This is a genomic window from Achromobacter sp. GW823-FHT04E03, from assembly GCF_058796095.1.
The window spans coordinates 280538-335678 of sequence record NZ_JBXAIJ010000001.1; the positions used below are offsets into that span (position 1 = coordinate 280538).

Below are 55141 nucleotides of genomic sequence, written 5' to 3' on the forward strand. Positions count from 1 at the left end.
AATGCCGTCCTTCGGGACGGCATTTTTTATTGCGGGGTACTGGGCGCCTGCACTGCGATATCAGGCCGCGGCCTTCCACAAGTTTTCGCGTGTCGCCTCCAGGTGCGTCAGATACAGCCGCAAGTCGAACTCATACTGGTGGTACTGCGGCTCCATGCGCAGGCACAGGTTGTAGAAGGCCTTGTTATGGTCCTTTTCCTTCAGGTGGGCCAGTTCATGCACCGTGATCATCTTCAGGAATTCCGCCGGCACGGTCTTGAACAATGTGGCCACCCGGATTTCGTGCTTGGCCTTCAGCTTGCCGCCCTGCACGCGCGAGATATACGTGTGTTGTCCCAGCGCGTGCTGGATCACATGGATCTTGCTGTCGAAGGCGACCTTGTTGATCTGGTCGCCGTTGCGCATGTAGCTGTTCTTCAGGTCCGTTACGTATTGGTAGAGCGCCCGGTCGGTGCGCACGTCGTGGGGACCGGCAGGGTAGCGCGCCAGCAGCGCCGCGCCCAGCTTGCCTTGGTCGAGCAGCTTTTGGGCCTGGGCGAGCAGGGATTCCGGGTATCCGGTCAGGTATTTCAGATTGGACATGATCAAGGCGGGGACGGCGCCGGAGCGAGACCAGGCTTCCCCGCGTTTGGGCGCCGCCCGCGATGCTGCGGGCGGCGTCAGGAAGGGCTGTTACTGCGACCCGCCGCGCCGGAACACGACCGGCAGCGCCATGAAGAAAATGATGACGAAGAGCGCCAGGCTCCACAGTGCATATTCGATGCCCAGCACCGGCACTTTGGCGTCCATGCAAGTGGCATAGATGCCGAACAGCCACGGCACGGCGCTTTCCAGGCCGATGCCGGTCATGAAGCGGTCGGCGAAGGTCTGGTCGCAGGACAGCATGTTGGCCGCTACGCTGTACTGATACCAGGCCGCGGCGATACCGCCCAGGGACAATAGCGCGGTGAGCGCGCCGCACAGGCGCGTCAGGGCGCGTCCACCGCCGAATCCGCCCACCAGCGCGATCACGCCGATCACCAGGTAGATCAGGCGCTGCATGACGCACCAGGCGCAGGGCGGCATGTCGAAGACGTGCTGGGAAACGAGGGCAAGGCCGACGGCGCCGAAGCAGAAGAGGGCGATCAGGCGGAGCAGGCGTTCTGAGCGAGAGGTCATTGTTGCTTTGCAAGGGTTGGAAAAGGGGCCGGACGCGGCCCCGAGCCAGGCTTAGGCCTTGGGAATCGGAATTGGTTGCATCACTTGCTGCAACACGCCCAGCAGCAGTTCGCGCGAGCCTTCCCAGAAGATCTGTACGCCGAGGCACAGCATGATGAAGGCCGAGAGGCGCATGAACACAGCGGTGCCATTGTCGCCCAGGCGGTGCAGCATTTGCGCGGCAAAGCGCAGGCAGATGTAGAGCGTGACCGATACGACGATGATGCCCGGAATGGATCCACCCAGCCGCACCAGGCTCAGCACGTGGTTCTGATCGCGCAGCGACACCCCCACGGTGATGGCCGCGGCGATGGATCCGGGACCGCAACTGATGGGGAAGGTCAGCGGATAGAACGCGCGGGCCTTGGCCATCTCCGGGGTGAAGGACTCGGCCATGCGCGCCACGCGCTCGGTATCGGCGTCGGGCGAATTCACCAGCCGCCAGGCGCTGGCGATCACGAGCATGCCGCCGCCGACCCGCACGATGGACAGCGAAATGCCGAAGAAACTAAGCAGCACGTTGCCCGCGACCATGGCGACGATCAACATGAGGCAGACATTGATGGCCACGCGCTTGGCCAGCACCATGCGGGTGGATGATGACGCGCCCTCGGTCAGCGACAGGAAGATCGGCGCGATCGCGGGCGGGTTCAGAAAGGGCAGCAGGGTGGCCAGCGCGAAAAAGAAGCTGGTGCCGAAAACGCGCAGATAATCGTTTAGCTCCATGGGGAGGGTATCGCCTGGCCGAAAACCGGGATTGTATGCGGTCCCGGCGGCGCTGGCGATGCCAGGCACCCGTGATCAGGCGGCGCGCTGCTGGGCTTCCTCGCCCGCCAGGGCGTCCAGGACGTCGCGTTCGAACTGCATCTGGCTGCGCGGGCGCGTCAGCGCCGAACCGTCGACGATGAAGACGTCCTCGACCCGGTCCCCCAGCGTCATGATCTTGGCCATCAGCAGGTTCACTTCGTGCCCGGCGAAGACGCGCGCCAGCGCGTGCAGCAGGCCGGGGCGGTCGGTCGCGGTTACCGACAGGCGCCAGGAGGTGCTGCGCTCGTCGGGCTGCAGTTCGGCCTGCGGCATGACCGGGAACACCCGTGACACGCGGGACTGCCGGCCGCGGCCGTAGTAGCCGCCGCGCGCGGGCTGTTGCAAGGCGGCGGCGTGCGGGTCCTTGAGGCGTTCGGCCAGCTCGTGTTCGACCAGGGTGGCCTGGGCGCGCAGGTCGCTGGCGCCTTCCGGCAACAGCACGATGAAGCTGTCCAGCGCCCAGCCGTGGCGCGTGGTGTGGATGCGCGCATCCTGAATGGAAAGCGATTTGGCGTCGAAATAGCCGCAGATCGCCACGAACAGGTCGGGCGCATCGCGGGTGTACACCATGATCTGCAGGCCTTCGCCATGTTCGGTGGGGCGGGCCTTGACCACCGCCTGCGCTGGCGCGACCTGATGATAAAGATGGCGCGTGTGCCAGGCGATGTCCGAGGCGTCGTGGCGCAGGAAATACGCCACGTCGAGCTGGTTCCAGAAGGCTTCCCGGGCATCGTCGCGCAGGCCCGCCAGTCGGGTCAGGCGGGCGGCTTCTTCCTTGCGCTCGGTCAGGACGGTGTGGGCGTCGGCGTGGGCGCCGCCCAGGGCGGCCAGCGTCAGCTTGTACAGGTCTTCCAGCAACTTGCCTTTCCAGGCATTCCAGACCTTGGGGCTGGTGCCGCGGATATCGGCCACCGTCAGCAGGTACAGGGCGGTCAGGTGGCGTTCGTCCTTCACGGTGGCGGCGAAGTCCTGCACCACGGCCGGATCGGACAGGTCGCGCTTCTGCGCCACGGCCGACATCAGCAGGTGCTGGCGGACCAGGAATTCGACCAGCTTGGCGTCTTCGGGCTCCATGCCGTGGTCTTGGGCGAACTTGCGCACTTCCCGCGCGCCCAGTTCGGAATGGTCGCCGCCGCGGCCCTTGGCAATGTCGTGGAACAGCGCGGCCACATACAGCAGCCAGTGCCGGTCCAGGCCGGCGATCAGCTGGCTGGCCAGCGGATACTCCTGGGCATGTTCCGGCATCGTGAAGCGGCGCAGGTTGCGCACCACCGCCAGCGTGTGCTGATCCACCGTATAGGCGTGGAACAGGTCATGCTGCATCTGGCCGACGATGCGGCGGAATACCGGCAGATAGCGCGGCAGGATGTTCAGCATGGTCATGCGCCGCAGCTCATGCACGATGCCGCGCGGCTGCTGCAGGATCTGCAGGAACAGCTTGCGGTTGACCGGGTTGCGGCGGAATTGCGCGTCGATGCGGTGGCGCGAATGCCAGATGGCGCGCAGCGTGCGCGCCGACATGCCGGTCAGTTCCGGATGCTGTTGCATCACCAGGAAGGCCCGCAGCAGCAGGGTGGGATTGCGCTCGAAACCGTCGTCGCGAATGATGTCCAGGCGGTCGCGCAGATTGCGGAAGTCGTCGTCGATGTCGCGCGCGTCGCTGTCCGGACGCGGGAACAGCCGTTCCTCGATGTTCTGCACCAGGATGCCGTTCAGCTGGGTCACCAGCCGCGCCGCCCAGTAGTAGCGCTGCATCAGCAGCTCGCTGCCGCGGCGGGTGGCGGTGGCATGGATGCCATAGACTTCGGCCAGGGCGGGCTGCAGGTCGAACAGCACGCGGTCTTCGCGCCGGTTCGCCAGCAGGTGCAATTCGATGCGCAGGCGCTTGAAGGCTTGTTCTGCTTTGCGCAGGTCGCGCGCCTCGGACGAGGTCAGCAGGCCGGCTTGCGCCACGGAGCGCCAACTGTTGCCAAAGCCGGCTGCCCGGGCCATCCACAGGATGACCTGCAGGTCGCGCAGTCCGCCCGGCGACTCCTTGCAGTTCGGCTCCAGCGCATAGGGCGTGTCCTGGTAGCGCGCGTGGCGCTGCTGCATTTCGACGCGCTTGGCGCGAAAGAACGCGCGCGGGTCCAGGCGCGACTTGGTCGCGGCTTCGAAGGCCTTCATCAGCGTGCGGCTGCCCGCCAGCCAGCGGGATTCCAGCAAAGCCGTTTCCACCGTGATATCGGCGTCCGCCTCGCGTTCGCAGTCCTCGATGGTGCGCACGCTATGGCCCGGCTCCAGGCCCAGGTCCCACAGCGAGGCCACCAGCTTTTCGATGGCCGACTCGTCCTCGGGCGTGGGAGCGTGCGGCAGCAGGATCAGCAGGTCCACGTCGGAGTGCGGGTAAAGCTCGCCCCGGCCATAGCCGCCCACGGCCGCCAGCGTGGCGCCGGCGGGCAGGGGGCAATGCTTGATCAGGTCGCGCAGCGCGGCGTCGACGATGCGGCGCAGCTCGGACAGCAGGGTGTCTGGTCGCAGGTGCGTGCGGAATTGCGCCACCGCGGTCCGCCGGGCTTCCTGGATGCGTTCGCGCAGGGCGCTGAGAATGGCGGCGGTCATGGTGGCTAAGGTTGTGTGTCAGACGGCTGGGATGACCAGGGGTTCGGTGACGAAGGCGGGCGGCTTGGGCATCCCCGGCGACAGGGTCAACACTTCGTAGCCGGTCTCGGTGACACAGACAGCATGCTCCCATTGGGCCGACAGGCTGTGGTCGCGGGTGACGACCGTCCAGCCGTCGGACAGCTGGCGGATCTCGCGGCGGCCCGCATTGATCATCGGTTCAATGGTGAACAGCATGCCCGTCGTCAGCTTCACGCCCGTACCCGGCTTGCCATAGTGCAGCACCTGCGGGTCTTCGTGGAAGCGCTGGCCGATGCCGTGGCCGCAGAACTCGCGCACCACTGAAAAGCCGTTGGCCTCGGCGTGCTTCTGGATCGCGTTGCCGATGTCGCCCAACGTGGCCCCGTTTTTCACCTGCTGGATGCCCTTCCACATGCACTCGAAGGTGATCTCGGTCAGGCGGCGCGACAATATGGATTGTTCGCCCACTGCGTACATGCGGCTGGTGTCGCCGAACCAGCCATCCTTGATGATGGTGACGTCGATATTCAGCGAATCGCCGTTTTTCAACACCTTGTCGCCCGGGATGCCATGGCAGACCTGGTGGTTGACCGAGGTACAGATGGCGCCGGGGAAGGGCGGGTAGCCCGGGGGCGCATAGCCCACCGTGGCCGATTTCACGCCCAGCTCATCGGTCAGGTACTCCAGGCAGAGGCGGTCCAGCTCTCCGGTGGTGACCCCAGGCTTGACGTGCGGCGTGATGAAATCGAGGACTTTGGCCGCATCCTGGCAGGCGGCGCGCATCTTGGCCAGGTCGGCTTGATTGGTGATAGTGCCCATGGAATAGCTTAGCGATGTCTCGCTTGAATGTCTGCTTGAAAGAATAGTAGAATTATAGGCTTCCCTAAAATTTTGGGGAGCAATCGGGTTACGGCAAAGGCCGAACCCGGCGGGTGCAGGCAGCGGAACCGATGTCACGCAAACCCGGCAGGTAGTCTGGCAGCAGGTCCTTTCATAGTGATCGGCGGCGCGCCCTGAAGTTTCACCGCAAGCGAAGGTTGTGGAGCGAAATCGGGCAGGTCGTTGGCTCCGTGGGTGGGCACGCAGGCAGGAAACCAGTCGGGCGGGCGGAGCGGCGGCAAATTCGATGCAGGCGCCAGGCTGGGGACGCGGCGTGCTTGTAAGCCCGGTCATGTTTTAGAGCGGCGATGCAGGCTCAGGGTTTGGACTCGGTATGGATGTCGGCTTAAGTTCTTGAAAATGTTCGCGTTTTCTTAAGAAATGCCCCGATGGTCTGATGCGCGGTCGAACTGAAGCCAGGGTGTGACAACCCCGCGCTTGAACGCGAAGAGCTGGATTTTCCAGAGCTGGATTTCGCCGCCAACAAAACAGGTCCGGGTGCGCTTTCGGGAAACCGCCGGAAACTTCCAGGAAATTCCTGGTGGGTCTGGAAAAGCGCCTGCAAGCATGCGGTGCAAGGCTCTTGGTCGTGGCGGCCGTCTGGGTTTATCGCGGCAGCGTAGTAGAAGGCGCCCCAGGGCGTCGCAGTTATTGCGGCAGTGATCGGTCGGCCCGGTTAAAATTTTGTCATCCCGCATTTGCGGGAAATCGCGCGCAACACCACCCAGGGTGTCAGCCAGAGGCTGATGCAGGTGCGGCGCAAGAAATCAACCCTTGGAGAAAGTTATGTCTTTGATGCGCGAAATGCTGGAAGCGGGTGTCCACTTTGGTCACCAGACCCGCTACTGGAACCCCAAGATGGCCCCCTTCATCTTCGGCCATCGCAACAAGATTCACATCATCAACCTGGAAAAGACGGTTGATAAGTACCAGGAAGCCACCAAGTTCGTGAAGCAGCTGGCTGCTCGCGGCGGCAACATCCTGTTCGTCGGCACCAAGCGCGCTGCTCGCGAGCTGGTCGCCGCTGAAGCCTCCCGTTGCGGCATGCCCTTCGTCGACGCCCGCTGGCTCGGCGGCATGCTGACCAACTTCAAGACGGTCAAGACCTCGGTCAAGCGCCTGAAGGACATGGAAGCCGTGGTCGCCGAAGGCGGCGCCGAGCGCATGATCAAGAAGGAAGGCCTGCTGTTCCAGCGCGAACTGGAAAAGCTGAACAAGTCGATCGGCGGCATCAAGGACATGAACGGTCTGCCTGACGCCATTTTCGTGATCGACGTCGGCTACCACAAGATCGCCATCGCCGAAGCCAAGACCCTGGGTATCCCCGTGGTCGCCGTGGTTGACACCAACCACTCGCCCGAAGGCATCGACTACGTCATCCCCGGCAACGACGACTCGGCCAAGGCCATCGCGCTGTACGCCAAGGGCATCGCCGACGCCGTGCTGGAAGGCCGCGAACAGAACCTGAACGGTCTGGTCGAAGAACTGGGCGAAGGCCAGGAAGAGTTCGTCGAAGTGCAGGACAACCAGGCCTAAGCCTGTTGTCATGTCCGGCGGTTAGCGTCTGGGAGCGGTGCCGAAATCGGTCCGCTCCCGCCTCGCCGGCAATGCGAAGGTGGGCTCCCATCTTCCTGATCCGCTAGTCGCGGATGTCCCATCGAATCAAACCACTGTCCCGGTTTCCCGGGGCATGTTCTAGCAAATTGGAGCAAACATGGCTGAAATTACCGCTGCCCTGGTCAAGGAACTGCGCGAAAAGACCGACGCGCCCATGATGGAGTGCAAGAAGGCCTTGACGGAAGCCGAGGGCGACCTGGCCCGCGCCGAGGAAATCCTGCGCGTCAAGCTGGGCAACAAGGCCAGCAAGGCTGCCGCCCGCGTCACCGCTGAAGGCCTGATCGGTCTGTTCATCTCCGCCGACGCCAAGAAGGGCGCCGTCATCGAAATCAACTGCGAAACCGACTTCGTCGCCAAGAACGACGACTTCGTCGGCTTCGTGAACAAGCTGGCCGAGCTGGTCGCCACGCAGAACCCTGCCACCGTGGAAGCCCTGTCGGCGCTGCCCTACGGCGACGGCACGGTCGAAAGCACCCGCACCGCCCTGATCGGCAAGATCGGCGAAAACATCTCGATCCGCCGCTTCGAGCGCATCGAGACCCCGAACTCGCTGGCCAGCTACGTGCACGGCGGCAAGATCGGCGTGCTGGTCGAATACACCGGCGCGGAAGAAGTGGGCAAGGACCTGGCGATGCACATCGCCGCCACCAAGCCCAAGGCCCTGAACGCCGACGGCGTGAACCCCGCCGACATCGCCGCCGAACGCTCGGTCGCCGAACAGAAGGCTGCCGAATCGGGCAAGCCGGCTGACATCGTCGCCAAGATGGTCGAAGGCTCGGTCGCCAAGTTCCTGAAGGAAGTCACCCTGCTGTCGCAGCCGTTCGTCAAGAGCGACAAGCACAGCGTTGAGCAGATGCTCAAGGAAAAGGGCGCTTCGATCAGCAAGTTCGTGCTGTTCGTTGTCGGCGAAGGTATCGAGAAGAAGACCAGCGATTTCGCCGCTGAGGTCGCCGCTGCCGCCGCCGGCCGCGCCTGACCCAGGGTAGTGCTTAAGGGCCGGCGCTAGATTAAATTCTAGTCCGGCCTATTTCTTGTCTTACACTTTCGTCGGATTGTTCTTCGGGATATCACCTATGAGCAGCAGAGCATACAAACGGGTTCTTCTCAAACTTTCCGGCGAGGCGCTGATGGGCGACGATGCATTTGGCATCAACCGCTCCACCATCGTCCGCATGACCGATGAGGTCGCTGAAGTCGCCGCCACGGGCGTCGAGCTGGCCATCGTCATCGGCGGGGGCAATATTTTCCGTGGCGTCGCCCCGGGCGCGCAGGGCATGGACCGCGCAACCGCCGACTACATGGGCATGATGGCCACCATCATGAACGCGCTTGCGCTGCAAGACGCGCTCAAGCACAAGGGTGTCGACACCCGCGTGCAATCGGCCTTGAACATCGATCAGGTCGTCGAGCCGTACATCCGCCCGAAGGCGCTGCGCTACCTCGAAGAGGGCAAGGTCGTCATCTTCGCGGCAGGTACCGGCAACCCCTTCTTCACCACGGACACGGCCGCTGCGTTGCGCGGCGCCGAGATCGGGGCGGAGATCGTGCTGAAGGCCACCAAGGTCGACGGCATCTACAGCGCGGATCCCAACAAGGATCCCACCGCCACGCGTTACTCGCGCATCAGCTTCGACGAAGCGATCGTCCGCCGGCTGGAAGTCATGGACGCCACCGCCTTTGCGCTGTGCCGTGACCAGAAGCTGCCGATCAAAGTGTTTTCGATCAATAAGTCCGGCGCCCTCAAGCGGGTCGTCAGCGGCGAAGACGAAGGCACCTTGGTACACGTCTAAAGAAAAGGAAATTCCATGAGCGTCGCAGAAATCCGCAAATCCGCCGAAGCCAGGATGGCCAAGTCGCTTGACACGCTCAAGACCAACCTGGCCAAGATCCGCACGGGCCGCGCCCATACCGGCATCCTGGACCACGTGCAGGTCGAGTACTACGGCTCGCCCGTGCCGATCAGCCAGGTTGGCAACGTGAACCTCGTGGACGCCCGCACCATCAGCGTGCAGCCCTACGAGAAGAGCATGGCCTCCGCGATCGAAAAGGCGATCCGCGAATCGGACCTGGGCCTGAACCCCATGTCGATGGGCGACACCATCCGCGTGCCGATGCCCGCGCTGACCGAAGAGCGCCGCCGCGACCTGACCAAGGTTGTCCGCAGCGAAGGCGAGGACGCCAAGGTGGCCGTGCGCAACCTGCGCCGCGAAGCCAACGAAGCGCTGAAGAAGCTGGTCAAGGACAAGGAAATCTCCGAGGACGACGAACGCCGTTCGCAGGACGACGTTCAGAAACTGACCGATCGCAGCGTGGCCGAAATCGACAAGATGGTTACGCAGAAAGAAGCGGAAATCATGACCGTATAATTCCTGGATGCCGTCAGGGTGATAGGCTAGTCCGTATCCCCCTGGCGACCAGGATATCCTGCCTGAGCGCCGTCCTGTCCATTGGTTCGCAGCATTGCTGCTTAGCGGTGGAACGACGGCGCAGGCTTTTCTTCACGTAGTTCCGTTTTCGCCGTTTCACCGCGCGCAACCCCAGACCAATGGCAACCAGTTCGACCCAGGCGGTTCCCGCTACCCGCGACATTCCCGAGCACGTCGCCATCATCATGGATGGCAATGGCCGGTGGGCGACGAGGCGGCTGCTTCCGCGCACTGCGGGCCATGCCAAGGGCGTGCAGGCGGTGCGGCGCGTGGTCGAGGCGTGCGGGCGCGCCGGCGTGCGCTATCTGACGCTGTTCGCCTTCAGTTCCGAGAACTGGCGCCGCCCCGCCGAGGAAGTGTCGCTGCTCATGCGCCTGTTCGTGCAGGCGCTGGAGCGCGAGATCGGCAAGCTGGAAGAGCAGGGCGTGCGTCTGCACGTCATCGGCGACCTGTCGGCCTTCGAGCCCCGTTTGCAAGAGCTGATCTTCGCGGCGCAGGAGCGCACGGCCCACAACGACCGCCTGCACCTGACGGTTGCCGCCAACTATGGCGGACGCTGGGACATCCTTCAGGCCACCCGCGCCATGCTGGCCGCCGAGCCCGCACTGGCCACGCAGCCCCAGTTGGTGGACGAGGAGCGCCTGGCGCGCCATCTGTCCATGGCCTGGGCGCCAGAACCCGACCTGTTCATCCGCACCGGCGGCGAACAACGCATTTCCAATTTCCTGATCTGGCAGATGGCTTACGCGGAGTTCTACTTCACGGACCGCTACTGGCCGGATTTCGGCGCCGCCGAGCTCGCGGCCGCCTTTGACTGGTACCGCACGCGCGAACGCCGTTTCGGCCGTACCAGCGCGCAACTCAGCGAAAACGGCGCGAAATAAAACGGACGGCGACTAGCGCGTCTTTCCAGGGCTGTACACGAGGAGACCGTCATATGTTGGGCCAGCGTATCGTTACCGCAGTCGTTCTGTTGGCCGTTCTGGCTGCCGCGATGATCAGCGCGAACCCGTGGTGGTTCGTTGCGCTTCTGGCTCTGGCGGCCGCCTGCGCCAATTGGGAGTGGCTCCGCCTGACCTTGCCGCAACCGCCTTCCCCTCTCATTGCCGTCGGCGTTGCCGTCCTGCTGTTCGCGGGCATGCTGACGTTGGCCTCCGCATGGCTCGCGGGACAGAATGCCGGAATCGCAGATCCCGTCTGGGTGCTGCGCTACGTAGTGCCGGCGGTGGCCGCGGTCTGGCTGTTCGGCGGCCTGACGGCGGTGGTGCGCGGGCGTTCCGATGCGCCTCCCGCCAGTGTGGGCTGGTCGATTTTCTCCGTGCCCGCGGCGTTTGCCGCCTGGGCCGTGCTGGCGCAGATGTTCGTGGTGCATGGAGCCGGTTTCGTAGTGTCGCTGCTGGCGCTGGTCTGGGTCGCCGATATCGCCGCTTATTTTGCCGGCAGAGCCTTCGGCAAGCGTAAACTGGCCCCGCGGGTCAGCCCGGGCAAAACGATCGCAGGCGCGGTCGCTGGCGTCCTGGGGGCGGTGGTCTGGATCGGTCTTTCCAGCCTGTGGGAAGGCACGTACGGCCACGCGCTGGTCGAGCGCTGGACCTTCTGGCTGGCGCTGCCCATTGCCGCCGTGCTTGGCGTGCTGTCGATCGTGGGCGACCTGTTCGAATCGCTGCTCAAGCGGCGCGCCGGACGCAAGGATTCCAGCACGCTGCTGCCTGGCCACGGCGGGGTCTATGACCGCATCGACGCGATTCTCCCGGTCGCGCCGTTTGCGCTACTTTTGTCTGGAGTGTTGTTTTGACGGCTTTTCAACGCGTCGTCGTGCTGGGATCGACCGGTTCGATCGGTGAAAGCACGCTGGATGTGATCGCCCGCCACCCCGAGCGCCTGGCGGTTTATGCGCTATCGGCGTACAGCCAGATGACGCGCCTGGCGGAGCAGGCACAGGCCTGCCGCGCCGCGGTCGTGGTGGTGCCCGACTCTGCGGCGCGCGAGAAATTCATTGCCGCATGGGCTGGCGGCCAGACCATGCCGGAAATCCGCGTCGGCGCCCAGGCGCTGGCCGATACCGCCGCCGATCCCCAATGCGACTCCGTCATGGCGGCCATCGTGGGGGCCGCGGGCCTGCCCGCCGCCCTGGCGGCTGCCCGCAGCGGCAAGCGCGTCTTGCTGGCCAACAAGGAAGCGCTGGTTGCGGCCGGCTCGCTTTTCATGCAGGCCATACGCGACAACGGCGCCGAACTGCTGCCTATCGACAGCGAACATAACGCCATTTTCCAATGTCTGCCTCACGGCGGACGAGCCGTCGCGCCGGATAGCCCCGCACCCGGCGTGCGCCGGCTGCTGTTGACCGCTTCCGGCGGTCCGTTCCGCGGGCGCGACCTGGAAGACCTGCACGACGTGACGCCGGCCCAGGCTTGCGCCCACCCGAACTGGAGCATGGGCCGCAAGATTTCGGTCGATTCCGCCACCATGCTCAACAAGGGGCTCGAGGTGATCGAGGCGCATTGGCTGTTCGCCATGCCTGCTGATCGCATCGAGGTGGTGGTGCACCCCCAGAGCGTGGTGCACTCCATGGTCGAGTACGACGACGGCTCCGTGCTGGCGCAGCTCGGTCAGCCCGACATGCGCACGCCCATTGCCTATGGCCTGGGCTTTCCCGAACGCCTGGACAGCGGCGTCGGCCCGCTGGATCTGACGCGGCTGGGGCGTCTGGACTTCGAGAAGCCCGATCTGGCGCGTTTTCCGTGCCTGGCCTTGTCGTTTGCGGCGCTGCGAGCCGGGCAGGGGGCCTGCGTGGCATTGAATGCCGCCAACGAGATCGCCGTGGAGGCCTTCCTGAGCGGCCGGCTGCCCTATACCTGGATTCCGCGGGTAATCGAGGCTTCCCTGGAGTGGCAGGCACGGCAAGCATCTGTTACGCTCAACAGTCTTGACGACGTGCTCGCGCTGGATTCTGACGCGCGCGTCTTCGCTGGCAACCTGGGCCTGGCCTGATGCGGGCTCGGTCGCCCGTCCGCCGGCCTCTGATTTCCTAGATTTCTTCGATTCCGATGCTTTTCACCCTGCTGGCCTTTGCGGTTGCGCTTGGCACCCTGATCATCTTCCATGAACTGGGGCACTATTGGGTGGCCCGCCTGTGTGGCGTGAAAGTGCTGCGCTTCTCGGTGGGGTTCGGCAAGGTCATCCTGCGGCGCACCGACCGCCACGGCACGGAATGGGCGGTCTCGGCGCTGCCGCTGGGCGGCTACGTCAAGATGCAGGACGATCCCCCCGCCGGCGCGAGCCCGGCGGAAGTGGCAGGGGCCTTCAATAGCAAGCCCGTCGGCCAGCGTATCGCCATCGTTGCCGCCGGCCCCATTTTCAACCTGATACTCGCGGTCTTCCTCTATGCCGGCCTGAACATGGCCGGCACCGAGGAGCCCGTGGCTGTCATCGCCCAGCCCGCGGCGGACACGCCTGCCGCGCGCGCCGGCCTGCTCTCTGGCGACCGCATCCTGGCCATCGACGGCGAAGAGGTCGCTTCCTGGTCCGACGCGCGCTGGCGCCTGATGGACGTCATGGCTACTGGCGGCAGCGCCAGGATCGAGGTCAAGACCCCTGCGGGCGCCGTCCAGCAGCGTGAACTGGTCCTGCCGTCCAACACCATGGATCCGGCCGGCGGCGACCCGCTGGCCGCGGCCGGCGTGCGCCTGGCTCAGCCCAAGCCCGCAGTGCGTGTCGTCAATGATGGCGGCGAAGGGCAGGCGGCCGGGCTGCGGACGGGCGACCTCATCCTGGCCGTGAACGGCGTTCCCACCCCGGATACCGGCGCGCTGGTGCGGCAGATTCAAGAAAGCGCCGGCAAGACCCTGGCACTGACGCTGGCGCGCGACGGCGCCAATATCTCCCTGAACGCCACGCCCCGCGCCGAGACCGTCAACGGCCAGGTGATCGGCCGCCTGGGCGTCCAGCTGGGTGGCGACGTTCCCATGGTGACCGTGCGCTATGGCGTGTTCGAAAGCCTGTGGAAGGGCGCCGTGCGCACCTGGGATACCGCCTGGTTCTCGCTGCGCATGATGGGGCGCATGATCACGGGCGACGTTTCCTGGCGCAATGTCAGCGGTCCCGTGACCATCGCGGACTACGCCGGCCAGACCGCCAGAATCGGAATTGTTGCGTATATCGCTTATATCGCCTTGATCAGCATCAGCCTGGGCGTACTAAATTTGCTGCCTATTCCCATGCTGGACGGTGGCCATCTGCTGTACTATCTCGTCGAAATTGTGCGGGGTAGCCCGCCGCCAGCAAGGTGGATCGATATCGGACAGCGCGCCGGCATAGGTTTATTGGCAAGCCTGATGGGGCTTGCGCTGTTCAATGATTTCACGCGTTTGTTCACTTGAACGCGATTTAGCATAAAATCCCCCGCCATTTGCACGACCGAGGATACTCAAGGATGTCTTTTCGCCGGATGTTTCATCACAAAAAGGGTGTACTGCCGGGTTTGATCGCCGCACTGCTGGTTCCGGCCATCGCCCACGCCTTCGACCCTTTTGTCGTGCGGGATATCCGCGTAGAGGGTATTCAAAGAACTGACGCCGGCACCGTCTTCGGCTATCTCCCCGTCAAAGTGGGCGAAAAATTCACCGAAGAAGAAGCCACTGAAGCCATCCGCCGCTTGTACGGCACCGGCTTCTTCACCGACGTACAGATCCAGACGGACAACAACGTCGTCGTGGTGGTCGTGCAGGAACGCCCCACGATCGCGTCGGTGAACTTCAACGGCATGCGCGAGTTCGACTCCAAGGCCATCACCACGTCGCTGGCCCAAGTGGGCTTCGCCGAAGGCCGCATCTTCGACCGCTCCATGCTCGAGCGCGCCGAATACGAACTGAAGCAGCAGTACCTGTCCAAGGGCAAGTACGGCATCGAAGTGACCTCCACCGTGACCCCGCTGCCGCGCAACCGCGTGGGCGTGAGCTTCGACGTGTTCGAAGGCTCGGTCGCGCGCATCCAGGAAATCCGCTTCGTGGGCAACAAGGCTTTCTCGGAGAGCGACCTGCTCGACGAATTCAAGCTGACCACGCCGGGCTGGTTGACCTGGTATACCGATACCGACAAGTACTCGCGCGAAAAGCTCGAGGGCGACCTGGAGCGCCTGCGCTCCTTCTACCTGGACCAGGGCTACCTCGAATTCTCGGTCGAGCCGCCCCAGGTCACGATTTCGCCCGACCGCAAGGACATCCGGATCACGATTACCGTGCACGAAGGCGAGCCCTACAAGGTGCGCAGCGTGAAGCTGGCCGGCAACCTGCTGGGCCTGGACAAGGAAATCAACGCGCTGGTGGAAATCAAGCCGGACGAAACGTTCTCGGCCGCCAAGGCCAACGGTTCGGCCAAGGCCATCACCGACTACCTGGGCGAACTGGGCTACGCGTTTGCCAACGTCAACCCGAACCCGCAACTGGACCGCGCCAAGCATGAGGCCGACCTGACGTTCTACGTCGATCCCAGCCGCCGCGTGTACGTGCGCCGCATCCAGATCGGCGGCAATACCCGCACGCGCGACGAAGTCGTGCGCCGCGAAATGCGCCAGCAGGAAGCCGCCTGGTACGACGCCAAGGACATCAAGGCCTCGCGCGACCGTGTCGACCGCCTGGGCTATTTCAGCGACGTCAACGTCAAGACCGATCCGGTTCCGGGTTCGCCCGACCAGGTCGACGTCAACGTCGACGTCAAGGAAAAGCCCACCGGCATGATCAACCTGGGCGTGGGTTACGGCTCGTCCGAAAAGGCCATTCTGTCTGCCGGTATCAGCGAAGACAACGTCTTTGGCAGCGGTACCAACCTGACCCTGCAACTGAACACCAGCAAGACCAACCGCGCCATCGTGCTGTCGCATACCGATCCGTACTGGACCAAGGACGGCATCAGCCGCACCACGTCCGCCTACTATCGCGTGACCGAGCCCTGGAACAACAACGACGGCGACTACCGCGTCAAGGCCATGGGCCTGGGCATGAACTTCGGCGTGCCGATCTCGGAATACGACCGGATCATGCTGGGCGCGAACGTCGAACGTAACCAGATCGACCTGTTCAACAACTCGCCGGCGGCCTACGAGAAGTTCGTCAAGGACTATGGCGACGCGACCAACTCGGTGATCTTCACCACCGGCTGGACCAAGGACACCCGCGACAGCGGCCTGGCGCCGACCAAGGGCGGGTACACCCGCCTGAAGGCCGACCTGTCGACCATCGATCTGCAGTACACGATGCTGACGGCCCAGCAGCAGTATTTCGTGCCGCTGGGCGGCTCCTACACCCTGGCCTTGAACGGCATGGTGGACTGGGGGCAGGGCTACGGCAGCAAGGATTACCCGATCATCAAGAACGTCTATGCCGGCGGTATCGGCACGGTACGCGGCTACGAGGGCTCGTCGCTGGGCCCGCGCGATACCAAGACGGGCGACTACCTGGGCGGCACGCGGCGCGTCATCGCGAACGCGCAGCTCTATCTGCCGTTCCCGGGCGCGTCGAAGGACCGCACCCTGCGCTGGTTCATTTTCTCGGACGCGGGCCAGGTTTCGGCCGGCAGCGGCCAGAGCTGCACCGGCGGCAAGCCTGGCAGCGAGGTCGAGGATCCGTGCGGCTGGCGCTTCTCGGCCGGTATCGGTCTGTCGTGGCAGTCGCCGATGGGGCCGCTGCAGCTGTCCTATGCCCGTCCGCTCAATTCGAAGTCGGGCGACGACAAGCAGAGCTTCCAGTTCCAGATCGGGACTGGTTTCTAAGCGCGCCGTTACGCTTGAAAACAAGGGAGAAGGGCACACGGCCGGCTCCCTTGCTGTTTAGTGGCACAATACACACTTTGGCTTTGCCTTACTGGAAGGTGAGATTTTCATGATGTCTGATTCCGCACTTAAAACCTCGAAATCGCTGCGCACCACGCGCCGCGGCAAACTGGGCGGCTCCATTGCCCTGGTAGGTGCGCTCATTCTCGGTTCGGCTGCTGCGATTCCCGCGCAGGCCCAAGGCACGAAGATCGGTTTCGTCAATACCGAGCGGATCCTGCGCGAGTCGGGTCCGGCCAAGGCAGCGCAAAGCAAGATCGAAGCTGAATTCAAGAAGCGCGACGACGAGCTTCAGCGCCTGAACAACAGCCTGCGTTCGCAAGCCGAGAAGTTCGACAAGGACGCGCCCGTCCTGTCGGAGTCCGATCGCGTCAAGCGCCAGCGTGAACTGTCCAACCTGGATACCGACCTGCAGCGCAAGCGCCGCGAGTTCCAGGAAGACTTCAACCGCCGCCGCAACGAAGAATTCTCGGGCATCGTGACGAAGGCCAACGACGCCATCAAGCGCATCGCCGAGCAGGAAAACTACGACCTGATCATCCAGGACGCAGTGACCGTCAACCCGCGCATCGACATCACCGACAAGGTGATCCAGAGCCTGGGCAAGTAAGCAGCACCCGTCACGTTATGCCGGTTCTACTGGATCTTGCCCGCGCGCCAACGCTGGAAACACTGTTGAGCGCCGCCAACACCCAGGGGATGGACTGGCGCATCAGCGCGGTTCCCGGCGCGGACCCCATGCGGGTCTGCGGCATCGGAACCCTGTCATCGGCGGGTCGGCAGGAAATCGCTTTCCTGGCCAACCCCCGCTACCAGAGCCAGCTAGGCGCCACGCAGGCTGGCGCCGTCATCGTCTCGCCGGACGTGGCGCAGGCTCTGGAGGCCGAGGGCAACGCCCGGCCGCCGTTCGCGCTGGTCGTCTGTCAGCATCCCTATCTGCTTTACGCCCGCGTGGCGCAATGGTTCGATGCCGCGAGACGGCCCGAGTTGCCCGCGTCCACGCATCCTTCCGCGGTGGTCGCCGCTGACGCCATCATCGAAGAAGGCGTGCGCATCGGCCCGAATTGCGTCGTCGAATCCGGCGCCCGCATCGGCCGCGATACCGTGCTCGGACCTGGCTGCGTCATTGGCGCAGGCTCGTCCGTCGGCCCTGGCAGCCGGCTGTACGCCCACGTCACGCTGTACGACGGCGTCAAGGTGGGCGCACGCGCCATCATTCATAGCGGCGCTGTGCTGGGCGCGGATGGTTTCGGTTTCGCGCCGGATCCCACGCTGGGCAAGGGCGCCTGGGGCAAGATTCCCCAGCTCGGCGGCGTGACGGTCGGTGACGACGTCGAAATCGGCGCCAACACCACCGTCGACCGGGGCGCGCTGGAAGACACCGTCCTGGCCGATGGCGTCAAGCTGGACAACCAGATCATGGTGGCCCACAACTGCCGGATCGGCGCGCATACCGCGATTGCGGCCTGCGTGGGCGTGGCTGGCTCGACCACCATCGGCGAGCGCTGCACCATAGGCGGAGCGGCCATGCTGTCCGGACACCTCACGCTGGGCGACGATGTGCATGTCTCCGGCGGCACCGCGGTGACGTCCAGCATCTCGAAGCCTGGCCGCTACACCGGGGTCTTCCCGTACGCGGAACATGGCGAATGGCAGCGCAACGCCGCCGTGATACAACAGTTGGCGCAATTGCGCCGGCGCGTGCGGACGCTGGAAAAAGACTAGGGCGGCGCATCGCCGCCCCTGGCGCGTCCGCGCCGCACAATTACTTTACTTCGCAGGAAAGCATAGAAAAATGGAACTCGACATCAAGGGGATCATGGAGAGGCTGCCGCATCGTTATCCGATGCTGCTGATTGACCGCGTCGTCGAAATGGTGCCTGGCAAGTCCATCGTGGCCATCAAGAACGTCTCGATCAATGAACCGTTTTTCAACGGCCATTTCCCGCACCACCCGGTGATGCCGGGCGTGCTCATCGTGGAAGCCATGGCTCAGGCCTCCGCCCTGTTCTCGTTCACCGACGAGAATGGCGGCCTGAAGTGCGAAGGTTCCAAGACCGCGTATTACCTGGTTGGCATCGACGGCGCGCGTTTCCGCCGCCCCGTGGTGCCGGGCGACCAGTTGCGCATCGAGGTCGAAGCCGAACGCCTGAGCCGCAGCATCTGTAAGTATCAAGCGCGCGCGACGGTGGATGGCCAGGAAGTCGCTTCGGCCAAGCTGATGTGCGCGATTCGCAGCCTGGAAGAGTAAATGGCAGGAAACATTCACCCCACCGCCGTCGTTGATCCGGCGGCAAAGCTCGACCCGACCGTCGTGGTCGGTCCGTTCGCGACCATCGGTCCCAACGTGACCATAGGCGCGGGCACCGAGATCGGCCCGTACTGCATGGTGGACGGGGTGACGACCATCGGGCGCGACAACCGTTTCTACCGGTACTGCTCGATTGGCGGCATGCCGCAGGACAAGAAGTACCAGGGCGAGCCTACCCGCCTGGAAATCGGCGACCGCAATACGTTCCGGGAATTCGTCACGCTCAACACGGGCACCGTGCAGGACGGCGGCGTTACGACGATTGCCGACGACAACTGGGTCATGGCGTACGTGCACGTTGCACACGATTGCCACATCGGCAGCAACACCATCCTGGCCAATTCGGTGCAGCTGGGCGGCCACGTCCACGTAGGCGATTGGGCCATCGTGGGCGGCCTGACCGGCGTGCACCAGTTTTCGCGCATCGGCGCGCACAGCATGACGGGCGGCAACAGCTCCCTGATGCAGGACACGCCGCCGTTCGTGCTGGCTGCGGGCAATCCGTGCCGTCCGGTGGGCGTCAACGTCGAAGGACTGAAGCGCCGCGGCTTTACGGCCGCCGACATTGCGGCGCTGCGCGACGCCTACAAGATCATCTACCGCCGGGGCCTGTCCCTGGACGCGGCGCGGGCCGAACTGCGCGCCCGCCAGCAGGCGGAGCCCGAGGTCGCCCCGCACCTGCAGACCATGCTCGACTTCCTGGACGTCGCGAGCCGCGGCATCATCCGTCCATGAACGCTCGGATCGGCATGGTGGCCGGCGAGCCTTCGGGCGACCTGCTGGCCGGTCGCATCATTGCCGGTCTGCAAGCGCGCGACGCCGGCGTGCGCTGCGAGGGTATCGGCGGGCCGCAAATGCAGGCCCGCGGCTTCGATACCTGGCACCCCATGCATGCCTTGACCGTGTTCGGCTATGTCGACGCGCTCAAGCGCCTGCCCAGCCTGCTTGGCACCTATCGCGACGTCAAGCGGCGCTGGTTGGCGCAGCCGCCCGCCGTGTTCGTCGGTATCGATGCGCCGGACTTCAATCTGCGGCTGGAACACCAGTTGCGCCAGGCGGGCACGCCCACCGTGCATTTCGTCGGACCGTCGATCTGGGCCTGGCGCTATGAGCGGATCCATAAGATCCGCGAGTCGGTGTCGCACATGCTGGTGCTGTTCCCGTTCGAGGAAGAGATCTACCGCAAGGAAGGCATTCCGGTCACCTATGTGGGCCATCCGCTGGCTGGCGCCGTGCCCATGCAGCCCGACCGCGCCGCGGCGCGCGAGCGCCTGGGTATCGACCAGAATGCGCGCGTGCTGGCGATCCTGCCGGGTAGCCGCTCGTCCGAGATCCGTCTGCTGGCGCCGCGCTTCCTGCAAGCCGCGCAGATCCTGCAGAAGAAGGATCCGGCCCTGCAATGCGTCGTCCCCATGGTCAACGACCAGCGGCGCGCGGAGTTCCAGGCCATCCTGGCCCAATACCCCGTGCCTGGACTGCGCTGCGTCACCGCGAACGATCTGCACGGCGAGGGCGGAGAGCGCCAGGCGCCCGTGGCCTGGTCCGTCATGGAAGCGGCCACGGCAGTGCTGGTGGCCAGCGGCACCGCCACCCTGGAAACGGCGCTGTACAAGCGGCCCATGGTGATTTCCTACGTGCTGTCGCCCTGGATGCGCCGCATCATGGCCTGGAAGTCCGGCCAGCAGCGTCCCTACCTGCCCTGGGTGGGGTTGCCGAACGTACTGCTGCGCGATTTTGCCGTGCCGGAGCTGCTGCAGGACGACGCCACGCCCGAGAAACTCGCGGAGGCGACCTGGACGTCCCTGACCGACGACGCGGGCAGGGCGCGCATCGAAGCCCGCTTTACCGCCCTGCATCAGGAGCTGCTGCGCGACACGCCCGCGCTGGCTGCGCAGGCGATCCTGGAGGTGGCCGGTGGAGCAGCCTGACCTGTTCGCGGCTCCTGAACAGCCCGTCATGATCACGGCAGGCGTGGACGAGGCGGGCCGCGGCCCGCTGGCGGGCGCCGTGTACGCGGCGGCGGTCATTCTGGATCCGGCCCGGCCCATCGCGGGCCTGGCGGATTCCAAGGTGCTCAAGGCCGCCACGCGCGAGGCGCTGGCGCTCGAGATCCAGGAATTTGCCGTGGCCTGGTGCATCGCCAGCGCCAGCGTGGCCGAGATCGACAGCATGAACATCCTGCGCGCCACGATGCTGGCGATGCAGCGCGCGGTGCAGGGCTTGTCCACCTTGCCGCAGCTGGCGCTGGTGGATGGCAACCAGGCTCCCAAGCTCGGCTGCACCGTGCAGACCGTCATCAAGGGCGACGCCCTGGTGCCCGCGATTTCCGCGGCTTCCATTCTTGCCAAGACCGCGCGCGATGCAGACCTGCTGCGCCTGCATGCCCTCTATCCCCAATATGCCTTCGATCAGCACAAGGGTTATGGCACCCCGCTGCATCTGGAGATGCTGCGCGAGCACGGCCCCTGCGCCGAACATCGGCGCAGCTTCGCCCCCATCAAGGCCTTCGGCCTGACTTCATGAAGCACATCAGTTCTCGCGACAATCCCGCAGTCAAGGCGCTGGCCAAGCTGGCCGGCACGGCGGGCAAGCGCGGCGCGCCGGTGCTGCTGGATGGCGTCCACCTGTGCCAGGCCTGGCTGCAGCATCACGGCGCGCCCGATCAGGCCATCTTCGATGTGGAGCGCTTGTCCCAGCCCGACATAGCGGCGCTTGCGGCCGCTGTGCCGGACCGCGACTGCCTGGCCCTGGACGCGCGCTTGATGCAGTCCCTGGCAGCCGTGGAAAGCGGGCAGGGCGTGGCCTTTCAGGTGACGCCGCCGGTTCTGGACTTGCCTGACGCTGTGGACGAGAACTGCGTGCTGTTCGACCGCATCCAGGATCCCGGCAATGTCGGCACGTTGCTGCGCACCTGCGCCGCAGCGGGCGTGAAGCGCGTCTTCCTGGCCACGGGCACGGCCGCGGCCTGGTCTCCCAAGGTGCTGCGCAGCGGCCAGGGCGCCCATTTCGCCTTGGCCATCCACGAACACGTGGATCTGGCTGCCTTGCTGCCGCGGCTGAAGGTGCCGCTGGTGGCGACCGCGCTGGACGGCGCGCGCGATCTGTACGAAGGCTTGTTGCCGGAACGTTGCGCCTGGGTGTTCGGCCACGAAGGCCAGGGCGTGGCAGCGGAGCTGATTGCCGCCGCCAGCCTCAAGGTGCGTATTCCGCACGACATGGTGGCGATGGAATCGCTCAATGTGGGCGCCGCAGCCGCGATCTGCCTTTTCGAGCAGCGGCGCCAGGCTTTGCGCGGCAAGCCGGACTGAACGCCGATCTGCCCTTCGTTTCGCCGCTTTTCCGCGGATTGCGGGCACCGTCCCCTGTTTATACTGCCCCGTTTGCCCGAGCCGGAGCGGTCCTGAGCCGCGTCTGGCGGCCGGGATCCGATCAAGGACGGGACATGAAAAGCTGGATCAAATCGAGTCTTGCCGCGCTGGGCGCGGCGGTGTTGCTTTCTGCGTGCGCCGGTCCCCGGTACGGCGATGTGGCGGACCGCATCCCGGCGCTGGAGGCTGCGGAAGGCCGGATTTACTTCTACCAGCCCGTGACGTCCAACGGCGGCAAGGTCGCGCAGCCCGCGATCCTGGTCGACGGCCGCAAGGTCGGTCGCTCCAAATCCGGTCGTTTCTTCTTCGTGGACCGCGCGCCCGGCGAGGTGGAAGTGATCACCGCCACTGACCGCAAGGAGCGCAAGGACGCGCTCAAGGTTCCGCTGGCCGCCGGGCAGACCCAATATGTGCGCGTCGATATTGCGGGCGGCAGGCAGGTCCTGAGGTTGGAGGGCTCCGCTGACGTAGCCGTGCAGGCGATGTCTGACCTGCGCTATTGGGGGGCGGGACGCCGCGAGCGCGAGCCGCTGCGCTATGAGTAAAATTACAATATGTAGTGTTTAAATTCATTCACATACTTTCGCGCCTGGACCAATCATGTTGGGTGGCCAGCGGGATCGGCAAATCGGAGAAGACGGAATGAAGCGCAGGTTCAAGATGGTGGCCGCCGCCGTGCTGGGCGCGGCCTTGTTGGCAGGTTGCGGCGGACCCCGGTACAAGGACGTCGCCAGCACCATCCCCATGATGGTGCCGGAAACGGGGCGGATCTACTTCTACCAGCCGCCGGCGCCGGTTGGCGTGGTGTCGGCCCAGCCATACCTGCGCGTGAACGGCGTCAAGGTCGGCCGTTCCAAGCCGGGCAGCTTCTTTTACGTGAACCGGCCTGCCGGCCAGTACGTGGTCGACACCTTGCGCGACGACGAACAACTGTCGTTCACGCTGGCCCCGGGCCAGACCCGTTACGTGCGCTTGAGCATCGAAGGCGTGAGCGGCAATTCGTCCAATATGGGTCGCCAGGACATGCGCCTGGAAGACTCGGAGGCGACCGCCCAACAGGAAATGGGACCGCTGAAGTACTGGGGCGCGGGCTCGCGCGAACGCGTCAAGCTGCGTCCCTGATCCGGAGCACGTTGCAGGAGAGGGCGCGCCATGGGCGCGCCCTTGTCGTTTTCAGCCCCGGTCCAGGCCGACTTCCTGCAGCACCGTCGTGGCGATCTCCTCGATCGATTTGGTGGTGCTGGACAGCCAGGAAATGCCCTCGCGGCGCATCATGCGTTCGGCCTCGGCCACTTCGTAGCGGCATTGCTCCAGCTGCGCGTAGCGGCTGTTGGGGCGGCGCTCGTTGCGGACTTCGGCCAGGCGCTCGGGCTGGATCGACAGGCCGAACAGCTTGCCGCGGTGCGGGGCGATGGTCGAGGGCAGGGTGCCGCGCTCGAAATCGTCCGGCGTCAGCGGGAAGTTGGCGGCCTTGATGGCGTATTGCATGGCCAGGTACAGGCTGGTGGGCGTCTTGCCGCAGCGCGATACGCCAACCAGGATCACGTCCGCCTGGTCCAGCTGGTTGACGAACTGGCCGTCGTCATGCGCCAGGCTGAAGTTGATGGCGTCGATGCGGTTGCGGTATTTTTCCGAATTGGCCTGCATGTGCGAGCGGCCGATGGAATGGCTGGACTTCAGGCCCAGCGCCTGCTCGATGTGGCTGACGAAAGTGCCAAACAGGTCCAGGAAAACGCCGTTCGCCTGGCGAACGCGTGCCAGGATATCCGGATTGACCAGGGTGCTGAACACGATCGGGGGAACACCGGCCTCCTGGGCGCTGCGATCGATGCGCATGGCCACTTCCGCGGCCTTTTCCAGCGTGTCGACAAAGGGCAGGCGGACAGGCTTGAAATTGACCTCTTCAAACTGCGAAAGCACTGACTGGCTGAAGGTTTCTGCGGTGATGCCGGTACTGTCGGAAACGATGTATACCGTGCGTACGATCGGGGTAGATGTCATGTGTAAAAAATTCCAACCAGGCAGATGGCCGGACGCACTCCACCGAGTACAATCAGGCCCCTATAAGTCACCCCAAGGGCGGTCCAAGGCCAGTTTGGTCAGCGCGTAAATCGGGGCTGTGATCCAGCTTTCCGACGCATTGACCAAACTCGCTTTCATTCCATTGTAAAAGGTGACTTCAATGTCGTACGTTGTTTTGTTCGAGCAGCTCCGCATGACGGACGTGGACTCGGTAGGAGGCAAGAACGCATCACTAGGTGAAATGATCAGCCAGCTGTCTGGCGCGGGTGTCCGCGTGCCGGGCGGCTTTGCCACGACCGCTGATGCTTTCCGCGACTTCCTCAAGGCCTCCGGCCTGGACAAGCGCATCGCCGAACGCCTGACCACGCTGAACCCCGAAGACGTGCGCGAACTGGCCAACGCCGGCTCGCAGATCCGTCAATGGATCATCGACGCGCCGTTCTCGCCCGAGTTCGAATCGCAGATCCGTACCGCCTTTGCCAAGCTCGACGCTGATGGCAAGGGCTCGTTCGCCGTGCGCTCCTCCGCCACCGCCGAAGACCTGCCCGACGCTTCGTTCGCCGGCCAGCAGGAAACCTTCCTGAACGTCGTCGGCATCGACGACGTGCTGGACAAGATCCGCCACGTGTTCGCGTCGCTGTACAACGACCGCGCCATTTCCTATCGCGTGCACAAGGGCTACGCCCACGCCGACGTTGCGCTGTCGGCCGGCATCCAGCGCATGGTGCGTTCCGACAAGGGCAGCGCCGGCGTCATGTTCACCATCGACACGGAATCGGGCTTCCAGGACGTGGTCTTCATCACCTCGTCCTACGGCCTGGGCGAAACGGTGGTGCAGGGCGCGGTCAACCCCGACGAGTTCTACGTCTTCAAGCCGACGCTGGCCCAGGGCCACTACCCGATCGTGGGTCGTCGCATCGGCTCCAAGCTGATCAAGATGGAGTTCGATCCCGAGCGTCCCGAAGGCCGCGCCGTGCGCACGGTCGACGTGCCGGTGTCCGAGCGCAACCGCTATTCGCTGACCGACGACGAGGTCAACGAGCTGGCTCGCTACGCCGTCATCATTGAAAAGCACTACGGCCGCCCGATGGACATCGAGTGGGGCCGCGACGGCATCGACGGCAAGATCTACATCCTGCAGGCGCGTCCGGAAACGGTGAAGTCGCAGCAGGGCGCCAACGACGTGCAGCAGCGCTACCGCCTGAAGGCCACCGGCCAGGTCCTGATCACCGGCCGCGCGATCGGCCAGAAGATCGGCGCGGGTCCGGTGCGCGTGGTCGGCGACATCTCCGACATGGACAAGGTCCAGCCCGGCGACGTTCTGGTCACCGACATGACGGATCCCAACTGGGAGCCCGTGATGAAGCGCGCCTCGGCCATCGTCACCAACCGCGGCGGCCGCACCTGCCACGCGGCGATCATCGCGCGCGAGCTGGGCATTCCGGCAGTCGTGGGCTGCGGCAACGCGACCGACCTGCTCAAGGAAGGCCAGGCCGTGACCGTGTCTTGCGCCGAGGGCGACGAAGGCCGCATCTATGACGGCCTGATCGAAACCGAAGTGGAAGAAGTGCGTCGCGGCGACATGCCCCCCATCGATCTGAAGATCATGATGAACGTGGGCAACCCGCAGCTGGCTTTCGACTTCGCGCAGATCCCCAACGGCGGCGTGGGCCTGGCCCGCCTGGAATTCATCATCAACAACAACATCGGCATCCACCCCAAGGCGGTGCTGGACTACCCGAACGTTGATGGCGAACTGAAGAAGGCCGTGGAATCGGCCGCCCGCGGCCATGCCAGCCCGCGCGCCTTCTTCGTCGAGAAGATGGCCGAAGGCGTGGCGACCATCGCCGCCGCCTTCTACCCCAAGCCCGTCATCGTGCGCATGTCGGACTTCAAGTCCAACGAGTACCGCAAGCTGGTCGGCGGTTCGCGCTACGAGCCCGAGGAAGAAAACCCCATGCTGGGCTTCCGCGGCGCGTCGCGCTACATCGCCGAGGACTTCGCCGAGTGCTTCCGCATGGAATGCGAAGCGCTCAAGAAGGTGCGCGATGAAATGGGCCTGACCAACGTCGAGATCATGGTGCCCTTCGTCCGCACCCTGGGCCAGGCGGCCAAGGTCGTGGACCTGCTGGCCAAGCACGGCCTGGCGCGCGGCGAAAACGGCCTGAAGCTCATCATGATGTGCGAAGTGCCGTCCAACGCCATCCTGGCCGACGAATTCCTGCAGTACTTCGACGGCTTCTCGATCGGTTCGAACGACATGACCCAGCTGACGCTGGGCCTGGATCGCGATTCGGGCATGGAGCTGCTGGCCGCCGACTTTGACGAACGCGACGAGGCCGTGAAGTTCATGCTGCGCCGCGCGATCAAGGCTTGCCTGGCCGCCAACAAGTACGTGGGCATCTGCGGCCAAGGCCCCAGCGATCACCCGGACTTCGCGCAATGGCTGAAGGAAGAGGGCATCCTGTCGATGTCGCTCAACCCGGACACCGTTGTCGATACCTGGCAGCGCCTGGCCAAGAGCTGATCGGTTTGCCGATGTGAAAACCCCGCGCCTGCAAGGGCGCGGGGTTTTTTTTATGCGTGCAGGCAGGAAAGGGCTACGCCGCCAGCGCTTCGCGCGCAATCAGCTCGCGCTTGCGGTCTATGCCCCAGCGGTAGCCAGCCAGCGAGCCATCCGTGCGCACCACCCGGTGGCAGGGAATGGCCAGCGCGATGTTGTTGGTGGCGCAGGCGCGGGCCACGGCGCGCACGGCGCGTGGGGAGCCGATGCGTTCGGCGATGTCGGTATAGGTGGCGGTTTCACCCACGGGGATCTCGCGCAGGGCTTGCCATACCTGGCGCTGGAAGGCCGTGCCGCGTACGTCCAGGGGCAGGTCCAGGCCGCGAGAGGGGTCTTCGACGAAGCCCACCACGGCCGCCACCCAGCCTTCGAATTGCGCGTCCGCGCCGATCAGGCGGGCGGCCTTGAAGCGGTCCTGCAGGTTGCGCACCAATTGTTCCGGGTCTTCGTGCAGCGCGATTTCGCAGATGCCGGTATCGCTTGCCGCCACCAGCAGCGCGCCCAGGGAGCATTGCGCCACCGCGAAGCGGATATCCACGCCCTCGCCACTCTTGCGAAAGGCGGTGGGCGTCATGCCCAGGATGGCGGGAGCGGCTTCGTAGAAGCGGCCGCTGGAATTGAAGCCGGCGTCGTACATGGCGTCCGTGACGCTCGCGCTCTGCTTCAGATGCTGGCGGGCGCGGCTGGCGCGCAGGGCGTCGGCGTAAGCCTTGGGGGTGATGCCGGTGGCCGCCTTGAAGACGCGGTGGAAATGGAAGCGGCTCATGCCGGCCTGTTCGGCCAGGGTGGACAGATCCGGCGGCTGCTCGGCTTCCAGGGCGCGGCAGGCGCGCTCGATGGCGGCGGCGTGCTGTTTGCTCAGGGCGGCGGCTTGGTTCATGAAAAAGCTCCTGTTGCGCGTGGATTCGCGCGCTTGGACCCATCGTCTCAAAAGCCTTCCGCCGCCGCACTCCGTATATTGCGCGGTGGCCGCGCAGGGCGCTACGCGGGTGCGTAGGCGTCCAGAAAGCGCCGCAGGAGGCCGCCCGCGACGGGCGTGGCGCGGACATTGGCGGACAGCCCCGGGACGTCGAGATTTTCAGCCGCATAGCGGCGGCCGAAGCGTTCCAGATGGGCGCGGATGAAGTCAGGGCCGAATTCGGGATGGAACTGGGTCGAGAACACGTTGCGGCCGATGCGGATCATCTGGTGTTCGTCCAGGTCCGAGCGCGCCAGCACGGCGGCGCCAGGCGGCGGCTGCAGCACGGTCTGCGCATGCAGCATCTGGGCGGGGAAGGTGGACGGCAGTCCGGCCAGCAGCTTGTCGCCGGCCGCGGGCGGCAGCAGTTCCACGGTCTGGGTGCCGACTTCGCGCCCGGCGGGGTTGTAGCCGACCTTGCCGCCCAGCGCGTAGGCCAGCAACTGATGGCCGTAGCAGACGCCGAACATGGGCAGGCCGGCTGCGGCGGCTTCGCGCAGCCAGGCGGCGGTGTCCTCGCTCCAGGGTTCCTTGTCGGTCACCATGGCGGGCGAACCCGTGATCAGCGCGGCGCGATAACGGGCGGGAGCCTGCGGCCGCTTGCCTTCATGGACGGGCACGATTTCCATGGCCTCGGCGGTCAGGCCGGCGGCCTGCGCGAGTTGTTCGGCATAGCCGCCGAACTGGCTTTTGAGCGTGTCGTCCGGATCGCCGGTGTGCAGGATCAGGACGGGGAGAGCGGTGGGTATTGCAGCGGTCATTGGGGGCTTGTGCGTAAAGGATGCGGGCGCCGGGTTCCAGGGGGAGATCCACCGCCAGCGCACATCATAATCCAGCCCTCCGATCCGTGATGAAAGGCGCTTTTCCGTTCCGTCCCGGAAATACGTACAATTCCGCTCAGAGACTCATCCTTTCGGGCGAACGAAGACTATGTGGATTTGGCTGGGATTGGCTGCGCTGGCCCTGATCGGGGAATTGGCGACCGGCACTTTCTATCTGCTGCTGGTGGCCCTGGGGCTGGCGGCGGGGGGTGTCGCCGCATGGTTCGGCGCAGGCCTGGAATGGCAACTGGTAGGCTGCGGCATCGTGCTGCTGCTGGGTTTGCTGGTGCTGCGCAAGACCCGCGTGCTGAAAAAGCGCGAGGTCGATTCCGCCCGCAATGCCGACGTCAACCTGGACATCGGCCAGACGGTGTCGGTAGAAGCCTGGTCCGACCAGGGCACCGCGCGCGTCTGGTACCGCGGCGCGCACTGGCAGGCAGAGCTGGCCCAGGGCCAGCCGCCCGTGGCCGGAGAACAAACCATCATCGAAATGCGCGGCTCGATCCTGGTGCTGGCCCCCAGGGGCGTGCCGGGTTCGGTCTGACGAAGGCCATCCCGCCGCGGGCGGGACCGGCTGCGGGCGTCCGCAAGGTCCGGACGTTTCCCGCATATGTATTTACCAGAAGGAGAGGCTCCGAATCATGATGATCGATACATCCACCATCGTCCTGCTCGTCATCGTCGCGCTGGCGATACTGATAGTCATCAAGGCGATCGCCATCGTGCCTCAGCAGCACGCCTGGGTGGTCGAGCGCCTGGGCAAGTTCGACCGGGTCCTGTCGCCCGGCGCGGGCTTCGTTATTCCGTTCATCGAGCGCGTGTCGTACAAGCACTCGCTCAAGGAAATCCCGCTGGACGTGCCCAGCCAGGTCTGCATCACGCGCGACAACACGCAGCTGCAGGTCGACGGCGTGCTGTACTTCCAGGTGACCGATCCGATGCGCGCGTCGTATGGCTCGTCGAACTACATCTCGGCCATCACCCAGCTGGCGCAGACGACCCTGCGTTCGGTCATCGGCAAGATGGAACTGGACCGCACCTTCGAAGAGCGCGACTCCATCAACAGCAACATCGTCTCTTCGCTGGACGAGGCGGCGCTGAACTGGGGCGTGAAGGTGCTGCGCTACGAGATCAAGGACTTGACGCCGCCCAACGAGATCCTGCGCGCGATGCAGGCGCAGATCACCGCCGAACGTGAAAAGCGCGCGCTGATCGCGGCCTCGGAAGGCCGCCGCCAGGAACAGATCAATATCGCCACCGGCGAGCGCGAAGCCGCCATCGCCCGTTCCGAAGGCGAGAAGCAGGCCCAGATCAACCAGGCCCAGGGCGAGGCCGCCGCGGTGCTGGCGATCGCCGAGGCCACCGCCAAGGCCATCACCCAGGTGGCGGACTCCGTGCGCCAGCCGGGCGGCATGGAAGCGGTGAACCTGAAGGTGGCCGAGCGCTACGTCGAGGCCTTCGGCAATGTCGCCAAGGAAGGCAACACCTTGATCCTGCCGGCGAACCTGGCGGACGTGGGCGGCATGATCGCTTCCGCCATGACCATCGTGAAGTCCACCCGCAACAGCTGATAACCGCGCCTGGCGGCGCCTGACGATGATCGCTCCCGTTAACTTGCTTTTGATAGCAGCATTGGCGGGAGTGCTTGCGCTGTGCGTGCTGGGGTCGCTGGCCCGCAGCGGCATGGCGGGCATCAAGGAGGCGATACGCGCCAACCTGCTGACGCTGGCGGCTTTCGGGCTTTACGCCTTCCAGGTCACCGAGGCGCCGCTGTGGGTGTCGGTGATGGCGGCGAACACCGCCGTTGCCCTGGCGCTTTGCGCCTATTACACGGGATTGCGCCGGCTGGTCGGCCTGACCGTGCCCAAGCGTCTCATGGCGCTGGCTTCCTGTACGGCGCTGCTGGCGCTGGCGTACTACACCTATATCGATCCCCAGGTCGGGCCGCGCATGGTGGTCATGTCCTGGCTGATGTTCGGGTTCATGGTGGCCATTGCCATGACGGTCAAGCGCGGCATGCCGATGAACCGGTCGCGCTACAGCTACCATTTCGTGCGCGTGGTGGCCCTGATCTCCGCGCTGGTGTGCGCAACGCGGGCCGTCGTCTACATGTTCGACATCGCCATCGCGCAGGCCCTGCTGCTGCCCACGGCATGGAACGTCGCGTTCATGACGCTGGGCGTGCTGACGATGCCATGCCTGACCCTGGGCACCATCATGATCATCCACGACCGCATGCTGGCCGACCGCGAACAGGAGGCCAGCACCGACTTCCTGACGGGCCTGATGTCGCGCAAGGCGTGGTGGCTGCAGGCCGAGCGCTATTGCGCCCAGGCGCTGCGCACGCGGCGGCCGCTGACGCTGCTGTTGCTGGATATCGACTATTTCAAGCGCATCAACGATACCCATGGCCACGCGGCCGGGGATGCGGTGCTGCGCCATTTTGGCCTGCTGGCGACCGCCACGCTGCGCACTGGCGACCACGTCGGGCGCGTCGGCGGCGAGGAGTTCGCGGTGCTGTTTCCGGACATGCGCAGCGATGCGGTGATGGATGTGGCGGAGCGGCTGCTGGATTCGGTGCGGCGCACGCCCTGTGCGCACGGCGGCAGCACCATTTCCTATACGTTCAGCGCCGGAGTCGCGGACTGGATGCCCGGAGAGAGCCTGCAGGCGTTTTTCGAGCGGGCCGACCGCAAGCTGTATGCGTCCAAGTCGGCCGGGCGCAACCGCATCACGGGACCGGGGCAGGAGGCCGAGCGCCAGACGCTGCCCGAGGCCGCCTGATCAGTCGTCCTTGCCCTTGCGCGGGGCGCGGGTGTCGTGCTTCATCATGCGCTCTTTCTCGCGCTGCCAGTCTTTCTCGCGCGCGGTATCGCGCTTGTCGAACAGCTTCTTGCCGCGGCCCAGCGCGAAGTCCAGCTTGATGCGCCCGTTCTTGTAGTGCAGGTTGAGCGGCACCAGCGTGTAGCCGCGTTGCTCGACCTTGCCGATGAGCTTGCTGATTTCCTCGGCCTTGAGCAGCAGCTTGCGCGTGCGCATGGCGTCGGGGTGGATATGGGTGGAGGCCGTGGGCAGGGGGCTGACGTGCATGCCCAGCAGGTAGAGCTCGCCGTCGCGCACGATGACGTAGCTTTCCTTGAGCTGCACGCGGCCATCGCGGATCGCCTTGACTTCCCAGCCTTGCAGCACCAGGCCGGCCTCGTAGCGGTCTTCGATGAAATAGTCGTGCGTGGCCTTGCGATTGTCGATAATGCTCATAAAGCCCTTGTGCCTGGGTGCCGCGGGCCCGCGCTAGGCGTATTTTGGCCCCAGGTCGTGTTGTGCCGGTAAAATCGTGCCATTCTAGCCATTTGCGATAGTCGATGCACAAAGTACAACGATCCGTCCTGGTGCCTTACAGCGCCGCCCAGATGTTCGATCTGGTCGCCGACGTGGAGAAGTACCCCGAGTTCATGCCCTGGTGCGGCGGCGCCGAGGTGCAGACCCGCGACGAGCACGGCATGCAGGCCTCCATCCTGATCAGCTTCGCGGGCATGAAGCAGCGCTTCACCACCCGCAACACCCATGCCTATCCCGACCGGATCGACCTGGAACTGGTCGACGGCCCGTTCTCCAGCCTGGTCGGGCACTGGGAGTTCCAGCCGCTGGCCGAGGACGCCTGCAAGGTCCTGTTCACCATGGAGTACGCGTTTTCCAACCGCGCGCTGGAAATGGTGGTGGGCCCGGTGTTCAACCGCATCGCCACCAGCTTCATCGATTCCTTCACCAAGCGCGCGCAGGCCAAGTATGGCGAATGAGCCGTCCGCGGCGCAGATCGGCGTCAGCGTCTGTTATGCCCTGCCGGGCCATGTCTGGCTGCGTGAATTGCGCCTGCCCGACGGCGCCACGGTGGCCGACGCGCTCGCGGCCAGCGGCTTTGCCCAGGCTTTTCCGGTGGTGCAGCCCTGGAGCCGGGGCGTGGGTATTTTCGGACGCGCCACCGAGCCGCAGGCCAGGCTGGCCGATGGCGACCGGGTGGAAATCTACCGCGGCCTGAGTTTCGATCCCAAGGAATCGCGGCGCCGCCGCGCCGAACACCGCCGCGCCAAGACGGCCAAGAACGGCAGGGTGCGCCCGGCCGGGCTGCTGTAGGGAAGCGCTCCGAGGGGCGCGCGCGCCGCCCCGCACAATGTCGCAAATAGGACAAATTCCTTTGCCGCTTCCGGCGTAACATAGGCACCGTCACGCATTTACGTTTACGTCAACGTCATGTCAAAATCGACGAGCTGGCGTTCACGAGACGGCAGCAACGCCAACAGACAATACTCAGTACAACAGGAGACAGGCTGTGGACTTGGAACTGACCGACGAGCAACGCGCTTTTGCGCAGGCGGCGCGCGACTACGCCGAGGGCGAACTGGCGCCCAACGCGGCGCGCTGGGACGCCGAAGGCATCTTCCCGCGCGAGGCCTTCGCCCGTGCGGGCGAAATGGGTTTTTGCGCCATCTATGCCAGCGAGGACATCGGCGGGCTGGGCCTGCCGCGCCTGGATGCCACCCTGGTGTTCGAGGAAATGGCGGCGGTCGACCCGTCGACCACGGCCTTTCTCACGATCCACAACATGGCCACCTGGATGGTCGGCAAGTGGGGCCAGCCCGCGCTGCGCGAAGCCTGGGGGCCGTTGCTGGCCAGCGGCCAGAAGTTGGCGTCCTATTGCCTGACCGAGCCCGGCGCCGGTTCGGATGCCGCATCGCTGTCGACCCGGGCGCAGCGCCAGGGCGATGACTACATCGTCAACGGCGCCAAGGCCTTCATTTCGGGCGGTGGCGACACAGACCTGCTGGTGGTCATGGCGCGCACCGGCGGCGAGGGCGCGGGCGGCATCAGCGCGTTCGCCATTCCGGCCGACAGCGAGGGCATAGGCTATGGCCGCAAGGAAGAGAAGATGGGCTGGAACAGCCAGTCCACGCGCCCCATCACCTTCGAGAACGTGCGCGTGCCGGCGGCCAACATGCTGGGCCAGGAGGGCGAGGGCTTCAAGATCGCCATGAAGGGCCTGGACGGCGGACGCATCAACATCGGCACCTGCTCGGTCGGCGCGGCGCAAGGCGCGCTCGATGCCGCCCGGCGCTACATGGACGAACGGCGGCAGTTCAACCGCCGCCTGGCCGAGTTCCAGGCGCTGCAATTCAAGCTGGCCGACATGGCGACGCACCTGGTGGCGGCGCGCCAGATGGTGCGCCTGGCGGCCTGCAAGCTGGATGCGGGGGCGCCGGACGCGGCGACCTACTGCGCCATGGCCAAGCGCTTCGCCACCGACATGGGTTTCCAGATCTGCCTGGACGCGCAACAGATCCACGGCGGCTACGGATACCTGCGGGACTATCCCTTGGAGCGTCTGGTGCGCGATACTCGCGTTCATCAGATTCTGGAGGGGACCAACGAGATCATGCGCGTGATCATCGCCCGCCAATTGTTGGAAAAAGGAGCCGACATAAGATGAATGCACCGGTGCTGTTCGAAGAAAAAACCGCTGCCAATGGAGTACGGTTCGGGATCGCGACGCTGAATTCGCCGCAGACCCTGAACGGCCTGTCGCTGGAAATGGTGGACCTGCTGGCCGAACGGCTGGACGCCTGGGCCCGCGATCCCGGCGTGGCCCTGGTGGTCCTGCAGGGTGCGGGCGACAAGGCCTTCTGCGCGGGCGGAGACCTGCATGGCCTGTACCGCAGCATGACGGAAAACGCCGGCAAGCCGGGCTGGAACAACGCCTACGCGCGCCGCTTCTTCGAGCACGAGTACCGGCTGGACTACCGCATCCACACCTATCCCAAGCCGGTGCTGTGCTGGGGCCATGGCATCGTCATGGGCGGCGGCATCGGCCTGATGATGGGCGCCAGCCACCGCGTGGTCAGCGAGACCTCGCGCCTGGCGATGCCGGAGGTCACGATCGGCCTGTTCCCGGACGTGGGCGGCAGCTGGCTGCTGAACCGCATGTCAGGCAGGATCGGACTGTTCCTGGCCTTGACCGGCGCGCAGCTGGGCACGTCGGACGCTTTCTTCGCGGGCCTGGCGGACTTCCGCCTGGATCACGCGGATTGGCCCAAGCTGCTGGCTTCGCTGGAAGAGCAGCCCTGGGCCGGCCAGGCGGCCGGCGCGGCGGAGGACGCCATTCCTCCGCGCGCGATCAACGACGGCCTGCTGCGCCGCGCGCTGACGGCGCTGGAGCCCAAGACGCCGCTGGCGCCGGGCAACTTGCGGCAGCACTCGTTCCTGATCAACAGCCTGTGCAGCGGCAATCGCCTGGACGACATCTACGAAGAACTGGCCGCGCTGAAGGACCACGAGGATCCGTGGCTGGCGCGCGCGGCGCAGACGATGCTGGCCGGCTCGCCCGGATCGGTGCGCCTGTCGTTCGCGCTGCAGCAGCGGCTGCGCCTGCGCTCGCTGGACGACGTTTTCCGTGCCGAGTACATCGCGGCGCTGGCCTGCACCGCCCATGGCGATTTCGCCGAGGGCATCCGCGCCTTGCTGATCGACAAGGACAAGAAGCCGCGCTGGAATCCCGCCGTCATCGACATGGCGACCGACGCCTGGGTGCAGAAATTCTTTGACGAACCCTGGCCCGAGGGCGAGCCCCACCCGTTGGCGGACCTGGGCCAGGAAGGCCGCTAGGCGCGACGCGGCGGCGGACCGGCCGCCGCCCGCCGGCGCGGCAACGCTAGTACCACGATGGTTTCACACCTATAGCAATAGCAACAGGAGACAAGACATCATGAGCAGCATCGCGTTTATCGGTTTGGGCAATATGGGCGCGCCCATGGCATTGAATCTGGTCAAGGCCGGACATAGCGTGACGGTTTTCGATCTGGTGCCGGCAGCGGTGAAGACCCTGACGGACGCCGGCGCCCGCGCCGCCGCGTCCGCTTCGGAAGCCGTCAAGGGCGCCGAGGTGGTGGTTTCGATGCTGCCCGCCAGCAAGCACGTCGAAGGGCTGTACCTGGGCGAGGACCTGCTGGGCAAGATCCCGTCCAGCGCGCTGGTCATCGAATGCAGCACCATCGCGCCGGACTCGGCGCGCAAGGTGGCGCAGGCGGCCGAGGTGCGCGGCATCGCCATGATCGACGCGCCGGTGTCCGGCGGCACGGGTGGCGCAGCAGCCGGCACGCTGACCTTCATCGTCGGCGGCCAGGCCGCGGCGCTGGAGCGCGCCCGTCCGGTGCTGGAAAAAATGGGCAAGAACATTTTCCACGCAGGCCCGGCCGGCGCCGGCCAGGTGGCCAAGATCTGCAACAACATGCTGTTGGGCATCCTGATGGCGGGCACCTCCGAAGCCCTGGCCCTGGGCGTGGCCAACGGGCTGGATCCCAAGGTGCTGTCGGACATCATCGCCAAGAGCTCCGGGCGCAACTGGGCCACGGAACTCTACAACCCCTGGCCCGGCGTGATGGAGCACGCGCCGGCCTCCAAGGGCTACGCCGGCGGCTTCGGCGTGGACCTGATGCTCAAGGACCTGGGCCTGGCGGCCGAGGCCGCCCTGTCGGCGCGCGCCTCGATCCCGCTGGGGGAGCTGGCGCGCAACCTGTATTCGCTGCATAGCTCCGGCGGTTCGGGCAAGCTGGACTTCTCCAGCATCGTCAACCTGGTCAAGCGCGAGCAGGACTGACATGGCGTCATCGCAAGCGCCGCTGGACCCGGCCGCCAGGGTCCAGGAGAGCTTCGCCCGGCAAAGCATCATGACATTGCTGGGTGCGCAACTGGACGTGGTCGAGCCGGGCAGGGTGGACATCGTGCTGCCTTACCGAGCCGACCTGTGCCAGCAGAACGGCTTTCTGCACGCCGGCATTTCCACGACCATCGCCGACAGCGCCGGCGGCTATGCCGCCTACACGCTGTTTGGGCCTGGCGAGGACGTGCTGACCTCGGAGTTCAAGATGAACTTCCTGGCGCCCGCCAAGGGTAGCCGCTACGTGGCCAGCGGCCGCGTGGTCAAGCCGGGCAAGCGCCTGTCCGTCTGCCAGGTCGAGGTGCATGCGTACGACGGCGAGCAAGCCACGCTTTGCGTGATAGGCTTGCTTACCGCGGTGCGCGTGACGCCGCGCTGAATCCCGCGCGTGGCGGGTCCTGCGCAAGCCGGACCCGCCACGCGTTCATCGCGCGGCGCATGGGTTTCTGGCAATGCCTTCAAAAGAACATCATCGGATTTTCCGCAGCAACTGGCTGCGCGCGGCCGTCCTGGGCGCCAACGACGGGATCGTGTCCACCGCCAGCCTTATTACCGGCGTGGCGGCGGCCCAGGTCACGCATGACGCCATCCTGACCTCGGGCGTGGCCGGACTGGTGGCGGGGGCGCTGTCGATGGCGGCGGGCGAATACGTGTCGGTGCGGTCGCAGGCCGATACCGAGGCCGCCGACCTGCGCATGGAGCAGCGCTCGCTCAAGCGCAATTCCGGCGAGGAACTGGCCGAACTGATCGACATCTACGTGGCGCGCGGCCTGACCCGCGACCTGGCCGAGCAGGTGGCGCGGCAATTGACCAGCCACGATGCGCTGGACGCGCATGCCCGCGACGAGCTGGGTATCTCCATCCATAACCGCGCCCGTCCGGTGCAGGCCGCGGTGGCGTCCGCGGCCTCGTTTGCGGGCGGCGCGGCCTTGCCGCTGGCCGTGGCGGCGACAGCGCCTTTGCCGCAATTGATTGTGTGGGTCATCGGCGCATCGGTCGCCTGTCTGGCCGGCCTGGGCGCTCTGGCTGCGGGCGCGGGCGGCGCGCCCAAGGGGCCGGCCGCGTTGCGGGTGACGATCCTGGGCGGCCTGGCGATGGCGGTGACGGCGGGGGTGGGCGCGCTGTTCGGCGTGGCGGTGTAAGGGCCGGCTTGGGAGCGTCCGGCCCGGCGCAACCGCGCCGGCTCAGGCGCGGCGGCCTTTGGTTTACGGCGTGATGGAGTAGGGCAGCGCAGCGGTTGCAATGCGCGGACCGTCCGCGGCGCCCAGCCGCAGGTCGCCTTCCGGCAGCGCCGCCAGCGTGGTTTCGAATAGCACCGAGACAGCGCCTTGCGCGCCGGCCGCGTCCACGATCCGTCCGGTGGGTTCGCCGGGCTGGCTGGCGTCATAGACATCCATGCCGGCCAGCGCCTGGCCTTGGATTGCGGCGTCGGCAATGGTGCCGTATGCCATGCGCCGCTTGACCGTGCCGCGGTAGTGGCTGCGCGCCACCACTTCCTGGCCCGGATAACAACCTTTGGTGAAACTGACGCCCTGGATCAGGTCCAGATTGACCGTTTGCGGGATAAATACGTCCTGCGTGGCCGCGGTGATCCACGGGATGCCTGCGGCCAGGTCGGCGGCGTGCCATTGCGCGGCCGGCGCCAGGCCTAGCGCGCCTGCCAGCGCGGCGGACTGTTCCAGTTGTTCGTCGGACGCGATCCACCACCAGCGCAGGCGCGCGTCGGCGGACGGCGCGGCGATCCAGGTGCCGGACGGCAGGTCGGCGCGCTGCCAGGGTTCGCGCGGCAGCGCGCCGGCGGCGGCTTCCAGCGCGGCCACGTCCGTGGCCGAAGCCGTCACGCCCGCCACATGCAGCGGGGTGGCGGCGAGCTTGGCCTTGGCGCGCAGCACGAACATCGACAGGCGCTTGAGCAGCGCCTGCGCCAGATCCTGGCGCACCAGGCCATAGAGCTGGGGCGCGTCGTCCGCGCCGGGGGCGGCGCGCCACATCACCAGGGTGGCCAGCAGGCGGCCCTTGGCGGTGCAGTAGCCGGCCAGGCGGGCGGCGTCCCGGGGCAGGCCGGTGACGTCCTGCGTGAGCTGGCCGTGCAGGAAGCCGAGGGCGTCCGCGCCGGATGCGGAAAAGACCAGGAAGTCGTCCAGCGGCGCAATTTGCGCGCAACCTTCCGCGCGGGCGGGAATCGAAGAATGGAAAGCGTGCATGGAGGCGGTGTTATCGCGTCATCAAAGTGCTGATGATAGCCGTGTTCCCCTCCGGGCTGGGCCATGTCCCCGCGGCGCGCAGGGCCGCGCGCTACGTTCCGCCCCTCTTTAGCCGCAACAGGTCCGCGCGATCAATTAAACTTCCGACACTTATGAAGAAGCGACTCTTTTTTTTCGTCCTGTGGTTTTTCCTGTTGATTGCGCTGGCTGCCGCCGCAGCCGTGGGCGGCGCCTGGTATTGGGCGCACAAGCCCATGCAGCTGAAGGCCGACAGGATAGATTTCGTGGTGGATCCGGGCAGCAGCCCGCGCACGGTGGCGCGGGTGCTCAACGATGCCGGCGTGCCGGTCTGGGAGCCTGGCTTCATCTGGATGGCGCGCCTGTCCGAACTCGACAAGCAGATGAAGGCGGGCGGCTACCAGGCCATCAACGGCGACTCGCCCTGGAAGTTGCTGGAACGCCTGGCGCGCGGCGACATGACGCAGCGGCAGATCACCTTCCTGGAGGGCTGGACCTACCGCCAGATCCGCCAGGCGCTGCGCGCGAATCCCGACGTCAAGCAGACGCTGGGCGAAACCACCGATGAAGAACTGATGGAACGCCTGGGCTCGGAAATCAAGCAGCCGGAAGGGCTGTTCTTCCCGGACACCTATATCTTCACGCCCGGCAGCACCGATTACGACCTGCTGCGCCGTGCCTACCAGGAAGGCCAGCGCATCCTGCAGGACACCTGGGCCAAGCGCCAGCCGGACCTGCCGGTGACCACGCCCTACGAGGCCCTGGTGCTCGCATCGATCGTTGAAAAGGAAACCGGCCATGGGCCGGATCGCCGCCGCGTGGCCGGCGTATTCACCAACCGGCTCAAGATCGGCATGCTGCTGCAGACCGATCCCACCGTGATCTACGGCATGGGCGACGCCTACCAGGGCCGCATCCGCAAGCGCGACCTGCAGACCGACACGCCCTGGAACACCTATACGCGTCCGGGCCTGCCGCCCACGCCGATCGCGGCGCCTGGCCGCGCGGCGCTGTTGGCCGCGGTGCAGCCGGAGCAGCACAAGTTCCTCTTTTTCGTTTCCCGCGGCAACGGCACCAGCGAGTTCTCGGTCAACCTGAACGAGCACAACCGCAACGTTTCCCGCTATATCCTGGGCCAGGGCCAAAGCCAGAATGCCGCGCCCGGCCCGGCTTCGAGCCGCGGCGCAGCGACTGGCAACCAGGCCAACGGCACGCCCGCAGCCGCGCCCAGCGCCAGCCCGGCGCCGGACGCCGCGCCCGAGCCGGATCAGGGACAGGCACAAGTACAAGGACAAGACCAATGACCACGCGCGGACGCTTTATCACGCTGGAAGGCGTGGACGGCGCGGGCAAGAGCACGCACACCGTCTGGATCGCCGATTTCCTGCGCGCGCAGGGGCTGGACGTGGTGTCCACCCGCGAACCCGGCGGCACGCCCTTGGGCGAGAAGTTGCGCGCCTTGCTGCTGACCGACCCCATGGGGCTGGACACCGAGACGCTCCTGATGTTCGCCGCACGCTGCGAACATCTGCATCAGGTCATCGAACCCGCGCTGGCGCGCGGCGCCTGGGTGGTCTGCGACCGCTACACCGATGCCACCTATGCCTACCAGGGCGGCGGGCGCGGCCTGGGCGCGGCGCGCGTGGCCGCGCTGGAAGCCTGGATGCAGGCGGGCCAGCCCGACCGCACCTGGCTCTTCGACGTGCCGCTGGAAGTGGCGCGCGCCCGGTTGACCGACGCGCGCGAGCCGGACCGCTTCGAGCGCGAGGGCGCGGCCTTTTTCGAACGCACCCGCGAGGCCTACCACGCCCGCGCCGAGGCTGATCCGAAGCGCATCCGCATTGTCGATTCCACCCAATCCATTGCCCAGATCCGCACCGGCCTGGAGGCGGGACTGCGTGAATTGCTGGGGCAGGCGGCATGAACGCGACCCGCGCCGCCAAAGATGAGGACGCCACGGCTTCCAACGCGCCGCAGTTCCTGCCCTGGCAGGCCGAGACGGCGCGCAACTGGCTGGGCAACCGCGACCGCTTCGCCCACGCCTGGCTGATCCATGGGTTGGCCGGCATCGGCAAGCTGGACTTCGCGGTCGCCGCGGCGGCCAGCCTGCTGTGCGAAACGCCGGACAATGGCCTGGCCTGCGGCCGTTGCGCCGCCTGTGCCTGGTTCGCCAGCGGCAATCATCCCGACTTGCGCCGCATCCGGCCCGAAGCCGTGGCGGTGGAAGAGGGGGCGGACGCCGCCGAACCCTCGGAAGACGCCGAACCCGCCACGGGCGCAGCCAAGCGCGCGCCGTCCAAGGAAATACGCATAGACCAGATCCGCTCCCTGGAGTCCTGGTTCAACACCGCCACGCACCGCGGCGGCTGGCGCGTGGCGCTGCTGTACCCGGCCCATGCGCTGAACGTGGTGTCGTCCAACGCCTTGCTCAAGGTGCTGGAAGAACCGCCGCCGCACACGGTGTTCCTGCTGGTCGCGGACGCGCCGGACCGCCTTTTGCCCACGCTGGTGTCGCGCTGTCGCCGCCTGCCGCTGCCGGCGCCCGACCCGGACACCGCGCTGCAATGGCTGCGCGAGCAAAACGTGGAACCGGCCCGCGAATGGCTGGCGGCCGCCGGCGGCGCGCCGCTGGCGGCGTTGAGGCTTGCCCAGTCTAACGAGGCCGCTTGTCCGCCCTGGCTGACCCAGCTGGTCGGGCCGCTGTCCAAGGGCCAGTCGCCCGACGTGGGCACGCTGGCCGAGGCCCTGGAAAAGGTGGCGGCCACTGAGTGGATCGACGCCTTGCAGCGCCTGTACACCGACCTGATGCTGGCCAGCGCGGGGGCGCCGTCGCGCTACTTCCCGGCCCTGGGCAGCGCGGTCGCGCAGGTTGCCGCGCGCATGAATCCGGCCAAGGTCGCCGAGGCCGCGCGCTGGCTGACGCGCCAGCGCGCGCTGGCCACCCATCCTTTGAACGCCAAGCTCTTCGCCCACGCGACCCTGCAGCGCGTGGTGCTATCCTGCCTGGCGTAAGCCTTTGATCCGGCGGCGCTTCGTCCGGCAAAGGGCGCGGCGCCGCGGCACTTGTATCCAGACTCATCATGTACGTCGATTCCCACTGCCATTTGAACTTCCCGGAACTGGCGGCCGACCTGCCGGCCATTCTTGACCGGATGGCCGCCAACCAGGTCACCCACGCGCTGGTCGTCAGCGTCAACATGCCGGAATGGCCGGGCTTGATGTCGCTGGTCGAACCGCAGGCCAATCTGTGGGCCTCGGTCGGCGTGCATCCCGATTACGAAGACACTCCGGACCCCACGCCCGAAGAGCTGGCGCGCCTGTCCGAGCATCCCAAGGTGGTGGCCATCGGCGAGACCGGGCTGGACTACTACCGCCTGTCCGAACCGCTGGACTGGCAGCGCGAGCGTTTTCGCCGCCACATTCGCGCCGCCCGCGACACGGGCCTGCCCCTGATCGTGCACACGCGCTCGTCCGCCGAGGACACCGTGCGCATGCTGCGGGAAGAGCGCGCGGCCGAGGTCGGCGGCGTGATGCATTGCTTTACCGAAAATTGGGAAGTGGCACAGGCTGCGCTGGACCAGAACTTCTATATTTCCCTGTCCGGCATCGTGACCTTCAAGAATGCGCAGATCGTGCATGAAGTGGCCGCCAAGGTGCCGCTGGACCGCTTGCTGATCGAAACCGATTCGCCGTATCTGGCGCCGGTGCCGTACCGCGGCAAGCTGAACGATCCGTCCAAGGTGATCCACGTGGCCGAGAAGATCGCGGATCTCAGGGGCATACCCGTGGCCGAAGTGGCGCGTGCATCAACCGAAAATTTCTTCCGTCTTTTCAATAAGATAAAGAAATAATCTAATCTAATTTATTTAAAGTGATTTATAGGAAATCCATGGCTGCCCGCAACGCTTCCGTCCAGAACGCCTTCTTGTCGTGTTGCCGTGGAGCGCTGCTGGCGCTGGCCGTGGGCATGGCGGTTCCCGCTGCGGCGCAGGCCGCCAATCCCGGCGATTGGTGGGTCTACGTCGCCAATGACTACCCGGACGACATCAAGGAACTGCTGGCGCGCGGCGAAGATCCCAACGTGCGCTACAAGAATGGCCAGCCCGCGCTGATGCGCGCGGTGGTGGACGGCGCCTGGAAGGTGTTCGACGTCATCGCCGCCGACAAGCGCACCGACGTCAACGCCGAGAACCCGGCGGGCGAGACGCCGCTGATGTACCTGGCCATCGCCGGCCAGACCGAACGCGCCAAGAAGCTGATCGCGCGCGGCGCCCAGGTCAACCGCCTGGGCTGGACGCCGCTGCATTACGCGGCCTCGAAGGGCCAGCTGGAAATGGCGCGCCTGCTGCTGGCGCACAAGGCCATGGTCAACGCGCCCGCGCCCAATGGCGAAACGCCGCTGATGATGGCGGCGCTGTCGGGCCGCAAGCCCATGGTGGACCTGCTGCTCAAGGCGGGGGCGGACGTGGGGTCGCGCGATACCAAGGGCCAGACCCCGGCCGATTGGGCCAGGACGGGCAAGTCCACGGCAGTGGCGGCGGAACTGGACAAGCTGATCGCGCAACAAGAAGAAACCCGCCGCAAGCTGCGGGCGGCGCGGCCGGCCGAAGAAGGCGCCGAGGCGGCGGGGACGACAACGGGCGCGGCAGCGGGCGCGCCGGCCAGTGCGGAGCAGGGCGCGGCAGCCGCGCAGGCTCCCGCCGCAGAAAAGAAAGCCCCGGCCGCGTCTTCCGCGGTCCAGGGCGTTTCGGGCGTGAAGCTCAATAACTACGACGAGCCCGCCGCGCCCTGAGGCGCGGGCTTGCCCAAGGCCGGCCCGCAAGGGGCCGGCCCGATTCAGATCACGTAGTTCTTGTAGCGCTCGATGTAGTCGCGGGCGCTGCCGTTCAATTCGCGCACGCAGCGCTCGGCCTCGTCGCCGTCGCCGCGCACCATGGCGTCCAGCAGGGCGCGGTATTGCTTGATCCCCATCTCTGAGCGGCCCGGCAGCAGGGCCACGCGGCGCATCGACACGCGGGTGCGGTCGTAGATGCGCTCGATCATGTCGCTCAGCACCGGATTGCGCGCCAGTTCCTTGATGTGGTTGCGGAACTGCTCGATCGTGGCCACGTGCGCCTCGATGTCGCCGCTTTTCAGGCTTTGTTCGAAGGGCTCGCCCAGCAGGGCCTGCATCGCTTCCCAGTCGGCGGGCGTGGCGTTGGCCATGGCCAGCCGCACCGCCAGTCCGTCCAGGGCTTCGCGCACCTGATACAGGCGATAAGTGGTTTCCATGTCGACCAGGGCCACCACGGCGCCCTTGTTGGGCACCCGTTCCACCAGCGCGCGGTCTTCCAGCGTCGCCAGCACTTCGCGCGCCTTGGCGCGCGGGATGTCATAGGCCTGCGCCAGGTCTTCTTCCGGCACGCGGGTGCCGGGCAGCAAGGCCTGCGACGCAATGCGTTCCCGCATATCCAGTATGACTTCGTGGGTGGAGGCCGCCTTGCGTGTTTCGGGGGCGGCGGCGTCAGCAGAGGCAGTCGCGCGTTTAGTGGGCATGTAGGCACCTGGGTTGAGTGGGGCAAAGCATATCACAATTTGAACGCAAGATTGTGCACAATTTAGAATGCGTAGTTGTAAATCAGAATTGACACAATAAAACGCACAAGAATATAGTGGCTTCACTTCGTCGCCGTACCCACTCATCCAAGGAGCCCTGGGCAATGAAAGACGCCGCGCAGTCCCCTCAACTTCCCGGCCCGCAGTGCCAGGCGTATCTGGCCCGGCGCAATGCCGCGGTCGCGCTGGGCGTGGCCAATGGCCCTCCGGTGTTCGCGGCCGCTGCCCGCGGCGCCACGCTGACCGACCTGGACGGCAACGCGTACATCGATTTCGCTGGCGGCATCGGCACCCTGAACGTGGGACATGCACACCCCGAGGTGGTGGCCGCCGTCCAGGCGCAGGCGGCGCGCTACCTGCACACCTGCTTCAACATCGTCATGTATCCGGAATACATCGAGCTGGCCGAGACGCTGGTCGGCCTGGTCCCGGGATCCTGGCCCAAGAAGACCATGCTGCAGACGACTGGCGCCGAGGCCGTCGAAAACGCCATCAAGGTGGCGCGCCGCGCCACCGGCCGGCAGGCGGTGGTGGCCTTCGAGAACGCGTTCCATGGCCGCACCTACATGGCGCTGTCCCTGACCGCCAAGGCGCCCGCCTACAAGACCGGCTTCGGTCCCTTCGCATCCGAGGTCTATCGCGCGCCGTTCCCGGTGCGCTACCGCTCGGGGCTGACCGAAGCCGAATGCGCCGAGGCCGCCTTCAACGAATTCCGCCGCCTGGTCGAAACCGAGGTCACGCCGGAGCAGGTCGCCGCGGTGATCATCGAGCCGGTGCAGGGCGAGGGCGGCTTCCATGCCGCGCCGCCCGCCTTCCTGCAGGCGCTGCGCGCCTACTGCACCCAACACGGCATCGTGCTGATCGCCGACGAGATCCAGTCCGGTTTCTGCCGCACCGGCGAATGGTTCGCCACCCAGCATGCCGGCATCGAGGCCGACCTTTACACCCTGGCCAAGTCCATGGGCGGGGGGCTGCCGATAGCGGCGCTGGTGGGGCGCGCCGACCTGATGGACGCGCCCGCCGTGGGAGGCCTGGGCGGCACCTATGGCGGCAACCCGCTGGCGTGCGCCGCGGCGCTCGCCACCATTGCCGTCATGCGGCGCGAAGACTACGCGGCGCGAGCCAGCGACCTGGGCGGCCGGGTGCGCACACGCTTTGCGGACTGGGCCGGCCAGTACGGCATCGTCGGCGACGTGCGCGGCCTGGGCGCCATGGTGGCGTTCGAAGTCGTGCGCGGCGCGGGCGACGACAGTCCCGCTGGCGACCTGGCGGCCCACATCGTGCAGGCCGCCTACCAGGGCGGGCTGGTGCTGGTGAAGGCGGGCTTTTACGGCAACGTGATCCGCTTCCTGGCGCCGCTTTCCATTACCGACGAGGAACTGGCCCGCGGCCTGGACATCCTCGGACGCGCGGTGGCCGACGCCCAGCGCATCGCCGACGCCCGCGCGTCGCAAGCGGCTTGAGGAGCGCGCCATGCATACATTGTTGAAACTGAAGAACGCGCGCAAGGTGGTCAGCCAGCTGGGCGCGGCCAAGCCGGGCATGGAAGTGCTGGTGCTGTATGACCTGCATACCCACCATAACGTGGAGCCCCTGGCCATTGCGGTGGACGAGGCGGGCGCCGGCCTGCATCTGCTGCAGATCGCCGGGTCCGCGCGCCACGGCCGGCAGTTGTCGCCGGTGGTGGCCCAGGCCATGCAGGCGGCCGACCTGGTCATCGCGCTGACCCGCGCCAATGCCGCGCACACCGATGCGCGCCAGCAGGCCACGCGCGCCGGGGTCGGCGTGATCGTGCTGCCCGAATCACACCTGCCCGATTTCTTCCTGGCCGAAGGCTGGGACTGCGATTTCGATGCGTTGCGCCCGCAGATCCAGGGGCTGGCCGACGCGCTGACCCGCGCCGACACCGCCCGCGTCACCAGCGAACTCGGCACCGACGTGACCATGAGCATCGCCGGCCGCCGCGGCCGCGCGCTGCACGGCTTTGCCAACACCACCGACATTTCGGCGGGCTATTGCCTGGAATCCAGCCTGGCGCCGGTGGAAGGCACGGCCGAAGGCGTGATCGTGGTCAACGCCAGCATCCCCGGCGTTTCGCTGATCCGCGACGAACCCGTGCGCATCCATATGGAAAAGGGCATGGCGGTGGCGATCGAGGGCGGCGCGGTGGCGCGCCAGTTCCGCGATCTGCTGGCCAGCTTCAACGATCCGCTGGTCTACAACCTGGGCGAGCTGGGCGTAGGCATGAACCCGCGCTGCCAGCTGGACGGCACCATGCTGTCCGACGAATCGGTCTACGGCTCGATCCAGCTGGCGCTGGGCACCAGCGCCTACATCGGCGGCACCGTCAAGGCGGCGGCGCACTACGACACCATCGTCACCGACGCCACGCTGGAACTGGACGGCAGGGTGGTGCTCAAGGGCACCGAACTGCGCCTGGAGGACGCGGCATGAGCATAGACCTGAGCCGCGACGCCGACGGCGTGGCCACCGTGCTGATGAACCGCCCTGAAAAGCGCAACGCGTTCACGCTGGACATGTACCGGGAATTCGGCCGGGTCATGCGCGAGCTCGACGCCGACGACGCCGTGCGCTGCGTGGTGCTGCGCGGCGCGGGCGGCGCTTTCTGCGCCGGCAGCGACATCGGCGGCTTCGAGGAAGACCGCGACGGCGCCGCGCAGGCGGCCGAGTACGCGCTCTTCACCCTGTCCATGACCGACACGCTCAAGCACCTGCGCCACCCCACCGTGGCCTGCATCGAAGGCGTGTGCGTGGGCGGCGGGCTGGAGCTGGCCGCCCTGTGCGACATCCGCATCGGCGGGCGCAACAGCCGCTACGGCATCCCGGTGAATCGCATCGGCCTGACCGTGGACCACCAGGAACTGGCCGACCTGATCCGCGTGGTGGGCGCTGCGCGCGTACTGGAAATCCTGCTGGAAGGAAACATCTTCGGCGCCGAAGAAGCCATGTCCAAGGGGCTGCTGACCCGCGTGGTGGATGACGAACGCGTGGCGGAACAGACCTACGCGACCGCCCGCCGCATCGCCGCGGCGGCGCCGCTGGTCAACCGCTGGCACAAGCGCTTCGTGAGCCAGCTGCGCGAAGGACGCGCATTGACTCCGGACGAACGCAGCGAAGCCTACGAATGCTTCGGCACCGAGGACTACCGGCGCGGCCGCGAAGCCTTCGCCGCCAAGCGCATTCCTGAATTCATCGGCCGCTGATCCGGCCACCGACCCAAGACGGACCGCATATGACTCAAGCTGCATCCCCCCTTGCCGGCATCAAGATCCTGGATCTTTCGCAGATCATGGCCGGGCCGTATTGCACCATGGTGCTGGCCGACCTGGGCGCCGAGGTCATCAAGGTCGAGAAGACCGGCGCCGGCGACGACTCCCGTGAAATGGGCCCCTATGTGAACGGCGAATCCACCTGTTTCGCCCAGATCAACCGCAACAAGCAGGGCGTGGCGCTGAACCTGAAGGACCCCGAGGCCCGCGAGGTGCTGTACGAGCTGGCGCGCTGGGCCGACGTGGTGGTGGAGAACTACCGCGTGGGCGTGACCAAGTCGCTGGGCGTGGACTACGAAACGCTGTCGCGCATCAATCCGCGCCTGGTGTATTGCTCCATCTCCGGCTACGGCCATTCCGGACCCTATGCGGGCAAGGGTGGCTTCGACCTGGTGGCCCAGGGCATGAGCGGCATCATGAGCATGACGGGCGAACCCGGCGGGCGGCCCCTGAAGTCGGGCATCGCCATCTATGACGTGGGGGCGGGACTGACCGCGGTCTACGCCATCCTGGCCGCCTGCATCCACCAGATGAAGACGGGCGAGGGCCAGCACATCGACATCGCGCTGGCCGAGTGCGGACTGCCCTGGTTCGTCTGGGAAGCCGCCGCCTATTTTGCCGACGGCACGGTGCCGGAAGGCACCGGCAGCCGGCACCGCGTGTCGGCGCCATACCAGGCGTTCAACACGCGCCAGGGTTTCATCATGATAGGCGCGGCCAACCAGCGCACCTGGGAACGCCTGTGCGCGGACGTGCTGGAGCGTCCCGAGCTGATCACCGATCCGCGCTTCATCACGAACTCCGACCGGCTGACCCATATCGCCGAGCTGGAACCCATACTGGAAGCCGAGTTCGCGCGCGCCGACGCCGCAGAATGGATCGAGCGCTGCGAACGGGCGTCCGTGCCCTGCGGTCCGATCAACGATTTCGGCCAGGCCATGCAGGACCCGCATTACCTGGCGCGCGGCATGGTGCAGGAACTGGACCATCCCGCGCTGGGCAAGATGAAGACCATCGGCATTCCGACCAAGTTTTCCAAAACGCCAGGCGCCTTGCGCACGGCGGCGCCGCTGATGGGCCAGCACACCGACGAGGTGCTGCGCCGCTTTGGCGTGGCGGAAGACAGAATTGCAGGCATGCGCGCCCGAGGAGTCATCGCGTAGCAGGCAAACCGCAGCAGGCAGTATCGAAGTCGCATCCAAGCTACAAGGGGACGCCGGCGTTGCTGACGCCGGCGGCTATTCGAAGTTGAACAAAGATGTTCACGCCGCAAGGAACCTTCATGACACAGCCCATCCATCTCTCCCGCCGCGGCTTTATCGCGGCCAGCGCCGCGCTGGCCGCCTGCGCCGCCGCGCCCTCCCTGGTCCGGGCGCAGTCGGCCCAGCCGTTCCGCCTGGGGGCGCTCAATTCCATCACCGGCGTCGGCGGCCCCTACGGGCCGGCCATGCTGGAAGCCATCAAGATCGCCATCGACGAGGTCAACGCCGCCGGCGGCGCCGCCGGCCGCAAGATCCAGCTCTACGCCGAAGACGACCAGACCAAGCCCGACGCCGCCGTGCTGGCCGTGAAGAAGCTGATCGAGATCAACAAGGTCGAGGCGGTGGTCGGCATCTGGCCGTCGTCGGTGGGCCTGGCCGCCATGCCCATCACCAATGCCGCGGGCCTCATCACCATGAACACCTGCGGCGCGCCGGAAATGCTGACCGAGAACAAGCAGGGGCTGGCCTGGATGTTCCAGGCGTCCAACGCCGTGTTCGGCCGCGCCTTTGCGGAAGTGGCGCGCCAGCGCGGCTTCAAGCGGCCGGCGGTCATGGCTTTCAACAACTCCACCTTCGTGGGGCAGGCCAACTACTTTCGTGATGCCTGGCAGGAGAAGGGCGGCAAGGTCAGCGCCTTCACCATCTACGAACCCAACCAGACCACCTACCGCACCGAGCTGACCAAGGTGCTGGCCTCCAAGCCCGACGTGATCTCGCTGAGCGCCTACCGGCCCGACGCCACCATCATCCTGAAAGAGTGGTTCCAGACCGGCCAGGACTGCAAGTTCATCATGCCCGGCTGGACCGCCAACGAAGACCTGGTGAAGGCGCTGGGCAAGGAAGCCACCGAGGGCATCATCTCGATCTCCAACGTCGCGGCCCACGAGCACCAGGCGTACAAGACCTTCGCCGCCGAATTCCGCAAGCGCACCAAGCGCGAGCCGGACATCTTTGCTTCGCAGTCCTACGACATGGTGATCACGCTGGCGCTGGCGATCGAGGCGGCGGGGGCCACCGCGGACGTGGCCGCCATCAACGGCAAGATCCGCGCCGTGACCGCGCAGGGCGGCGGTGAAAAGGTCAGCGGCTTTGCGCAAGGCCAGGCGTTGCTGCGCGCAGGCAAGCCGGTGGACTACGACGGCGCATCCTCGCGCCTGGACTTCGGCAAACAGGGCGAGACCGTGCCGGACTTTGGCGTCTTCGACATCCGCGACGGCAAGCTGGTGCTCAATGAAGTCATCGCCGGCAAAGTCTGACGATAAAAACACTAGGGGAACACAAGTATGGATGCAATCACCGTCATCAACGCCGGGATCAACGGCGTTGTGATCGGGATGCTGCTGGCCTTGCCGGCACTGGCGATCACGCTGGTGTTCGGCATCGCCCGCTTTCCCAATGCCGCCAGCGGCGACTACATGACGTTGGGCGCCTACGCCGCCGTCTTCACGCAGGCGCTGGCCGGCGGCTCGATGCTGGCGGGCGGCCTGGCCGCCGTCGCCGGCACCACCCTGGTCAGCCTGTTCTTCTATGCCTGGGTGTTCCGGCCGCTGGAGTCGCGCTCCAACGTGTCGCGCCTGATCGCGTCCATCGGCGTGGCGTTCGCGCTGCGCAGCACGATCACCTTCTTCGCCGGGCAGGACCAGTACACCTTCGACCTGCCGCTTACGCGCGCCTGGAATTTCGGCGGCGTGCGCATTTTGCCTACCGATCTCTACATCGTCGGCACGGCGGTGGCGGCGCTGGCGCTGGTGTTCGCGCTGATGCACATGACGCCCACCGGGCGGCGCATGCGGGCGGTGGCCGACAACCCGGAGCTGGCCGCGGCCAGCGGCATACGCGGACGGCGCGTGATGATCACGCTGTGGAGCATCGCGGGCGCCTATTGCGGGCTGGGCGGCGTGCTGCTGGGCATCAAGGCAGTGGTGATCCCCGAACTGGGCTGGGAACTGTTGATGCCCATGTTCGCGGCCGTGATCCTGGGCGGCATCGGCAATCCGGTGGGCGCCATCGTCGGGATCATGGTGTTCAGCATTGCGCAGGAAATCGCCAGCCTGGTGGTGGGACCTGCCTACAAGATCGTGTTCGCCTTCGCGGTGCTGCTGTGCGTGCTGCTGCTGCGTCCCCAGGGCATCTTCGGCCGTCCGATGGCGGCGAGGTGAAATCATGGAAGCCTATCTGATTGCTATCGCCATCGGGATCCTGATCTACATGCTGCTGGCCTTCGGCCTGTCGCTGCATTACGGGTTCACCGGACTGATCAACTTCGGCCACGTCGGCTTCTTCGCCATCGGCGCCTATACCTCGGCCCTGCTGTCGCTCAAGGGCGTGCCCATCCCCATCTCCATGGCGGCGGCCGCGGCCTTCGCGGCGCTGGCCGCGTGGCCGCTGGGCATGATCGCCTTGCGGCTGGGCAGCGACTACCTTGCCATCGTGACGCTGGGCTTCTCGGAGTCGGTGCGCATGATGCTGCAGACCGAGGAATGGCTGACGCGCGGGATGCACGGCCTGCCAGGCATCCCGCGGCTGTTCGCGGGCTGGGCCTCGCCGCAGACGGTGGACCTGTGGATCATGCTGCTGCTTCTGGCGGTCAACGCCGGCGCCTTGTTCCTCATCCATCTGGTGATACGCAGCCCGTTTGGCCGCGTGATCGAGGCGGTGCGGGACAACGAAGTCGCGGTGCGGGCGCTGGGCAAGGACCCGGCCCGCTTCAAGACCCGTTCGCTGATGCTGGGCGCGGGCCTGGCCGGCCTGGCGGGCGCCTTCCAGGCGCACTACCTGACCTTCATCAGCCCCGAGCAGTTCGTGCCGCTGATCACCTTCTACATCTGGATCGCCATCATCCTGGGCGGAGTGGGGCGCTTGAGTGGCGTGGTGGCCGGCACGGTGCTGCTGGTCGGATTCCTGGAAGGTTCGCGCTTCGTGCGGGACTTCGTCGGCGGCATCTCGGAGGTGCAGATGGCCAGCGTGCGCATCGGCGTCATCGGCCTGGCGCTCATCTGCGTGGTGCTATACCGGCCCCAGGGCATTTTCGGCAACGCGGGCACTACGCGCAGGAGAAAGGCATGACGCTGCTTTGCATCAAAGGGCTGAGCGCCAGCTTCGGCGGCTTCAAGGCGCTGGACGACGTGTCGCTGGAAGTGCGCAAGGGTGAAATGGTGGGGGTGATAGGCACCAACGGCGCGGGCAAGAGCACGCTGTTCTCGGTGGTCACGGGCTACATCCCGCCCAGTTCCGGGTCCGTGCGCTTCGCGGACGAGGACATCACGGGCGTGGCCGTGCACCAGCGCGTGCGCCGGGGCCTGGCCCGCACCTTCCAGGTGCCGCGCGAGTTCAGCCAGCTGACGGTCTTCGACAACATGATGGCGGCGGCGCCGGACCAGCGCGGCGAAAAGCTGGCGGCGCTGGTGTTCGCCCGCCGTGAGGTGGCCCGCGAAGAGGCGCGCAACGCCGAGCGCGTGCATGAACTGCTGGCCTTCCTGAACCTGTCGCGGGTCGCGGACGAGCCCGCCGGGAAACTGTCGGGCGGCCAGAAGAAGCTGCTGGAGCTGGGACGGCTCTTGATGCTGGAGCCGCGCTGCATCCTGCTGGACGAGCCGTTCGCCGGCGTCAACCCGGTGCTGATCGAGGAGCTGTCGGCGCGCATCGTGGAACTGAACCAGCGCGGCCTGACCGTCGCCATCATCGAACACAACCTGGAAGAGCTGTCGCGCATCGTGCCGCGCATGTACGTCATGGACCGCGGCCGCGTCATCGCCGAAGGCACGCCCGACAGCGTCCTGGCCAATGAACAGGTGCGCGAAGCGTACATGGGGGGAGTGATATGAGCCAGCTCGTCATGCAAGGCCTGTCCGGCGGCTACGGCGAGGTCGATATCGTGTCCGGCATCGACATGCACGTGGCGCCGCGCGAGATCGTTACCATCGCCGGCACCAACGGCGCAGGCAAGTCCACGCTGGTCAAGGCGGTGATGGGCCTGTTGCCGCGCATCGCCGGCACCATGGCCTTTGACGGCCGCGACCTGCTCACGCTGCCGGTCGAGGAGCGCGTGCGCATCGGTATCTCCTATGTGCCGCAGGTGCGCAATGTGTTCGGCGCGCTGACCGTGCTGGAGAACCTGCAGGTGGTGGAACACGTGCAGGCGCGTGAAAAGCGCATTCGCGACATGTTCGAGCTGTTCCCGGCGCTGGCCGGGCGGCGCAAGACCCACGCCGAGAACCTGTCCGGCGGCGAACGCCAGCAACTGGCCTTCGCCCGGGCGCTGATGTCCTCGCCGCGCCTGATGGTGCTGGACGAACCGTCCGCCGCCTTGTCGCCGGCGTTGACCGAGCAGGTGTTCGCCGAAGTGCGGCGGCTGCCGCAGATCGGCGTGGGCGTGCTGATGGTGGAGCAGCGCGCGCGCCAGGCGCTGGCGTTCAGCGACCGCGGCTACATCCTGGATTCCGGCCGCATCGTGCTGACCGACACGGGGCAGGCGCTGCTGGCCAACCAGCATATGAGCGATCTGTACATAGGACGGGGCGGCCACGCGGGCGCGGACCGTCCGCCCGGCGGCAGCATCCCCGCTTGAAACCGCCAGAGCCATCCCGCCGGCAGCCGCCGTCGCGGATGGCAAATCCATATTTCCATATCTCTTTGCAGGAGCCATATCTTGCCTACTTCCGAAACCATGGTTTCCCCGGCGTCCGTTGCGCGCCGCCCGGCGCCCGACGCCATCGCCGCCTTGACCGCCACCCAGGGCCTGGCCGCGCTGGAGCAGGGCACGCTGACCTGCGAAGCCTGGGCGCGCGCCTGCCTGGACCGCATCGAAGAGCGCAACGGCGGCGTCAAGGCCTGGGTCCGGGTGGACGCCGAGGGCGCGCTGGCCCGCGCCCGTGAATGGGACCGCCACGGCCGGCGGCGCGCGCTGGACGGCGTGCCGCTGGGCATCAAGGACACCATCGACACGGCGGCCATGCCCACCGAATTGGGCGACCCCGAGATCTTCCCCGGCCGCCAGCCCGAGGCCGACGCGCCCGTGGTGACGCAGGCGCATGAGCTGGGGTTCAACGTGCTGGGCAAGAACACCGTGTCGCGCCACGCCATCATGCTGCCGGGGCCTGCGCGTAATCCGCATGACCTGACCCGTACGCCGGCCGCGTCCTCGGCCGGTTCGGCGGCGGCCGTTGCCGATTTCATGGCGCCGCTGTCCATCGGCACGCAGACGGCGGGTTCCATCCTGCGGCCCTCGGCGTTCTGCGGCGCGGTGGGCTTCAAGCCCACGCTGGACGCCATTCCCTACGTGGCGATCCGGCGCTATTCGCGGGTGCTGGACGTGATCGGGCCGATCTCGCGTTCTGTCGACGACGCGGCCTTGTTCATGCGGGCGTTTACCGGCGATCCCCGGTTCGATCCGGCCTCCACATTGCGCAGCGATTTCCGCCTGGGCATTTGGCGGCCGAAGGACTGGGCCGACACCGAGCCCTGCATGCGCGAAAGCTTCGAGGCCAATCTGCGCGCCTTGTCGGCCGCAGGCGTCAAGGTCACGGAATTGGCCATGCCCGCAGCCTTCGACACCATGGGCGAGGCGCAGGACGTGATCATGGCCTACGACCTGGCGCGCGAGTATGCCGCCATCAAGCGCGATCATGCGGCGCTGTGCGATCCCGGGCTGATCGAGTACCTGACGATGGGCGAGGGCCTGTCCGCGGCCGAGTACGCGGGGGCGCTGGATGCCGCCGACGCATGCCGCCGGGCGTTCTACGACGTTGCGCGCGAAGTCGACGCAGTGGCCATGCCGTCCACGCTGGGCGAGGCGCCGCCGGCCAGCTCCACCGGCAGCTCCGCCTTCATCCGCATCTGGTCGCTGCTGCACAACCCGTCCATCACCTTGCCGGTGGCGCGCGGCCCCAATGGCCTGCCGCTGGGCTTCCAGATGGTCGGCTTCGTGAAGGAGGACGCAAGGCTGCTGTACTGGGCGCGTTGCGCCGAGCGCATCCTGGGGTCGACCGCGCACCAGCCCTGACCGGCCTCTGGCCGCGGCTTGCGCCGCCGTGCGCCGCCGGGGCGCGGCGGATGCTTTGGCGCCTTCGGGCGCATTTTTTGCGTCTGGGCTCTGGGGTTTTCCCTATTAATTCTCAGTATTCGGGAATAAAAAGCAGAGTAAGAGCCATAAATTGATAATCTGCGCTCCGTTAGCTTGGAGCCAAATGTTGAAAGCGGATCTATCAGTCGGGGCAGGCGCGGATCGCGTGCTGTATGTGCTGGCCACCCTGGCCAGGCACGACGGCCCCCTCAGCATCGCCGCCCTGGCCGAGCAGACCGGCCTGGCGCAAAGCACCCTCTACCGCCAGGTGGCGCTGCTCAAGCGCTGGGGCTTCGTCGCCGAGCACGATGGCGAGTACGGTCCCGGCCCGCTGTGCGTGCAGTTGGCCTGGGGCTTTGACCAATCCTCGTTCCTGATCCATGAAGCGCAGCCCGACATGGCCGCGCTGGCCGCCGCTTCTGGCGAAACCATAGGCCTGCTGGTGGCGGTCAAGGATCAGGCCGTGTGCCTGGACATGATCGAGAGCCAGCATCCGCTGCGCTGTTCCTTCACCAAGGGGCGCGGCCTGCCGCTGGCGCGCGGCGCCTCGGCCAAGTCGCTGCTGGCTTTCATGCCGCTTGCCCGACAG

The 55141-nt window shown here is 66.2% G+C and carries 56 protein-coding genes (1 of these 56 only partly in view); 45 read left to right on the forward strand and 11 right to left on the reverse strand.

Annotated elements, in window-relative coordinates:
* Positions 1-60: 60 nt before the first annotated feature.
* The 5 genes from AC1RHV_RS01310 to map form a co-directional block, all read right to left on the reverse strand.
* The gene (locus tag AC1RHV_RS01310) at positions 61-582 is read right to left on the reverse strand and encodes a M48 metallopeptidase family protein (protein ID WP_119451976.1); all 522 of its coding nucleotides are present in this window, start codon (positions 580-582) and stop codon (positions 61-63) included.
* Between the two features lie 90 nt (positions 583-672).
* Positions 673-1158, reverse strand: coding sequence for a disulfide bond formation protein B (locus AC1RHV_RS01315; RefSeq protein WP_054456714.1), 486 nt, complete (start codon positions 1156-1158; stop codon positions 673-675).
* A 51-nt stretch (positions 1159-1209) separates the two neighbouring features.
* A complete protein-coding gene (locus AC1RHV_RS01320) occupies positions 1210-1923 on the reverse strand; it encodes a MarC family protein (RefSeq protein WP_013393435.1) in 714 nt (237 codons plus the stop codon).
* Positions 1924-1998: 75 nt separating this feature from the next.
* Positions 1999-4605, reverse strand: coding sequence for a [protein-PII] uridylyltransferase (locus AC1RHV_RS01325; RefSeq protein ID WP_054456715.1), 2607 nt, complete (start codon positions 4603-4605; stop codon positions 1999-2001).
* Between the two features lie 18 nt (positions 4606-4623).
* The gene (gene map / locus AC1RHV_RS01330) at positions 4624-5445 is read right to left on the reverse strand and encodes a type I methionyl aminopeptidase (protein ID WP_119451964.1); all 822 of its coding nucleotides are present in this window, start codon (positions 5443-5445) and stop codon (positions 4624-4626) included.
* 846 nt (positions 5446-6291) lie between these two features.
* On the opposite strand from map, the gene rpsB reads away from it, so the two are divergent.
* The 18 genes from rpsB to AC1RHV_RS01420 all read left to right on the forward strand — a co-directional run bounded on the left by rpsB (position 6292) and on the right by AC1RHV_RS01420 (position 23175).
* On the forward strand, positions 6292-7041 hold the full coding sequence (gene rpsB, locus AC1RHV_RS01335) for a 30S ribosomal protein S2 (RefSeq protein ID WP_054456717.1): 750 nt from the start codon (positions 6292-6294) through the stop codon (positions 7039-7041).
* Between the two features lie 178 nt (positions 7042-7219).
* The gene (gene tsf / locus AC1RHV_RS01340) at positions 7220-8098 is read left to right on the forward strand and encodes a translation elongation factor Ts (protein ID WP_119451963.1); all 879 of its coding nucleotides are present in this window, start codon (positions 7220-7222) and stop codon (positions 8096-8098) included.
* Positions 8099-8195: 97 nt separating this feature from the next.
* Entirely contained in the window at positions 8196-8912 is a 717-nt protein-coding gene (gene pyrH, locus AC1RHV_RS01345; protein ID WP_013393440.1) for a UMP kinase, read from the forward strand.
* A 15-nt stretch (positions 8913-8927) separates the two neighbouring features.
* On the forward strand, positions 8928-9488 hold the full coding sequence (gene frr / locus AC1RHV_RS01350) for a ribosome recycling factor (protein ID WP_054456719.1): 561 nt from the start codon (positions 8928-8930) through the stop codon (positions 9486-9488).
* Positions 9489-9667: 179 nt separating this feature from the next.
* Positions 9668-10432: a polyprenyl diphosphate synthase gene (gene uppS / locus AC1RHV_RS01355; protein WP_054456720.1), complete on the forward strand. Its 765-nt coding sequence runs from the start codon at positions 9668-9670 to the stop codon at positions 10430-10432.
* A gap of 53 nt (positions 10433-10485) precedes the next feature.
* Positions 10486-11343, forward strand: a complete 858-nt coding sequence (locus AC1RHV_RS01360) for a phosphatidate cytidylyltransferase (RefSeq protein WP_492299621.1) — start codon at positions 10486-10488, stop codon at positions 11341-11343.
* Positions 11340-12539, forward strand: coding sequence for a 1-deoxy-D-xylulose-5-phosphate reductoisomerase (locus tag AC1RHV_RS01365; RefSeq protein WP_119451961.1), 1200 nt, complete (start codon positions 11340-11342; stop codon positions 12537-12539). The genes AC1RHV_RS01360 and AC1RHV_RS01365 overlap by 4 nt, the downstream gene beginning before the upstream one ends.
* A 56-nt stretch (positions 12540-12595) precedes the next feature.
* Positions 12596-13927: an RIP metalloprotease RseP gene (rseP, locus tag AC1RHV_RS01370; RefSeq protein ID WP_054456723.1), complete on the forward strand. Its 1332-nt coding sequence runs from the start codon at positions 12596-12598 to the stop codon at positions 13925-13927.
* A 53-nt stretch (positions 13928-13980) separates the two neighbouring features.
* Positions 13981-16314: an outer membrane protein assembly factor BamA gene (gene bamA / locus AC1RHV_RS01375; RefSeq protein WP_192327481.1), complete on the forward strand. Its 2334-nt coding sequence runs from the start codon at positions 13981-13983 to the stop codon at positions 16312-16314.
* Positions 16315-16423: 109 nt separating this feature from the next.
* A complete protein-coding gene (locus tag AC1RHV_RS01380; protein ID WP_054456725.1) occupies positions 16424-16984 on the forward strand; it encodes an OmpH/Skp family outer membrane protein in 561 nt (186 codons plus the stop codon).
* A gap of 17 nt (positions 16985-17001) precedes the next feature.
* Positions 17002-18099: a UDP-3-O-(3-hydroxymyristoyl)glucosamine N-acyltransferase gene (gene lpxD / locus AC1RHV_RS01385; RefSeq protein ID WP_118933669.1), complete on the forward strand. Its 1098-nt coding sequence runs from the start codon at positions 17002-17004 to the stop codon at positions 18097-18099.
* Positions 18100-18169: 70 nt separating this feature from the next.
* A complete protein-coding gene (fabZ, locus tag AC1RHV_RS01390; RefSeq protein ID WP_008167730.1) occupies positions 18170-18625 on the forward strand; it encodes a 3-hydroxyacyl-ACP dehydratase FabZ in 456 nt (151 codons plus the stop codon).
* Positions 18626-19420, forward strand: a complete 795-nt coding sequence (lpxA, locus tag AC1RHV_RS01395; RefSeq protein WP_125470835.1) for an acyl-ACP--UDP-N-acetylglucosamine O-acyltransferase — start codon at positions 18626-18628, stop codon at positions 19418-19420.
* Positions 19417-20613 (forward strand): lipid-A-disaccharide synthase, encoded by a 1197-nt coding sequence (lpxB, locus tag AC1RHV_RS01400; RefSeq protein WP_125470834.1) that lies wholly within the window; start codon positions 19417-19419, stop codon positions 20611-20613. Before lpxA ends, lpxB begins: the two co-directional genes overlap by 4 nt.
* Positions 20600-21208 (forward strand): ribonuclease HII, encoded by a 609-nt coding sequence (gene rnhB, locus AC1RHV_RS01405; RefSeq protein WP_370127902.1) that lies wholly within the window; start codon positions 20600-20602, stop codon positions 21206-21208. The genes lpxB and rnhB overlap by 14 nt, the downstream gene beginning before the upstream one ends.
* A complete protein-coding gene (locus tag AC1RHV_RS01410; RefSeq protein ID WP_192354193.1) occupies positions 21205-21993 on the forward strand; it encodes a TrmH family RNA methyltransferase in 789 nt (262 codons plus the stop codon). The genes rnhB and AC1RHV_RS01410 overlap by 4 nt, the downstream gene beginning before the upstream one ends.
* Positions 21994-22127: 134 nt before the next feature.
* Positions 22128-22598 (forward strand): DUF2846 domain-containing protein, encoded by a 471-nt coding sequence (locus AC1RHV_RS01415; protein WP_175180810.1) that lies wholly within the window; start codon positions 22128-22130, stop codon positions 22596-22598.
* Between the two features lie 97 nt (positions 22599-22695).
* Complete coding sequence (locus tag AC1RHV_RS01420) at positions 22696-23175, forward strand: DUF2846 domain-containing protein (RefSeq protein ID WP_054456732.1); 480 nt, start codon at positions 22696-22698, stop codon at positions 23173-23175.
* Between the two features lie 51 nt (positions 23176-23226).
* Here AC1RHV_RS01420 and ppsR read toward each other — a convergent pair whose 3' ends face one another.
* Complete coding sequence (gene ppsR, locus AC1RHV_RS01425) at positions 23227-24054, reverse strand: posphoenolpyruvate synthetase regulatory kinase/phosphorylase PpsR (protein ID WP_042793329.1); 828 nt, start codon at positions 24052-24054, stop codon at positions 23227-23229.
* 181 nt (positions 24055-24235) lie between these two features.
* Between ppsR and ppsA the strand changes: the two genes are divergently transcribed.
* Entirely contained in the window at positions 24236-26602 is a 2367-nt protein-coding gene (gene ppsA / locus AC1RHV_RS01430; RefSeq protein ID WP_054456733.1) for a phosphoenolpyruvate synthase, read from the forward strand.
* Positions 26603-26675: 73 nt separating this feature from the next.
* On the opposite strand, the gene AC1RHV_RS01435 is transcribed toward ppsA, so the two are convergent.
* Both AC1RHV_RS01435 and AC1RHV_RS01440 read right to left on the reverse strand, forming a co-directional pair.
* Positions 26676-27518 carry a bifunctional transcriptional activator/DNA repair enzyme AdaA gene (locus tag AC1RHV_RS01435; protein WP_054456734.1) on the reverse strand — a complete coding sequence of 281 codons (843 nt, stop codon included), beginning with the start codon at positions 27516-27518 and terminating at the stop codon, positions 26676-26678.
* A 101-nt stretch (positions 27519-27619) separates the two neighbouring features.
* Positions 27620-28357, reverse strand: coding sequence for a glutamine amidotransferase (locus tag AC1RHV_RS01440; protein WP_054456735.1), 738 nt, complete (start codon positions 28355-28357; stop codon positions 27620-27622).
* A gap of 169 nt (positions 28358-28526) precedes the next feature.
* Here AC1RHV_RS01440 and AC1RHV_RS01445 point away from each other — a divergent pair, with 169 nt between their 5' ends.
* From AC1RHV_RS01445 to AC1RHV_RS01455, 3 genes are all read left to right on the forward strand, one after another.
* The gene (locus AC1RHV_RS01445) at positions 28527-28961 is read left to right on the forward strand and encodes an NfeD family protein (protein WP_054456736.1); all 435 of its coding nucleotides are present in this window, start codon (positions 28527-28529) and stop codon (positions 28959-28961) included.
* A 100-nt stretch (positions 28962-29061) separates the two neighbouring features.
* Positions 29062-29988, forward strand: coding sequence for an SPFH domain-containing protein (locus AC1RHV_RS01450; RefSeq protein WP_054456873.1), 927 nt, complete (start codon positions 29062-29064; stop codon positions 29986-29988).
* Between the two features lie 25 nt (positions 29989-30013).
* Entirely contained in the window at positions 30014-31201 is a 1188-nt protein-coding gene (locus tag AC1RHV_RS01455; RefSeq protein ID WP_054456737.1) for a GGDEF domain-containing protein, read from the forward strand.
* Here the strand turns inward: AC1RHV_RS01455 and smpB are convergent, their stop codons facing one another.
* Entirely contained in the window at positions 31202-31675 is a 474-nt protein-coding gene (smpB, locus tag AC1RHV_RS01460; RefSeq protein WP_054456738.1) for an SsrA-binding protein SmpB, read from the reverse strand.
* A 104-nt stretch (positions 31676-31779) separates the two neighbouring features.
* On the opposite strand from smpB, the gene AC1RHV_RS01465 reads away from it, so the two are divergent.
* The 7 genes from AC1RHV_RS01465 to AC1RHV_RS01495 all read left to right on the forward strand — a co-directional run bounded on the left by AC1RHV_RS01465 (position 31780) and on the right by AC1RHV_RS01495 (position 37264).
* Positions 31780-32214, forward strand: coding sequence for a type II toxin-antitoxin system RatA family toxin (locus AC1RHV_RS01465; protein ID WP_042793335.1), 435 nt, complete (start codon positions 31780-31782; stop codon positions 32212-32214).
* Entirely contained in the window at positions 32204-32548 is a 345-nt protein-coding gene (locus AC1RHV_RS01470; RefSeq protein WP_054456739.1) for an RnfH family protein, read from the forward strand. The genes AC1RHV_RS01465 and AC1RHV_RS01470 overlap by 11 nt, the downstream gene beginning before the upstream one ends.
* Before the next feature lie 196 nt (positions 32549-32744).
* A complete protein-coding gene (locus AC1RHV_RS01475) occupies positions 32745-33899 on the forward strand; it encodes an acyl-CoA dehydrogenase family protein (protein WP_054456740.1) in 1155 nt (384 codons plus the stop codon).
* A complete protein-coding gene (locus tag AC1RHV_RS01480) occupies positions 33896-35071 on the forward strand; it encodes an enoyl-CoA hydratase/isomerase family protein (protein WP_054456741.1) in 1176 nt (391 codons plus the stop codon). The genes AC1RHV_RS01475 and AC1RHV_RS01480 overlap by 4 nt, the downstream gene beginning before the upstream one ends.
* Before the next feature lie 100 nt (positions 35072-35171).
* Positions 35172-36062, forward strand: a complete 891-nt coding sequence (gene mmsB, locus AC1RHV_RS01485; protein ID WP_054456742.1) for a 3-hydroxyisobutyrate dehydrogenase — start codon at positions 35172-35174, stop codon at positions 36060-36062.
* Between the two features lies 1 nt (position 36063).
* The gene (locus tag AC1RHV_RS01490; RefSeq protein ID WP_054456743.1) at positions 36064-36501 is read left to right on the forward strand and encodes a PaaI family thioesterase; all 438 of its coding nucleotides are present in this window, start codon (positions 36064-36066) and stop codon (positions 36499-36501) included.
* Positions 36502-36574: 73 nt separating this feature from the next.
* Positions 36575-37264 (forward strand): VIT1/CCC1 transporter family protein, encoded by a 690-nt coding sequence (locus AC1RHV_RS01495; RefSeq protein WP_054456744.1) that lies wholly within the window; start codon positions 36575-36577, stop codon positions 37262-37264.
* Positions 37265-37327: 63 nt separating this feature from the next.
* On the opposite strand, the gene ygfZ is transcribed toward AC1RHV_RS01495, so the two are convergent.
* A complete protein-coding gene (gene ygfZ / locus AC1RHV_RS01500; protein WP_492299622.1) occupies positions 37328-38326 on the reverse strand; it encodes a CAF17-like 4Fe-4S cluster assembly/insertion protein YgfZ in 999 nt (332 codons plus the stop codon).
* 152 nt (positions 38327-38478) lie between these two features.
* Between ygfZ and mltG the strand changes: the two genes are divergently transcribed.
* From mltG to AC1RHV_RS01525, 5 genes are all read left to right on the forward strand, one after another.
* Positions 38479-39648: an endolytic transglycosylase MltG gene (gene mltG / locus AC1RHV_RS01505; RefSeq protein ID WP_054456746.1), complete on the forward strand. Its 1170-nt coding sequence runs from the start codon at positions 38479-38481 to the stop codon at positions 39646-39648.
* A complete protein-coding gene (gene tmk, locus AC1RHV_RS01510; RefSeq protein WP_192327492.1) occupies positions 39645-40268 on the forward strand; it encodes a dTMP kinase in 624 nt (207 codons plus the stop codon). Before mltG ends, tmk begins: the two co-directional genes overlap by 4 nt.
* The gene (gene holB / locus AC1RHV_RS01515; RefSeq protein WP_054456748.1) at positions 40265-41356 is read left to right on the forward strand and encodes a DNA polymerase III subunit delta'; all 1092 of its coding nucleotides are present in this window, start codon (positions 40265-40267) and stop codon (positions 41354-41356) included. The genes tmk and holB overlap by 4 nt, the downstream gene beginning before the upstream one ends.
* Positions 41357-41424: 68 nt before the next feature.
* Complete coding sequence (locus AC1RHV_RS01520) at positions 41425-42195, forward strand: TatD family hydrolase (RefSeq protein ID WP_054456749.1); 771 nt, start codon at positions 41425-41427, stop codon at positions 42193-42195.
* A gap of 38 nt (positions 42196-42233) precedes the next feature.
* Positions 42234-43136 carry an ankyrin repeat domain-containing protein gene (locus AC1RHV_RS01525; protein WP_175213251.1) on the forward strand — a complete coding sequence of 301 codons (903 nt, stop codon included), beginning with the start codon at positions 42234-42236 and terminating at the stop codon, positions 43134-43136.
* A 44-nt stretch (positions 43137-43180) separates the two neighbouring features.
* Here the strand turns inward: AC1RHV_RS01525 and AC1RHV_RS01530 are convergent, their stop codons facing one another.
* Positions 43181-43879, reverse strand: coding sequence for a GntR family transcriptional regulator (locus tag AC1RHV_RS01530; protein WP_054456751.1), 699 nt, complete (start codon positions 43877-43879; stop codon positions 43181-43183).
* Between the two features lie 164 nt (positions 43880-44043).
* Here AC1RHV_RS01530 and gabT point away from each other — a divergent pair, with 164 nt between their 5' ends.
* The 11 genes from gabT to AC1RHV_RS01585 all read left to right on the forward strand — a co-directional run.
* On the forward strand, positions 44044-45402 hold the full coding sequence (gene gabT / locus AC1RHV_RS01535; RefSeq protein ID WP_492299623.1) for a 4-aminobutyrate--2-oxoglutarate transaminase: 1359 nt from the start codon (positions 44044-44046) through the stop codon (positions 45400-45402).
* Positions 45403-45412: 10 nt separating this feature from the next.
* Positions 45413-46393, forward strand: a complete 981-nt coding sequence (locus tag AC1RHV_RS01540) for an aminopeptidase (protein ID WP_054456753.1) — start codon at positions 45413-45415, stop codon at positions 46391-46393.
* Positions 46390-47163 carry an enoyl-CoA hydratase/isomerase family protein gene (locus tag AC1RHV_RS01545; RefSeq protein WP_192491772.1) on the forward strand — a complete coding sequence of 258 codons (774 nt, stop codon included), beginning with the start codon at positions 46390-46392 and terminating at the stop codon, positions 47161-47163. The genes AC1RHV_RS01540 and AC1RHV_RS01545 overlap by 4 nt, the downstream gene beginning before the upstream one ends.
* A gap of 29 nt (positions 47164-47192) precedes the next feature.
* Positions 47193-48392, forward strand: coding sequence for a CaiB/BaiF CoA transferase family protein (locus AC1RHV_RS01550; protein ID WP_492299624.1), 1200 nt, complete (start codon positions 47193-47195; stop codon positions 48390-48392).
* Between the two features lie 119 nt (positions 48393-48511).
* On the forward strand, positions 48512-49747 hold the full coding sequence (locus AC1RHV_RS01555) for an ABC transporter substrate-binding protein (RefSeq protein WP_225588714.1): 1236 nt from the start codon (positions 48512-48514) through the stop codon (positions 49745-49747).
* A 27-nt stretch (positions 49748-49774) separates the two neighbouring features.
* Entirely contained in the window at positions 49775-50650 is an 876-nt protein-coding gene (locus tag AC1RHV_RS01560; RefSeq protein WP_054456757.1) for a branched-chain amino acid ABC transporter permease, read from the forward strand.
* 4 nt (positions 50651-50654) lie between these two features.
* Complete coding sequence (locus AC1RHV_RS01565; protein WP_054456758.1) at positions 50655-51557, forward strand: branched-chain amino acid ABC transporter permease; 903 nt, start codon at positions 50655-50657, stop codon at positions 51555-51557.
* Positions 51554-52315: an ABC transporter ATP-binding protein gene (locus tag AC1RHV_RS01570; protein ID WP_054456759.1), complete on the forward strand. Its 762-nt coding sequence runs from the start codon at positions 51554-51556 to the stop codon at positions 52313-52315. Before AC1RHV_RS01565 ends, AC1RHV_RS01570 begins: the two co-directional genes overlap by 4 nt.
* Positions 52312-53058: an ABC transporter ATP-binding protein gene (locus AC1RHV_RS01575; RefSeq protein WP_054456760.1), complete on the forward strand. Its 747-nt coding sequence runs from the start codon at positions 52312-52314 to the stop codon at positions 53056-53058. The genes AC1RHV_RS01570 and AC1RHV_RS01575 overlap by 4 nt, the downstream gene beginning before the upstream one ends.
* 81 nt (positions 53059-53139) lie before the next feature.
* Entirely contained in the window at positions 53140-54492 is a 1353-nt protein-coding gene (locus AC1RHV_RS01580) for an amidase (protein ID WP_492299625.1), read from the forward strand.
* Positions 54493-54676: 184 nt separating this feature from the next.
* Positions 54677-55141, forward strand: the 5' portion of a protein-coding gene (locus AC1RHV_RS01585) for an IclR family transcriptional regulator (protein ID WP_054456762.1). 282 nt of this gene lie beyond the right edge of the window; the window shows 465 of its 747 coding nt (coding positions 1-465); the start codon lies at positions 54677-54679; its stop codon lies beyond the right edge, outside the window.

Excerpts from the sequence above, each read along its gene's own strand:
- AC1RHV_RS01310 (WP_119451976.1), bottom strand. The coding sequence starts at position 582 with ATGTCCAATCTGAAATACCTGACCGGATACCCGGAATCCCTGCTCGCC.
- AC1RHV_RS01315 (WP_054456714.1), bottom strand. The coding sequence starts at position 1,158 with ATGACCTCTCGCTCAGAACGCCTGCTCCGCCTGATCGCCCTCTTCTGC.
- AC1RHV_RS01320 (WP_013393435.1), bottom strand. The coding sequence starts at position 1,923 with ATGGAGCTAAACGATTATCTGCGCGTTTTCGGCACCAGCTTCTTTTTC.
- AC1RHV_RS01325 (WP_054456715.1), bottom strand. The coding sequence starts at position 4,605 with ATGACCGCCGCCATTCTCAGCGCCCTGCGCGAACGCATCCAGGAAGCC.
- map (WP_119451964.1), bottom strand. The coding sequence starts at position 5,445 with ATGGGCACTATCACCAATCAAGCCGACCTGGCCAAGATGCGCGCCGCC.
- rpsB (WP_054456717.1), top strand. The coding sequence starts at position 6,292 with ATGTCTTTGATGCGCGAAATGCTGGAAGCGGGTGTCCACTTTGGTCAC.
- tsf (WP_119451963.1), top strand. The coding sequence starts at position 7,220 with ATGGCTGAAATTACCGCTGCCCTGGTCAAGGAACTGCGCGAAAAGACC.
- pyrH (WP_013393440.1), top strand. The coding sequence starts at position 8,196 with ATGAGCAGCAGAGCATACAAACGGGTTCTTCTCAAACTTTCCGGCGAG.
- frr (WP_054456719.1), top strand. The coding sequence starts at position 8,928 with ATGAGCGTCGCAGAAATCCGCAAATCCGCCGAAGCCAGGATGGCCAAG.
- uppS (WP_054456720.1), top strand. The coding sequence starts at position 9,668 with ATGGCAACCAGTTCGACCCAGGCGGTTCCCGCTACCCGCGACATTCCC.
- AC1RHV_RS01360 (WP_492299621.1), top strand. The coding sequence starts at position 10,486 with ATGTTGGGCCAGCGTATCGTTACCGCAGTCGTTCTGTTGGCCGTTCTG.
- rseP (WP_054456723.1), top strand. The coding sequence starts at position 12,596 with ATGCTTTTCACCCTGCTGGCCTTTGCGGTTGCGCTTGGCACCCTGATC.
- bamA (WP_192327481.1), top strand. The coding sequence starts at position 13,981 with ATGTCTTTTCGCCGGATGTTTCATCACAAAAAGGGTGTACTGCCGGGT.
- AC1RHV_RS01380 (WP_054456725.1), top strand. The coding sequence starts at position 16,424 with ATGATGTCTGATTCCGCACTTAAAACCTCGAAATCGCTGCGCACCACG.
- lpxD (WP_118933669.1), top strand. The coding sequence starts at position 17,002 with ATGCCGGTTCTACTGGATCTTGCCCGCGCGCCAACGCTGGAAACACTG.
- fabZ (WP_008167730.1), top strand. The coding sequence starts at position 18,170 with ATGGAACTCGACATCAAGGGGATCATGGAGAGGCTGCCGCATCGTTAT.
- lpxA (WP_125470835.1), top strand. The coding sequence starts at position 18,626 with ATGGCAGGAAACATTCACCCCACCGCCGTCGTTGATCCGGCGGCAAAG.
- lpxB (WP_125470834.1), top strand. The coding sequence starts at position 19,417 with ATGAACGCTCGGATCGGCATGGTGGCCGGCGAGCCTTCGGGCGACCTG.
- AC1RHV_RS01410 (WP_192354193.1), top strand. The coding sequence starts at position 21,205 with ATGAAGCACATCAGTTCTCGCGACAATCCCGCAGTCAAGGCGCTGGCC.
- AC1RHV_RS01415 (WP_175180810.1), top strand. The coding sequence starts at position 22,128 with ATGAAAAGCTGGATCAAATCGAGTCTTGCCGCGCTGGGCGCGGCGGTG.
- AC1RHV_RS01420 (WP_054456732.1), top strand. The coding sequence starts at position 22,696 with ATGAAGCGCAGGTTCAAGATGGTGGCCGCCGCCGTGCTGGGCGCGGCC.
- ppsR (WP_042793329.1), bottom strand. The coding sequence starts at position 24,054 with ATGACATCTACCCCGATCGTACGCACGGTATACATCGTTTCCGACAGT.
- ppsA (WP_054456733.1), top strand. The coding sequence starts at position 24,236 with ATGTCGTACGTTGTTTTGTTCGAGCAGCTCCGCATGACGGACGTGGAC.
- AC1RHV_RS01435 (WP_054456734.1), bottom strand. The coding sequence starts at position 27,518 with ATGAACCAAGCCGCCGCCCTGAGCAAACAGCACGCCGCCGCCATCGAG.
- AC1RHV_RS01440 (WP_054456735.1), bottom strand. The coding sequence starts at position 28,357 with ATGACCGCTGCAATACCCACCGCTCTCCCCGTCCTGATCCTGCACACC.
- AC1RHV_RS01445 (WP_054456736.1), top strand. The coding sequence starts at position 28,527 with ATGTGGATTTGGCTGGGATTGGCTGCGCTGGCCCTGATCGGGGAATTG.
- AC1RHV_RS01450 (WP_054456873.1), top strand. The coding sequence starts at position 29,062 with ATGATCGATACATCCACCATCGTCCTGCTCGTCATCGTCGCGCTGGCG.
- AC1RHV_RS01455 (WP_054456737.1), top strand. The coding sequence starts at position 30,014 with ATGATCGCTCCCGTTAACTTGCTTTTGATAGCAGCATTGGCGGGAGTG.
- smpB (WP_054456738.1), bottom strand. The coding sequence starts at position 31,675 with ATGAGCATTATCGACAATCGCAAGGCCACGCACGACTATTTCATCGAA.
- AC1RHV_RS01465 (WP_042793335.1), top strand. The coding sequence starts at position 31,780 with ATGCACAAAGTACAACGATCCGTCCTGGTGCCTTACAGCGCCGCCCAG.
- AC1RHV_RS01470 (WP_054456739.1), top strand. The coding sequence starts at position 32,204 with ATGGCGAATGAGCCGTCCGCGGCGCAGATCGGCGTCAGCGTCTGTTAT.
- AC1RHV_RS01480 (WP_054456741.1), top strand. The coding sequence starts at position 33,896 with ATGAATGCACCGGTGCTGTTCGAAGAAAAAACCGCTGCCAATGGAGTA.
- mmsB (WP_054456742.1), top strand. The coding sequence starts at position 35,172 with ATGAGCAGCATCGCGTTTATCGGTTTGGGCAATATGGGCGCGCCCATG.
- AC1RHV_RS01490 (WP_054456743.1), top strand. The coding sequence starts at position 36,064 with ATGGCGTCATCGCAAGCGCCGCTGGACCCGGCCGCCAGGGTCCAGGAG.
- AC1RHV_RS01495 (WP_054456744.1), top strand. The coding sequence starts at position 36,575 with ATGCCTTCAAAAGAACATCATCGGATTTTCCGCAGCAACTGGCTGCGC.
- ygfZ (WP_492299622.1), bottom strand. The coding sequence starts at position 38,326 with ATGCACGCTTTCCATTCTTCGATTCCCGCCCGCGCGGAAGGTTGCGCG.
- mltG (WP_054456746.1), top strand. The coding sequence starts at position 38,479 with ATGAAGAAGCGACTCTTTTTTTTCGTCCTGTGGTTTTTCCTGTTGATT.
- tmk (WP_192327492.1), top strand. The coding sequence starts at position 39,645 with ATGACCACGCGCGGACGCTTTATCACGCTGGAAGGCGTGGACGGCGCG.
- holB (WP_054456748.1), top strand. The coding sequence starts at position 40,265 with ATGAACGCGACCCGCGCCGCCAAAGATGAGGACGCCACGGCTTCCAAC.
- AC1RHV_RS01520 (WP_054456749.1), top strand. The coding sequence starts at position 41,425 with ATGTACGTCGATTCCCACTGCCATTTGAACTTCCCGGAACTGGCGGCC.
- AC1RHV_RS01525 (WP_175213251.1), top strand. The coding sequence starts at position 42,234 with ATGGCTGCCCGCAACGCTTCCGTCCAGAACGCCTTCTTGTCGTGTTGC.
- AC1RHV_RS01530 (WP_054456751.1), bottom strand. The coding sequence starts at position 43,879 with ATGCCCACTAAACGCGCGACTGCCTCTGCTGACGCCGCCGCCCCCGAA.
- gabT (WP_492299623.1), top strand. The coding sequence starts at position 44,044 with ATGAAAGACGCCGCGCAGTCCCCTCAACTTCCCGGCCCGCAGTGCCAG.
- AC1RHV_RS01540 (WP_054456753.1), top strand. The coding sequence starts at position 45,413 with ATGCATACATTGTTGAAACTGAAGAACGCGCGCAAGGTGGTCAGCCAG.
- AC1RHV_RS01545 (WP_192491772.1), top strand. The coding sequence starts at position 46,390 with ATGAGCATAGACCTGAGCCGCGACGCCGACGGCGTGGCCACCGTGCTG.
- AC1RHV_RS01550 (WP_492299624.1), top strand. The coding sequence starts at position 47,193 with ATGACTCAAGCTGCATCCCCCCTTGCCGGCATCAAGATCCTGGATCTT.
- AC1RHV_RS01555 (WP_225588714.1), top strand. The coding sequence starts at position 48,512 with ATGACACAGCCCATCCATCTCTCCCGCCGCGGCTTTATCGCGGCCAGC.
- AC1RHV_RS01560 (WP_054456757.1), top strand. The coding sequence starts at position 49,775 with ATGGATGCAATCACCGTCATCAACGCCGGGATCAACGGCGTTGTGATC.
- AC1RHV_RS01565 (WP_054456758.1), top strand. The coding sequence starts at position 50,655 with ATGGAAGCCTATCTGATTGCTATCGCCATCGGGATCCTGATCTACATG.
- AC1RHV_RS01570 (WP_054456759.1), top strand. The coding sequence starts at position 51,554 with ATGACGCTGCTTTGCATCAAAGGGCTGAGCGCCAGCTTCGGCGGCTTC.
- AC1RHV_RS01575 (WP_054456760.1), top strand. The coding sequence starts at position 52,312 with ATGAGCCAGCTCGTCATGCAAGGCCTGTCCGGCGGCTACGGCGAGGTC.